The organism is Pseudomonas sp. PAMC 25886 (assembly GCF_000242655.1).
Classification (GTDB): Bacteria; Pseudomonadota; Gammaproteobacteria; order Pseudomonadales; family Pseudomonadaceae; genus Aquipseudomonas.
Map to the genome: position 1 here is coordinate 1 of NZ_AHHC01000025.1, position 57,671 is coordinate 57,671.

44 protein-coding genes, 1 tRNA gene and 1 pseudogene (1 of these 46 running past the window's edge) are annotated in these 57,671 nt (G+C 60.2%); 34 read left to right on the forward strand and 12 right to left on the reverse strand.

Annotated features, from left to right (window positions below; translation table 11 throughout):
• From MUM_RS01000000132430 to MUM_RS0107865, 9 genes and pseudogenes are all read left to right on the forward strand, one after another.
• Window positions 1–486 (forward strand): annotated as a pseudogene (locus tag MUM_RS01000000132430) (poly-beta-1,6 N-acetyl-D-glucosamine export porin PgaA); the annotation flags it as partial.
• Window positions 487–498: 12 nt separating this feature from the next.
• Entirely contained in the window at window positions 499–2,496 is a 1,998-nt protein-coding gene (gene pgaB / locus MUM_RS0107830) for a poly-beta-1,6-N-acetyl-D-glucosamine N-deacetylase PgaB (protein WP_010168777.1), read from the forward strand.
• A 3-nt stretch (window positions 2,497–2,499) separates the two neighbouring features.
• On the forward strand, window positions 2,500–3,846 hold the full coding sequence (gene pgaC, locus MUM_RS0107835; RefSeq protein ID WP_010168780.1) for a poly-beta-1,6-N-acetyl-D-glucosamine synthase: 1,347 nt from the start codon (window positions 2,500–2,502) through the stop codon (window positions 3,844–3,846).
• On the forward strand, window positions 3,843–4,331 hold the full coding sequence (pgaD, locus tag MUM_RS0107840; protein WP_010168782.1) for a poly-beta-1,6-N-acetyl-D-glucosamine biosynthesis protein PgaD: 489 nt from the start codon (window positions 3,843–3,845) through the stop codon (window positions 4,329–4,331). Before pgaC ends, pgaD begins: the two co-directional genes overlap by 4 nt.
• A gap of 304 nt (window positions 4,332–4,635) precedes the next feature.
• Window positions 4,636–6,357 (forward strand): ShlB/FhaC/HecB family hemolysin secretion/activation protein, encoded by a 1,722-nt coding sequence (locus MUM_RS0107845; protein ID WP_010168783.1) that lies wholly within the window; start codon window positions 4,636–4,638, stop codon window positions 6,355–6,357.
• A gap of 31 nt (window positions 6,358–6,388) precedes the next feature.
• A complete protein-coding gene (locus tag MUM_RS0107850; RefSeq protein WP_010168785.1) occupies window positions 6,389–14,734 on the forward strand; it encodes a two-partner secretion domain-containing protein in 8,346 nt (2,781 codons plus the stop codon).
• Window positions 14,731–15,270, forward strand: coding sequence for a DUF2247 family protein (locus MUM_RS0107855; RefSeq protein WP_029615799.1), 540 nt, complete (start codon window positions 14,731–14,733; stop codon window positions 15,268–15,270). Before MUM_RS0107850 ends, MUM_RS0107855 begins: the two co-directional genes overlap by 4 nt.
• A gap of 192 nt (window positions 15,271–15,462) precedes the next feature.
• Window positions 15,463–15,819, forward strand: a complete 357-nt coding sequence (locus MUM_RS0107860) for a hypothetical protein (RefSeq protein WP_010168787.1) — start codon at window positions 15,463–15,465, stop codon at window positions 15,817–15,819.
• 136 nt (window positions 15,820–15,955) lie between these two features.
• A complete protein-coding gene (locus MUM_RS0107865; protein WP_010168788.1) occupies window positions 15,956–16,828 on the forward strand; it encodes a hypothetical protein in 873 nt (290 codons plus the stop codon).
• Window positions 16,829–16,901: 73 nt separating this feature from the next.
• Here the strand turns inward: MUM_RS0107865 and MUM_RS1000000133105 are convergent, their stop codons facing one another.
• On the reverse strand, window positions 16,902–17,132 hold the full coding sequence (locus MUM_RS1000000133105; protein ID WP_081480061.1) for a hypothetical protein: 231 nt from the start codon (window positions 17,130–17,132) through the stop codon (window positions 16,902–16,904).
• On the opposite strand from MUM_RS1000000133105, the gene MUM_RS0107875 reads away from it, so the two are divergent.
• The 12 genes from MUM_RS0107875 (at window position 17,110) to MUM_RS0107930 (ending at window position 31,860) form a co-directional block, all read left to right on the forward strand.
• Window positions 17,110–17,298, forward strand: a complete 189-nt coding sequence (locus MUM_RS0107875; RefSeq protein WP_010168790.1) for a hypothetical protein — start codon at window positions 17,110–17,112, stop codon at window positions 17,296–17,298. The genes MUM_RS1000000133105 and MUM_RS0107875 overlap by 23 nt on opposite strands.
• Before the next feature lie 290 nt (window positions 17,299–17,588).
• Window positions 17,589–20,177: an autotransporter family protein gene (locus tag MUM_RS0107880; RefSeq protein WP_010168791.1), complete on the forward strand. Its 2,589-nt coding sequence runs from the start codon at window positions 17,589–17,591 to the stop codon at window positions 20,175–20,177.
• 92 nt (window positions 20,178–20,269) lie between these two features.
• The gene (locus tag MUM_RS0107885; protein WP_010168792.1) at window positions 20,270–20,860 is read left to right on the forward strand and encodes a hypothetical protein; all 591 of its coding nucleotides are present in this window, start codon (window positions 20,270–20,272) and stop codon (window positions 20,858–20,860) included.
• Between the two features lie 64 nt (window positions 20,861–20,924).
• Window positions 20,925–21,371, forward strand: a complete 447-nt coding sequence (locus MUM_RS0107890) for a hypothetical protein (RefSeq protein WP_010168793.1) — start codon at window positions 20,925–20,927, stop codon at window positions 21,369–21,371.
• A 154-nt stretch (window positions 21,372–21,525) separates the two neighbouring features.
• On the forward strand, window positions 21,526–22,107 hold the full coding sequence (locus tag MUM_RS0107895; protein ID WP_010168794.1) for a hypothetical protein: 582 nt from the start codon (window positions 21,526–21,528) through the stop codon (window positions 22,105–22,107).
• A gap of 74 nt (window positions 22,108–22,181) precedes the next feature.
• Entirely contained in the window at window positions 22,182–23,843 is a 1,662-nt protein-coding gene (locus MUM_RS0107900; protein ID WP_010168796.1) for a vWA domain-containing protein, read from the forward strand.
• Window positions 23,844–23,869: 26 nt separating this feature from the next.
• Window positions 23,870–24,430 carry an RNA polymerase sigma factor gene (locus MUM_RS0107905; RefSeq protein WP_010168798.1) on the forward strand — a complete coding sequence of 187 codons (561 nt, stop codon included), beginning with the start codon at window positions 23,870–23,872 and terminating at the stop codon, window positions 24,428–24,430.
• On the forward strand, window positions 24,427–25,029 hold the full coding sequence (locus MUM_RS0107910; RefSeq protein ID WP_010168800.1) for a hypothetical protein: 603 nt from the start codon (window positions 24,427–24,429) through the stop codon (window positions 25,027–25,029). Before MUM_RS0107905 ends, MUM_RS0107910 begins: the two co-directional genes overlap by 4 nt.
• 156 nt (window positions 25,030–25,185) lie before the next feature.
• Entirely contained in the window at window positions 25,186–26,637 is a 1,452-nt protein-coding gene (locus MUM_RS0107915) for a DUF3375 domain-containing protein (protein WP_029615803.1), read from the forward strand.
• Complete coding sequence (locus tag MUM_RS0107920) at window positions 26,634–27,299, forward strand: DUF4194 domain-containing protein (RefSeq protein WP_010168804.1); 666 nt, start codon at window positions 26,634–26,636, stop codon at window positions 27,297–27,299. Before MUM_RS0107915 ends, MUM_RS0107920 begins: the two co-directional genes overlap by 4 nt.
• A complete protein-coding gene (locus MUM_RS0107925; protein WP_010168806.1) occupies window positions 27,296–30,658 on the forward strand; it encodes an ATP-binding protein in 3,363 nt (1,120 codons plus the stop codon). The genes MUM_RS0107920 and MUM_RS0107925 overlap by 4 nt, the downstream gene beginning before the upstream one ends.
• The gene (locus tag MUM_RS0107930) at window positions 30,655–31,860 is read left to right on the forward strand and encodes a DUF3322 domain-containing protein (protein WP_010168808.1); all 1,206 of its coding nucleotides are present in this window, start codon (window positions 30,655–30,657) and stop codon (window positions 31,858–31,860) included. Before MUM_RS0107925 ends, MUM_RS0107930 begins: the two co-directional genes overlap by 4 nt.
• 33 nt (window positions 31,861–31,893) lie before the next feature.
• Here MUM_RS0107930 and MUM_RS0107935 read toward each other — a convergent pair whose 3' ends face one another.
• From MUM_RS0107935 to MUM_RS0107945, 3 genes are all read right to left on the reverse strand, one after another.
• The gene (locus tag MUM_RS0107935) at window positions 31,894–32,457 is read right to left on the reverse strand and encodes a DUF4276 family protein (protein ID WP_010168810.1); all 564 of its coding nucleotides are present in this window, start codon (window positions 32,455–32,457) and stop codon (window positions 31,894–31,896) included.
• On the reverse strand, window positions 32,451–33,566 hold the full coding sequence (locus MUM_RS0107940; protein WP_010168812.1) for an AAA family ATPase: 1,116 nt from the start codon (window positions 33,564–33,566) through the stop codon (window positions 32,451–32,453). The genes MUM_RS0107935 and MUM_RS0107940 overlap by 7 nt, the downstream gene beginning before the upstream one ends.
• Before the next feature lie 184 nt (window positions 33,567–33,750).
• A tRNA-Arg gene (locus MUM_RS0107945) sits at window positions 33,751–33,827 on the reverse strand.
• 395 nt (window positions 33,828–34,222) lie between these two features.
• Between MUM_RS0107945 and gabD the strand changes: the two genes are divergently transcribed.
• From gabD to MUM_RS0107960, 3 genes are all read left to right on the forward strand, one after another.
• Window positions 34,223–35,665 (forward strand): NADP-dependent succinate-semialdehyde dehydrogenase, encoded by a 1,443-nt coding sequence (gene gabD / locus MUM_RS0107950; protein WP_010168815.1) that lies wholly within the window; start codon window positions 34,223–34,225, stop codon window positions 35,663–35,665.
• A gap of 182 nt (window positions 35,666–35,847) precedes the next feature.
• On the forward strand, window positions 35,848–37,125 hold the full coding sequence (gabT, locus tag MUM_RS0107955) for a 4-aminobutyrate--2-oxoglutarate transaminase (protein ID WP_010168817.1): 1,278 nt from the start codon (window positions 35,848–35,850) through the stop codon (window positions 37,123–37,125).
• Between the two features lie 138 nt (window positions 37,126–37,263).
• Window positions 37,264–38,472 carry an HDOD domain-containing protein gene (locus MUM_RS0107960; RefSeq protein WP_010168820.1) on the forward strand — a complete coding sequence of 403 codons (1,209 nt, stop codon included), beginning with the start codon at window positions 37,264–37,266 and terminating at the stop codon, window positions 38,470–38,472.
• 136 nt (window positions 38,473–38,608) lie between these two features.
• Here the strand turns inward: MUM_RS0107960 and MUM_RS0107965 are convergent, their stop codons facing one another.
• Together MUM_RS0107965 and desA are read right to left on the reverse strand one after the other, a co-directional pair.
• Window positions 38,609–39,607, reverse strand: a complete 999-nt coding sequence (locus tag MUM_RS0107965) for a GGDEF domain-containing protein (RefSeq protein ID WP_010168822.1) — start codon at window positions 39,605–39,607, stop codon at window positions 38,609–38,611.
• Between the two features lie 338 nt (window positions 39,608–39,945).
• Window positions 39,946–41,130: a delta-9 fatty acid desaturase DesA gene (desA, locus tag MUM_RS0107970; RefSeq protein WP_010168824.1), complete on the reverse strand. Its 1,185-nt coding sequence runs from the start codon at window positions 41,128–41,130 to the stop codon at window positions 39,946–39,948.
• A gap of 166 nt (window positions 41,131–41,296) precedes the next feature.
• Between desA and dibA the strand changes: the two genes are divergently transcribed.
• The 6 genes from dibA (at window position 41,297) to MUM_RS0108000 (ending at window position 47,634) form a co-directional block, all read left to right on the forward strand.
• Window positions 41,297–43,207, forward strand: a complete 1,911-nt coding sequence (dibA, locus tag MUM_RS0107975; RefSeq protein ID WP_010168825.1) for a phosphodiesterase DibA — start codon at window positions 41,297–41,299, stop codon at window positions 43,205–43,207.
• Window positions 43,208–43,512: 305 nt separating this feature from the next.
• Window positions 43,513–43,695, forward strand: a complete 183-nt coding sequence (gene oscA, locus MUM_RS0107980) for a sulfur starvation response protein OscA (protein ID WP_003170956.1) — start codon at window positions 43,513–43,515, stop codon at window positions 43,693–43,695.
• Between the two features lie 76 nt (window positions 43,696–43,771).
• On the forward strand, window positions 43,772–44,782 hold the full coding sequence (locus MUM_RS0107985; RefSeq protein WP_010168832.1) for a sulfate ABC transporter substrate-binding protein: 1,011 nt from the start codon (window positions 43,772–43,774) through the stop codon (window positions 44,780–44,782).
• 163 nt (window positions 44,783–44,945) lie between these two features.
• A complete protein-coding gene (gene cysT / locus MUM_RS0107990; protein ID WP_010168834.1) occupies window positions 44,946–45,764 on the forward strand; it encodes a sulfate ABC transporter permease subunit CysT in 819 nt (272 codons plus the stop codon).
• A gap of 13 nt (window positions 45,765–45,777) precedes the next feature.
• Entirely contained in the window at window positions 45,778–46,650 is an 873-nt protein-coding gene (gene cysW, locus MUM_RS0107995; protein ID WP_010168836.1) for a sulfate ABC transporter permease subunit CysW, read from the forward strand.
• A gap of 3 nt (window positions 46,651–46,653) precedes the next feature.
• Entirely contained in the window at window positions 46,654–47,634 is a 981-nt protein-coding gene (locus MUM_RS0108000; protein ID WP_010168838.1) for a sulfate/molybdate ABC transporter ATP-binding protein, read from the forward strand.
• A 154-nt stretch (window positions 47,635–47,788) separates the two neighbouring features.
• Here the strand turns inward: MUM_RS0108000 and MUM_RS0108005 are convergent, their stop codons facing one another.
• The gene (locus MUM_RS0108005) at window positions 47,789–48,313 is read right to left on the reverse strand and encodes an Mpo1 family 2-hydroxy fatty acid dioxygenase (RefSeq protein ID WP_010168840.1); all 525 of its coding nucleotides are present in this window, start codon (window positions 48,311–48,313) and stop codon (window positions 47,789–47,791) included.
• An 83-nt stretch (window positions 48,314–48,396) separates the two neighbouring features.
• On the opposite strand from MUM_RS0108005, the gene MUM_RS0108010 reads away from it, so the two are divergent.
• Together MUM_RS0108010 and MUM_RS0108015 are read left to right on the forward strand one after the other, a co-directional pair.
• A complete protein-coding gene (locus MUM_RS0108010; RefSeq protein WP_010168842.1) occupies window positions 48,397–49,083 on the forward strand; it encodes a Crp/Fnr family transcriptional regulator in 687 nt (228 codons plus the stop codon).
• Between the two features lie 38 nt (window positions 49,084–49,121).
• A complete protein-coding gene (locus MUM_RS0108015; RefSeq protein ID WP_003218132.1) occupies window positions 49,122–49,487 on the forward strand; it encodes a response regulator in 366 nt (121 codons plus the stop codon).
• 147 nt (window positions 49,488–49,634) lie between these two features.
• Here MUM_RS0108015 and MUM_RS0108020 read toward each other — a convergent pair whose 3' ends face one another.
• Entirely contained in the window at window positions 49,635–50,639 is a 1,005-nt protein-coding gene (locus MUM_RS0108020; RefSeq protein ID WP_010168845.1) for an AraC family transcriptional regulator, read from the reverse strand.
• A gap of 101 nt (window positions 50,640–50,740) precedes the next feature.
• Between MUM_RS0108020 and MUM_RS0108025 the strand changes: the two genes are divergently transcribed.
• Entirely contained in the window at window positions 50,741–51,820 is a 1,080-nt protein-coding gene (locus MUM_RS0108025; RefSeq protein WP_029615804.1) for a fatty acid desaturase, read from the forward strand.
• On the opposite strand, the gene MUM_RS0108030 is transcribed toward MUM_RS0108025, so the two are convergent.
• From MUM_RS0108030 to MUM_RS0108040, 3 genes are read right to left on the reverse strand one after another with little or no spacing between them, the layout of a single operon-like run.
• On the reverse strand, window positions 51,792–53,402 hold the full coding sequence (locus MUM_RS0108030; protein WP_010168847.1) for an arylsulfatase: 1,611 nt from the start codon (window positions 53,400–53,402) through the stop codon (window positions 51,792–51,794). The genes MUM_RS0108025 and MUM_RS0108030 overlap by 29 nt on opposite strands.
• 14 nt (window positions 53,403–53,416) lie before the next feature.
• Window positions 53,417–54,232, reverse strand: a complete 816-nt coding sequence (locus MUM_RS0108035) for an ABC transporter ATP-binding protein (protein ID WP_010168848.1) — start codon at window positions 54,230–54,232, stop codon at window positions 53,417–53,419.
• Entirely contained in the window at window positions 54,229–55,827 is a 1,599-nt protein-coding gene (locus MUM_RS0108040; RefSeq protein WP_010168849.1) for an ABC transporter permease, read from the reverse strand. Before MUM_RS0108040 ends, MUM_RS0108035 begins: the two co-directional genes overlap by 4 nt.
• A 286-nt stretch (window positions 55,828–56,113) precedes the next feature.
• Here MUM_RS0108040 and MUM_RS0108045 point away from each other — a divergent pair, with 286 nt between their 5' ends.
• Complete coding sequence (locus tag MUM_RS0108045; RefSeq protein WP_010168850.1) at window positions 56,114–57,115, forward strand: ABC transporter substrate-binding protein; 1,002 nt, start codon at window positions 56,114–56,116, stop codon at window positions 57,113–57,115.
• Window positions 57,116–57,131: 16 nt separating this feature from the next.
• Here MUM_RS0108045 and MUM_RS0108050 read toward each other — a convergent pair whose 3' ends face one another.
• A protein-coding gene (locus MUM_RS0108050; protein ID WP_010168852.1) for a LysR family transcriptional regulator crosses the window boundary here: on the reverse strand, window positions 57,132–57,671 show its 3' portion. It continues 381 nt past the right edge of the window; the window shows 540 of its 921 coding nt (coding positions 382–921); its start codon lies beyond the right edge, outside the window; its stop codon occupies window positions 57,132–57,134.

Sequence of the window (57,671 nt, forward strand, 5' to 3'; positions counted from 1 at the left end):
GGCAGCGGTTTTATCCGCTGGCGCGCCAATGAAAGCCGCGAATGGAAACTGGCCCTGAGCCCGTCCCATTTCAGCGACGGCAACAACCGCCTCGAAGCGCTGCTCACCGGTCGGCAGGGCGTGTACAGCTCGCCGGGGGTGCAAGTTGACCTCGGCCTGGAAGTCGGCGCCAGCCGCAACACCAAGGAAGACACGCCGTACTTCAACCCGCGCTCGGACTTCAGCGTGCTGCCCACGGCCACCGTCAACCACGTGCTCTACCACCGCTACGAGACCCAATGGAGCCAGCAGTTCCAGGTGGGCGCGGGCACTTACAGCCAGCGCGATTACGGCACTGGCGGCGTTGCATTGGTGGGCTACGGCCAGCGTTTTCGCTGGAACGACGTGCTCGAAACCGGCGCCAACCTCAGCTGGATCAGCCGACCTTATGACGGTGAGCGCGAAAGCGACCTGCGCCTGATCGTCGACCTCACCTACCGCTTCTAGAAGAGTCCGATCATGCCTGTCTTGTCCCGTTGCCTGTTGGCCCTGGGGTTAATGCTGAGCAGCGCCTGCGCCCAGCAACCCGCGCCTTTCACTCCACCCGCCGAGCGGCTAAAGCCTGCCAGCGAAGCGCCGTGGCCGAAGAACCATTTTCTCGGTATTGCCTACCACGACATCGAGGACCGCGACCCCGATCAGGCAGTGGTGGCGGTGCGCACCGAACGCTTGATCGAGCAGTTGGCGTGGTTGCGGGAGAACGGCTACCAGCCGGTCACCGTTGACCAAATTCTCGCCGCCCGCAACGGCGGCCCGGAGCTGCCGGCGAAGGCGATCATGCTCAGCTTCGATGACGGCTACGCGAGCTTCTACACCCGTGTGATGCCGATCCTGCGCAGCTACAACTGGCACGCGCTGCTGGCGCCGGTGGGTTCGTGGGTGGATACGCCGCTGAACCAACCGGTGGATTTCGCCGGCACGCCACGGCCGCGTTCGGACTTCCTGACCTGGCAGCAGGTGCGCGAAATCGCCCAGTCCGGCCTGGTGGAAATCGCCGCCCACACCGACGCCAATCACAAGGGCGTGCTCGCTAACCCCCAGGGCAACCTGCAACCGGCCGCTACCACGCGACGCTTTGATCCAAAGACCAACCGCTACGAAACCGAAGCCCAGTTCCAGGCGCGGATGCGCACCGACGTCACGGCGATCTCCAACAAGATCCGCGCCGTCACCGGCAAGGCCCCGCGTGTCTGGGTGTGGCCGTATGGCGCTGCCGACGGTACCTCATTGGCCGTGGTGGGCGAGCAGGGCTACCAGATGGCGCTGACCCTGGAAGACGGCCTCGACAGCCTCGGCAACCTGATGAGCAGCCCGCGTTTCCTCGTGGCCTCCGACCCGGACGGCGAGCACTACGCCAACGCCATCGTCGCGACCCAGGCCGAAGCGCCGCTGCGGGTGCTGCACGTGGACCTGGACAACGTCTACGACCCGGACCCGGAACAACAGGTGCGCAACCTCGACAAGCTGATCCAGCGCGTGGTCGACATGGGCGCCAGCACCGTGTTCCTGCAAGCCTTCGCCGACCCCAAGGGCGACGGCCTGGTGCGTTCGCTGTACTTCCCCAACCGCCATTTGCCGGTGCGCGCCGACCTGTTCAACCGCGTCACCTGGCAACTGCGCACCCGGGCTCATGTGAATGTGTTTGCCTGGATGCCGGTGCTCAGTTTCGCCCTCGATTCGAAGCTGCCCCGCGTCACCCGCTGGGACCCGGAAACCGGCAAGGTCGCCATCGACCCGGACCAGTACCAGCGCCTGTCGCCGTTTGATCCGAAAGTGCGGCAGGTCATCGGTGAGATCTACGAAGACCTGGCCCGCACCAGTGCCATCGACGGCGTGCTGTTCCACGACGACGCGGTGCTGTCGGACTTTGAAGATGCCAGCCCGCTGGCGCTCAAGGCCTACGCCGCCAACGGCCTGCCCGACACCATCGAAGCCCTGCGCGCCGACCCTGCGGTGATGCAGCGCTGGACCCGGTTCAAGAGCCGCTACCTCATCGACTTCACCCATGAGCTGACGGCCAAGGTCCGCACGCTGCGCGGCCCGCAAGTGCAGACCGCACGCAATATCTTCGCCGAGCCGATGCTCAACCCCGGCAGCGAGGCCTGGTTCGCGCAGAACCTCGACGACTTCCTCACCAGCTACGACTGGACCGCGCCGATGGCCATGCCGTTGATGGAAGGCCAGGACCTGAAGGGCTCCAACGCCTGGCTGGAAAAACTCGTGGCCACCGTCAAGGCCCACCCCGGCGCACTGCACCGCACCGTCTTCGAGTTGCAAGCCAAGGACTGGCGCACCCCGGCCGCCCCGGACCTTTCCGGCGCCCAAATGGCCGAGTGGATGGGCGTACTCAAGCGTCAGGGCGTGACCAGTTTTGGCTACTACCCCGACAACTTCCTGGAGAATTCGCCGGATCTGAAAACCGTGCGTCCGGCCCTTTCCAACCAGTGGAATCCTTGACTCATGTTCGACAGAATCCTCGCGCTTATTGTCTTGTCGTTGGTATTGGGTGTGCCCCTGGGCCTGATCTTTCTGGTCACCGGGCAGTTCCTGATGGACTTCGTGTTCTTCTATCCACTGTTCATGTCCGGCTTGTGGATCGCCGGCGGTTTGTACTTCTGGCTGCACTGGGAACGCCACTGGCCGTGGGCTGACGATACCCCGGCGCCGGTATTGGCCGGCGAACCGCTGATCTCGATCCTGATCCCTTGCTACAACGAAGGCGACAACGCCGCCGAGACCATCGGCGCCGCGTTGGCCCAGCAGTACCGCAACATCGAAGTGATCGCGATCAACGACGGCTCCAGCGACAACACCGCCGCCGTGCTCGATGCATTGGCCCTGAAAGAACCGCGCCTGCGGGTGCTGCACCTGGCGCAGAACCAGGGCAAGGCCGTGGCCCTGCGCATGGGCGCGGTGGCGGCGCGCAGTGAATACCTGGTGTGCATCGACGGCGACGCGTTGCTCGCGCCGAACACGGCGGCGTACCTGGTGGCGCCGATGCTCGACAACCCGCGCCTGGGGGCCGTCACCGGCAACCCGCGGATTCGTACGCGTTCGACCTTGATCGGCCGGGTGCAGGTGGGCGAGTTCTCTTCGATCATTGGTTTGATCAAGCGCACCCAACGGGTATTCGGGCGGATCTTCACCGTCTCCGGCGTGGTGGTGGCGTTTCGGCGGGCGGCCCTGGACCGGGTCGACTACTGGAGCACCGACATGATCACCGAAGACATCGACGTCAGCTGGAAGCTGCAATTGGACCACTGGAGCATCTTCTACGAGCCCCGCGCGCTGTGCTGGATCCTGATGCCGGAAACCCTCGGCGGCCTGTGGAAGCAGCGCCTGCGCTGGGCCCAGGGCGGCGCCGAAGTGCTGTTCAAGAACATCCGGGGCATCTGGCAATGGCGTCATCGCTACCTGTGGCCACTGCTGTTCGAATACTGCCTGTCCACCGGCTGGGCCTTCACCTTTTTGCTCTCGGTGATTTTCTGGGCCGTGGGCAAAGTCGTGACACTGCCCGCCGCCATCGCCGTCGACTCGCTGATGCCGCCGGCCTTTACCGGCCTGCTGCTGGCGGTGGTGTGCCTGGTGCAGTTCGCGGTGAGCATCATGATCGACCGGCGCTATGAAAAGGGCCTGTGGAAAACCCTGTTCTGGACCGTCTGGTACCCGCTGGTGTTCTGGCTGGTGAGCCTGTTCACCACGCTGGTCAGCTTCCCCAAAGTGCTGTTCCGCCAACACCAGAAACGCGCGCGCTGGGTCAGCCCGGATCGCGGTATCAAAGCCCCCACCAAGGAACTGCAACCATGAACCTGATCCGTACCCAACAGCGCCCGGTGATGTGGGCAATCGACGTATTTCTGACCCTGCTGGCCTGGGCCGGCCTGATCATCCTGCTGGTGCGCGGGCTGCTACCGATGCTCGACAGCCACGGCGGCCCCCGGGTCGAAGCACCGATTTTTGCGGCGATGGAAACCTTGCAGATCTACCTGTGGATCGCCGTGTTCAACGCGGTGGTGCTGATCAGTTGGGCACGTTACCAGCAGCGACGCGGCAAACGGTTTGCCCAGCGGCGCTCGGCGGCCAAAGCCTTGAGCGACCAACGCCTGAGCCATAGCTTCAGCCTGGGCGAAGGCGACCTGGAGCAACTGCGTCGCCCGGGTGTGCTGGTGATTCATAACGACCACGAAGGCGGGGTGCAGGAGGTGACCGCGCACGTGTCGCGGCATGTCGAGCGGCCAGGATTGAAGCTGGTGACGGGGCAGGAGCGGGTCAAAGAGGCTTCAGGCCGATAAATGGGATCCAATTCACAAAATTAACCCGAACTTTTCTCGTCTTTTGGCTACTAATCAGTCTTGATACAACTTGATGGCTAACTAGTGGCAACTGTAAGTGGCCCGTTAAAGTTGTATCAAAACTGTTACCGCTTGTCGGAATAAAAATTCCAATTGCAAGCGATTAAACGTTGCATGATTTATTTATTGTTAATAATCAGCGACTTATAGGCCTGTTAATCATAGTTTCCAACTAAGCCAGAATCTTGGCCCACCGGAAGTTCGATGTTAGTTTGCCGGCCCCCGCTTTTTCGACGGATCGAACATGTCTTTATTACTGCCACGGACTCGGCTGCTGCTGGGCGTTTGCCTGCTGACTTGCTTCGCACTCAATAGTGCGGTGGCGGCGCCTACGCCTGGCGATCAGGACCTGATCCGCGACCGGCAAAACCGCCTGCTGGAAGAACAGCGCCGGCGCCTTGAAGAACTCAAGGACCTGCCCGGTAAAGAAGCCAAACCCCAGGCGCCTGCCACCCCGGCCGATACCCGTTGCTTCCCGATCAAAGACATCGAGCTCAAGGGCGCCGACAGCCTGCCCGCGACGGACCGCGAGCGCCTGCTCAAGCCTTATATCGGCCAGTGCCTGGGCGTCTCCCAGCTCAATCAAGTGCTCAAGGCGATCACTGACTACTACATCGACAAAGGCATGGTCACCAGCCGTGCCTACCTGCCGCAGCAGGACCTTTCCACGGGCCACCTCCAGGTGTTGGTGGTGGAAGGCAAACTCGAAGGCCTGAAGGGGGCTGACGGCAGCAACCTGTCCCAACGCGAGCTGGCCATGGCGTTTCCCGGCAAGGTCGGCGAGCAGCTCAACCTGCGGGAAATCGAGCAATTGGTGGACCAGTTGAACCGCTTGCCGTCCAAGCAGGCGCAAATGGAACTGACCCCCGGCAGCCAGGTGGGCGGCAGTGAAGTACAGGTCAAGAACGTCCCGCAAAAGCCCTGGCGCGCGAGCCTGTCGCGCAATAACGACGGGCAGAAAAGCACCGGCGAACAGCAATGGGGCGCTGGCCTGGAGTGGGACAGCCCGCTCGGCCTGGCCGATCAACTGGTGTTGCGCGGTGGCCACGACGCCGTCAGCGATCACCAGAAGACCTCGAAAAACACCATGCTCTACTACAACGTGCCGTGGGGCTGGTGGAACTTCAGCTACACCTACAGCGAGAGTGATTACCGCACCTATGGCGTGACCAACGCCTTTAAATTCAAGCAGAACGGCGACAACGAGAACCACCAATTGCGCGCCGAGCGCGTGATCCATCGTGACGACGTGAGCAAGACCTCGGTGAACGTCGGCCTGTCGCACCTGCGCACCAACAACTACATCCTCGACATCCGCACCGAGCCCAGCAGTAACCGCCTCAGCGAACTGCAACTGGGCATCAATCACGGCCGACGCATCGGCAATGCTTTCGTCAACCTCGACCTGGGCATGCAGAACGGTATCGGCGCCTTCGACGCCCAAGCCGAAAACGAGCGCGATCAGTACGGCAATCGCCTGCCCAACGCGCGCTATCGCAAATACACCGCCACCGTCAGCTACTTGCAGCCGTTCACGCTGTGGGGCGAGTCGTTCAGTTTCTCCAGCCTGGCCACCGGCCAACGCAGTGAAGACATCCTGTTCAGCCCGCAGCGCATGAGCCTTGGCGGTTCGGCCTCGGTGCGTGGTTTCAAAGACCAGCAGCTCACCGGCGACAGCGGCGGCTACTGGCGCAACGACGTGCGCTGGGCGCGCCCGGTGACCTGGGACTGGATGCGCCCGGCCTTCGCTGAATATGGCGCCAGCGTCGGCTATGACCAGGGCGTGATCCGCAACGACCGTTACAACGGTGAAGTGCATGGCCGGGTTTCGAGCAACTCCCTGGAGCTGTTCGCCCGTGGCAAATACGTCAGCACCAGCGTGACCTTTGCCCATTCCCTGGAACGCCCGGCAGTGATGAGCGAGCGCGAAGCGCCGATCTACTTCCGCATGGATTTCTTCCTGTAATTCAACGCCCCGTTACATCGAGAATATGACAATGGATGTTCGCCACTTTGCCTTCCTGGCCCGCCAACCTTCTGCTGCGCTGAAACCGCGAGACTCGTTCTTCGGCCTGCCCAAGCGTGGCCTGGTGCTGATCCTGGCCAACGCGCTGTTCTGGCAGCCGCTGCTGGCCCAGGCCGAAGGCATTGTGGTCAGCGCGCCGGGCACCACCGTCGGCCAGGCCGGCAATGGCGTACCGGTGGTGAACATCGCCACCCCCAATGGCAGTGGCTTGTCCCATAACCAATTCAAGGACTACAACGTCGGCCCCAACGGCGTGATCCTCAACAACGCCAACGGCCCCATCACAAACACCCAATTGGGTGGCTACATCGTCGGCAACCCCAACCTCAAGGGCGGCGCGGCCAGCGTTATCCTCAACGAAGTCAACGGCGGCAGCCCCAGCCAACTGCGTGGCTACACCGAAGTGGCGGGCCAGTCGGCCAAGGTCATCGTTGCCAACCCGTATGGCGTTACGTGCAGCGGTTGCGGCTTTATCAACACCCCGAACGTGACCCTCACCACCGGCAAACCGGTGCTCGACGCGAGTGGCCAGTTGCAGCGCTATCAGGTTGACGGCGGCACCGTGACCATCGACGGCCAGGGCCTGAATGCCAGCAACGTCGACCGCTTCGAAATCATCACCCGCTCGGCCAAGATCAATGCGCAGATCAACGCACGGGAATTGACCGTGATCGCCGGGCGTAACGACGTCGATGCCAAAAGTTTGAAAGCCACCGCGCGCGCCGATGACGGCAGCGCCAAGCCCGAGCTGGCCATCGACTCCTCGGCGCTGGGCGGCATGTACGCCGGGGCGATCAAACTGGTGGGCACCGAAGCCGGTGTGGGCGTAAAGCTCGACGGCACACTGGCTGCCAGCGGCGGCGATATCCAGCTCGATGCCAATGGGCACCTCAGCATGGCGCAGACAGCGGCCACCGGTAACCTCAAGGTCACCGCGCAAAGCGTCAACCTGACCGACAAGGTTTACGCCACCGGCAATGTGCAGGTGAGCAGCGCCGAGGAACTGGTCAACCAGAAGAGCCTGGCCGCCGGCCAACGCATCGAACTCAACGCGGTCAAGGTCACCAACCCGGGCATCATCGAGGCGGGGGTGCAGGTAGACAACAGCCGCAATGCCACGGGCGATGTAGTGGTGAACGCGCAAACCGTGAACACCAGCGGCAACCTGCTGGCCAGTCGCGCGTTGGCGATCACCGCCGCGCAGGCGCTGACCAACCAGGGCAGCATCATCCAGGCCAAGACCGTCAGCGTCAGCACCGCCAAGCTGACCAACCAGGGCGCCACCGCGCGCCTGTTCGGCGAGCAGAGCCTGGCGATCAGCGCGCCGGCGATCGTCAACCTGGGCGGGTTGATTCGCTTCGGTGCCGAGCAGGCGGCGACGCTGCAAACCGATTCGCTGGATAACCGTCAGGGCCGTATCCAGGTGGCGGGCGGCAGCTTGACCCTCAACAGCGGCGCGCTGAATAACAACGGCGGGCAGATTGTCGCCGACGCCGTGACGGTGAACGCCGCCAGCCTCGACAACAGTGCCAAGGGCTTGATCAGTGCCGAGAAAGGCGCGCTCAACCTCACCGTCACCAACGCTTTCAACAACAGCCAGGGTCATGCCCAGGCCGGCACTGACGTGAACCTCACCGCCGGCGACCTCGCCAACCAGGACGGCAAGCTGGTGGGTGGGCAACTCACCGCTACCCTCGGCAGCCTCAGCAACAACGACGCAGGTGTACTCAGCGCGGATGCCGGCAAGTTGACCTTGACCGTCGCCCAACAGCTGAACAACGCCAAAGGTCACTTACAGGCCGCCCAGGGCGACATCGAACTGCACGCCGCGAGCCTGGATAACCAGGGCGGCGCCATCATCGGCAAGCAGTTGCTGCTGGATGCGCGAAGCGGGCAGATCGACAACCGCGCCGGGCGTATCGTCGGTGACCAACTGGACGTGCGCGCCGGCAGCCTCGACAACCGCAGTGCCGGGTTGCTGGCCGGTGGTGTGCCGGGTGTGAGCGTGGTGCTGAACGACCAATTGCTCAACACCCAGGGCCGCATTCAAAGTGAGGGTGACCTGCTGCTGACCGGCAACCGCCTGGGCAACAGCGCCGGGATCCTGCTGGGCAAGGCCCTGACTGTCACCGCGCAAGACCTCGACAACAGCAGCAAGGGCGCGCTGGTCAGCAATGACGGCGACATCACCCTCAACATCAGCAACCTGCTGACCAACACCAACGGTGTGATCGACGCCGCCGAACGCAGTGTGCTGGTCAAGGCCTTGACCACCCTCAACAACCAGGGCGGCACCTTGCGGGGCAAGCGCCTGGATATCGCGGCGCAAACCCTCGACAACGACCAGGGCCAACTCCTGGCCGGCAATCAGGGCGTGAGCTACCGCGGCCAGGACCTGAGCAATCGCCAGGGCATGATCCTCAGCGGTGGTGCGGCGGTCGACCTGAGGCTGGGCACCTTGAACAACCAGGGCGGCACCGTGCAAGGCGACAGCTTGACGGTGACAGCCGACAGCGTCGACAACAGCCACGACGGTACCAAGGCCGGCGCGTTGACCGCCTTGAAGAGCGACCTGCAACTGACGGTCGAGGCCTTGACCAACCGGGGCGGCAAACTGTTCGGCAAGGAGCACGTCACCGTCTCCGGCGCCACCCTGGACAACAGCGCCAACGGCCAGATCAGCGGCAATCAGCTCAGCCTGACCTCGCGTGCCCAGCTGACCAACCAGGGCGGCCTGATTGAGTCCAACCAGGGCCTGACCTTCAATGGCGGCAACCTCGACAACAGCGCGGGCGGCCAACTGCGGGCGATCGAAGGCGCCAGCAGCACGCTGACGGTCACCGACCAACTGAATAACCAGAACGGCATTCTTGAATTCGGCAGCCAGGCCTTCAGCCTCAATGCCGGGCATCTGAATAACCAGGCCGGGCAACTGCAGCACGCCGGCGCCGGCGTGTTCAGCCTCAATACCACCAGCCTCACCGGCAGCCAGGGCAGCATCAATGGCCTGGGCACCGCCGACTGGTCGTTTGGCCAAGTCGATGGCCTCGGCCGCGTGCAACTCAATGAAGCCTTGCACTACACCAGCACCCAGGGCCTGAGCCTCAAGGCCGGCGATCGCCTGGCCAGCGCCAAGGGTCTGACCCTGGATGTGGCCAGCCTGGATAACGCGGGCGAGTTGCTCAGCGACGGTGACCTGACTGTCAACCTGACCGGCGACATGACCAACAGTGGCCGCCTTTCGGCCCAGCAAAAACTGAGCGTGGTCGCCAACAACCTCAGCCAGAACGGCGGGCGTTTGGCCGGCGGCACCACCACCCGCATCACCCTGGGCGGTACGCTGGATAACCTCGGCTACCTCACCGCACGCCAGCAACTCGACATTGCCGCCGCACAGATCAACAACCGCGGCACCCTCGGTTCACAAGGCAACGTCAACCTCAGCGCCAGCAATGGCATCAGCAATAGCGCCGACACGCTGCTGTTCAGCGGCGGTGATCTGACCCTGCGCGGGAACAGCTTCAGCAACCTGTACGGCGACGTCTACAGCAAGGGCAACCTGAGTTTCGCGGCGCTCGATGGCGGCATGGCGGCGGGCTTCAGCAACCTTTCCGGTACGGTTGAAAGCGAAGGCAATATCGGCATCAGTGCGCGGAATGTGGAAAACGCCAAGGCTGAATTCGAGTTGGGCCAGACCATCACCACCGGCAGCCTCTATTGGCAGTGCGGCCAGCACTGCGGCGGACACGACTCGTTCAAGCGCGGTCAAATCACCATCAACCAGACCTACCTTGAATCCGCGATCAAGGACTCGGCCTCTGCGCGCCTGGTGGCGGGCAAAGACCTGCTGATCCAGGGCGACAACGTCCAGAACCGCTATAGCCTGCTGGCGGCCAATGGCAACCTGAGCATCACCGCCAACGACCTGCTCAACCAGGGCGCCGCGACCCGCACCGGGCAGAACACCATCCTCATCGGCACCCCGCAGCGCATCGACACCGATGAGTGGGACCGGATGGAATACCTCGACGTACCCGCCTTCAACGCAGCGGTGGCGGCGGGTAATTTTGATAAGGCGCGCTTTGAGGTGCTCAAGGCCCGGTCCAGCGACTGGCGTTTCTCCGAACAAAGCAACGTCACCACCTGGACCGACAACGGCGGCCCGGGCTACACCGCGACGATACAGGCCGGTGGCGCGGTCAACCTCAACGTTGCGCGCACCCTGCAAAATGGCACGTTGCACACCAACACCCTGGAGCAACTGACCGGCACCCTCGGTGACGACCAGACCGGCATCCCCGTCGGCGGCATCAACATCAACCTGAGCAAGCACGTCAACGACGCCACCGCCCAGGCGCCGAGCAGCGTATTGCCGGTGACCAGCATCGCGCCCGACGGCCGCTACGTACCCGTGGACTACACCGGCGAGTCCTTCACCCCGGTCGACCCCACCACCGCGCCCGGCTTCCAGTTGCCCAAGGGCGACTACGGCCTGTTCATCAAAAACGCCGACCCCACCAGTCACTACCTGATCGAGACCAACCCGAACCTCACCACTGTGGCGGGCTTCTTCAGCTCCGACTACATGCTCGGCAAGCTCGGCTACAGCCCCGACAACGCCTGGCGTCGCCTGGGTGACGGGCAATACGAGTCACGGCTGATCCGCGATGCGGTGCTGGCGCAAACCGGGCAACGCTTCCTCGCCGGTGGCCTGACCAGCGACTACGACCAGTTCCGCTACCTGATGGACAACGCCCTGGCCAGCAAGGACGCCTTGCGCCTGAGCGTCGGCGTGTCCCTCACTGACCAGCAAGTCGGCGCCCTGACCCACGACATCGTGTGGATGGAAAACCGCGTGGTCGACGGCCAGACCGTGCTCGTGCCGGTGCTCTACCTGGCCCAGGCCGACTCCCGCAACGTGCGCGGCAACAGCCTGATCCAGGGCCGCGACCTCAACCTGATGACCGGCGGCGACCTGATCAACGTCGGCACCCTGCGCGCCAGCAACAACCTCTCGGTGGCCAGCAGCGGCAGCCTCTACACCGGCGGCCTGATCGAGGCCGGCAACAACCTCAGCCTGCTGGCCCAGGACAGCATCCGCAATTCCATGGCTGGCGAGATACGCGGCACCCAGGTCAGCCTCACCACCCTGAAGGGCGACATCACCAACGACAACACCGCCATCCAGGTGCGCCAGGGCGCCGGCATGCGCACCCTCACCGACAGCAGCGCCGGCACCATCACCGCCCGCGAAAACCTGGCCATCGACGCTGGCCGCGACCTCACCAACCACGGTGCACTCACCGCCGGCGGCGATGCCGACCTGAAAGCCGGGCGCGACCTCAACCTGATCGCCGTCAGCGACACCAGCGAGATCCACGCCTTCAGCGACGGCGGGCACAAATCCACCATCACCACCGACGTGAAAAACCAAGCGGCCACGGTCACGGCCGGCGGCAACCTGAGCATGGTGGCGGGGCAAGACGTCAACATCATCGGCAGCAACGCCTCCGCGGGTAAGGACCTGAACATTCAGGCCGGGCGCGATTTCAACGTGGCGTCTGTCAGCGATGTGCACAACGTCGAAGGCAAGGAAAAAGACGGCAAGAAACGCATCAAGACCGCGGATGAGCAGACCACGCAGTTAGCCAGTGTGTTGACGGCGGGCAGGGACTTTACGAGCCAGGCCGGGCGCGACACTACGCTGGTGGCGAGCAAGATCAGTGCGGGGAATGAGGCTTATCTGTACAGCGGGGATAAGTTGAATTTGCTGGCGGCTGAGAACAGTACGCATACTTTGTATGACATGAAGGAGAACGGTGGCTGGGGCGCGAAGAAAGAGCAGCGAGACGAAGTAACCCGCACCACGAACGTTGGGACCGAGATCAAGACTGGCGGCAACCTCACGTTGATCAGCGAAGGTGACCAGCGTTACCAGGTCGCGAAGCTTGATAGTGGTAATGACATCATTCTTAACAGTGGCGGGGCCATCGCCTTTGAAGGCGTCAAAGACCTTCATGACGAGAGCCATACCAAGAGCAAGGGTGACCTCGCTTGGTTCAGCGCCAAAGGTAAAGGCAACACTGACGAAACGCTGCGCCAGAGTGAAATGATCGCTCAAGGGCAGGTCGTTATCAAAGCTGTCGACGGATTGAAGATTGATGTCAGGCAGATCGATCAGCAAACCGTTAGTCAGACCATCGATACCATGGTCAAAGCCGATCCGAATCTGGCTTGGCTCAAGGATGCTGAGAAGCGCGGTGACGTGGACTGGCGCCAAGTCAAAGAGATCCACGATAGCTTCAAATACAGTAACTCCGGTTTAGGTGCGGGTTCGCAGATTGTAATAGCAATTCTGATGGCCGCATTTGTCGGGCCGTTGGCAATGACTGCGGCTGCAGGTGCTGGAGCGGGCGTCGCTGTCGCGGCAGGTGCGGGAGCCGTAGCGGCAGGCGCTGCGACCAATGCGACGGTTAGTGTCGTTAATAATCGTGGCAACTTAGGGGCAGTGTTCAAGGATGTCACCTCTTCGGATGCTTTGAAGGGGTATACGATTTCCGGTGTGACCGCTGGATTGACCGCAGCTTATTTTGATGGCTGGACCGGAACTCATACTGATCAGGCGACTAAGCAAATAACGGGGCCACAGCTCAACACATGGACTGGTGTAGGGCAGTTTGCCGCGAACCAGACATTGCAAGGCGGTACTTCAACGCTGTTGAGTAAAGCATTGGGGCAGGGCGGCAGTGGGAGTGAGGCGCTGAAAACTGCGCTGTTCAATACCCTGGCAGCGGCCAGCTTCAATGCCGTCGGCGACTACACGAAAAAGTGGAACATCGAAAACGGTTCAATTCCCAAGATCGCGATTCATGCGATGGTCGGTGGCCTCTTGGCCGAAGCAACGGGTGGAGATTTCCGTACAGGCGCATTGGCAGCCGGCGCCAATGAGGCACTGGTCGTACAGCTTAACGACATCGTGAAGGGCGACAAGACATTGTTGTCCATGAGTTCTCAACTGGTCGGTGTTTTAGCTGCGGCCACACAAAAAGATGCAGATGCTAGCAAGTTGGAGAAGGGTGGCTGGGTGGCGAAAAATGCCACGCAGTACAACCACCAGCTTCACAAGTCTCAAGCCGATGCGTTGGATGAACAGCGACGGTTCCATCCGGAAAAGGCTGATCGTTTGAATGCGGCGGCCTGCGCTTTGGTTAGTTGCGCAGAGTCGATCCCGACCAACGATGAAACCTATAAGGACTTCAAGGCACTTCAGGATCGTGGCGCCACTTTTAGTGAGGAGATCGCGTTACTTGAGGCGACCGGCCAGTTTGGTGGGCGTAGTTGGCAGGATTGGAGCGACGATACGCTCAATGCTCACGGCAAGGCGGTGCAGGTCGTAGGAGCAAGCAAAGACACTGCCTTTGGCCTAGTCGGAGGGGCTACTGCATATACCGGGATGGTGATGTCGTCACCCGCATGTGTTGGCGTTGTTACCTGTGCCTTACCCATCGGCTTAGGAGCGCTTGGCACTACCTCGATGGTGGGGGCATGGGATTCTGCTAGCCGGATTACGGCGGATTTTAAATCCAGTGAGCCCGACCGAGTGCTAGCTTCTTTCTTTCCGGAAACCTTTCCAGGAGAGTCGAGCGCAACGTCTGACCTGGCATGGAGCACGGCGAAATCCGCAGCTCAGGCGGCTCTGTTTGGCGGCGCGAGTAAATACTTTAATGGTAAGTTAGCTGGAGAGCTTACCACTGGTGCAAAAGCGACAGCGGAAGCTCCCAAGCCGACTAGCATTACCAAGGTTACGGACGAGATGAAGGCCGATCCTTACCATTCGGATTGGCAACGGTACGCAGGTAATGAGCCCAGAGCAGTCGGGGCGGATGTTGTCAGCGGTGATGTAAAAGGAGGAGCAGCGCTATCTAATGATGTCCTAGTCGAAGCGCGTATCGGGAATGGTACGAAGGGTCAAGGTAGCGGAAATAAAGTAGACCAACTTCCTAACAAACAAGTTGTTGGGGCTGATGGAAAACCAATGCCTGTGTACTCAGAGCTAGAGACGCGCAACGGTCCTTATGCCACCCAAGAGTTCCCATCGACTCCGGTTGCGCATGGTTTTCCCGATATTGTTGATAACTATGCAAACAGCGCGACTAAATTTCCTCTCAATAACGGCTCGTCGATTTACCAAGCATTGGGTAGCTATAATGGTGTGGCGGGTAGATTTGAATGGATTGTAGATCCGAAGTTGGGCGGTGTAACACACAGAATGTTTGTACCAAATGGAACTGTTAACGGCATACCGGTGAAACCATGATTCAAGCAGTCTTTGAACGAATTACCAAACACGGCTTGACTGACTGGGCCGTTTTGCTTCAGGGCGTCTGTGGTATTCCTAGCCTTTTGGGGCGATTGCCAGCGTCTTGTGTAGAGGATTTTGCAAACGCTGAGCTTGAAAAGGTGGCAGGGAATCATCCCTTGCTCGACGTGATTGTTAGCTTGGCTACCGATAGTGATCTGCCTGTATCTGAGCTATTCCCGCAGCTGCAAAAAATGAGCGAGTTTCAAAATGCGGATATGCAACGAGCCAGGAGAATATGGCGAGCGGTTGCATTGGAAGAATTGCTAACGAACCTAGACTCGGATCCGCTCTATGGGTTGATAAATTTGTCTGAGTTTTGGTCAAGTTGGGAGTGGCCGGCTGATGCTCCACTGTCGATGATTCCTGGTGCGGTGAATTTGCCGCAGCATCAATACCATTCTGCGTCGAACTATGAACATGTTGTTCATGAGCATGAGCAATGGTTGAAAGATGAGCTGGCTGCTTTGAACTGTAGAGAAACTTCAACTTGATCTGACAATCTCCGCGCCGGCCTAGCGCCGGTGTTTTTGAATCCCAAACTAAAGGGGATAATAGTTCTGGCCACTATCAGCCACCGGCCACCTTAAAAGGTAACTTGAGGCTTCCAGAAAAAACATTTAATCCAAGAAAGTAGGTTTGATATGGACGCTCGGTTAACGTCACTTTGTAAAGGAATAGTGAAGATGACTTCTGATCAGGCTGCTGCTTGGATAATGAGTGAGTATCCTATCAATTCTGAACATTGGAGTGAGGCTTTGGTGCTTATACCTCACCGATCTTGGAAGAAGTCCGAACAAAGACTCTTAGCGGAGTACTATTTCAAGAATGTCCCTTTTTCAAGTGGAAGAGGCTATGAAGCGTTCGCGTCAATTATGTCTATTAAACTGATGATTGCGTGCCTTAAGGACGCTGTACCGAAGGATCCGGCCAGGTGTGATTTGATGCAGTATTATTTAATTCCGGTGCTGGAGCGTTTTGCGAAAAATGATACGGATCAAATGGCTATAAATGATTTTGTTTGTGCTGTTTCAGCAAGATAAAAAGAAGCGCTTTAGGAAAAGCGGGGGCGGGCCACGATTAATGTGAGGGCGGGTATTGGTGGTCTAGCCCCTGTTTTGCAAAGAGAAGAATTGTGGTCTGACCCCTGTTTCCGCTGTTTCCATGAGGAAAACGAGAGTGAAGAAAGTAAGCAGCATTCTTGGAAAGCACCGACACTGGCTGTCCCGTTCGCCTGTCGTGGTTGCTCAAGAGCTTGAGTTTCTGGACGAGGACTTGGCCAGTGATTCTTTGCTGGGGTTTGACAACGTTTCGGACTCACTGGGAATGCTTGCGGTTCATTATGGCATTCAGGGGGAAGTTGCCATTTTCGACGGCGATGAAACCGGCTGGGAGAACGTCGCCCGTTCGATGATGTATCGCTACTGGGCACTGATGTTAAGAGCCAGGTCCTTCTCCAACACGCGTTTTCTTCAAGGCATCAAGACGGTGCCTGATCTGAGCAATCATCTGAGCCATGCCGCGTGTCTGCTCGCGGCCTTCATGGCGGCAGACCGGCGTGACCTGGCGTCATCGACGGCCGATGTGTTGGCCGGGATGCTGTCTGTGCCGGGCGCCGTTGATGCGCGTTTTATGAAAGCACGCCACTTTGAGCCTTTCATGTTGTGGCTTTACTCCGTTTATTCGCAGCAAGGCGCCGTTGCACAAATCGAGTCGATGAACCTGGGCATTTATCAGTCGGTGATAGACAACTGGAATGACGAGCAACAGTTGGCAGTGGTGCTGGAGGAGCTTGGTCGGTATCACCTGGCCAATGCGCAGGACAATGGCGGCGCCTGGAAACCCGAATTCAAAAGCCCGCCGTTTGATTTGTTGTTGGTGGAGGTTGGCGCGATTTACCGGGCGCGCCAACAGCTTGGCCTGCCATCACCTACCGTGACGAACCCGCTGCTTTACGTGGGAACGGCGGCATTGAGACACTTGGTTTTCTCACCTGACGAACTGGTCGTAAGGGTTGAATCCGCTTACAGGCGTTTTTTTGGTGGAACATGAAAGCAGTCAAAGCCCCGTTTTTATCTCCGCCCTGGCCATCAAGGGGGCGGCGCTACCGCCGCCCGACTTTTACTCAGGAGGGATCGGCAGTGAGCCGGCGACTGATGACATCCGGCAGATCACACCCATCGCGCAGCGGAATCGCCAGCAATTGGGCGAAGTCTTGAAGCACCACGGCATCGCTGCTGAGCGGGTCGCGGAATGCCAGGTTTTCCAGCAGTCGGGTGACGGCGCGAATCCTGTACACAGCGGCGTCGTGGAGGACGTCGAGGGGGGCATGGGTGGGTAAGACCTCATCGCTCAAGGTGGTGGGTGACGATGAGCCGGCCGATGCGCAGATTCAACTGACGGTAGGCGAGTGGGGCTTCAGCAGCGTGGTCTATCCGACGCTCACCGTGGTGGCGCGGATGGACCGTGGCGACGAGATGCTCTGGCTTGCGGTGGCTGATCTCAACGCCGGTGGTTATTGATAGAGCCCGCCGAGCGCCTTGAACATTTTGTATATCCCAGTGTCTTTACCTCGCCCACCCGCAACCGGTCGGGCTGCATGGACTGCAGCGTTTTCAAATGACATTAAGGATTAATGTGAACCTTGCCCCCCAAACCTCTTTTCTGTCACCGCCCGCTGCGGTGCACAGGCGCGCGCCTGCGTTTCAGGAAGGCGCCGCGGGGGAATGCATTCGGATCAATTGATCCTTCTCAGTACACCTACTGCCGCCGGGCCTATTGGCGGCTTTTAATGTAGTTCATGGAGTTTGAAATGAAGCGTAAGCAGTTCCAGAAAAGCCTGTTGGCACTCATGGTCGGCGCAATCAGTTCGCAAGCGCTGGCGGTGGAGTTCGACCTGGGGCAGGGCAAGAACATTTGGGTCGGCGAGACCTTCAATGAGTCATTGACCATCAACGGGACGTTCTCCCAAGTAGTGGTGCCGACCACCACCAACCCTGCCGGACTGGGTGTGGCCAACACCACTATCCAGGGTTCGTTGATCAACCGTGCCGACATCACTCTGGATTCCCAGGGCGCCGCCATCCGAGCGATTGCCCTGGACCCGCTGTTCTGGTCGGGCCCGCAAAATCTGAGCCCGGGAACTGTCAGCGGAGACGTGGTCCAGGCGGGCAACATTCTTATGAAGAATGGGGGTTACGAGGGGCTTGAGATCGGCGCGACGACTATCGGCGGAAGTGTCATCAACTCCGGCACCATCCGTTCCACACTGCCCCTGACGCCGCCTGCTTCACCCTCCTACGTAGATGGCGGTGAAGGCATTTACCTGCATGGCACCACCATCGCCGGCGACGTCTCCAACACCGGCGTAATCGACATGAACGGTGATTACGCCATCGGCCTGATCCTCGACCGCCAGAACAATCTGGGTACCACCGTCGGCGGCAAAATCCTCAACGCCGGCACGCTCAAGGCAACAGGCGAGGGCGCCTGGGGCATCGAGGTGGAAACCGACACCAACCCTCTGCGCATCGAAAACAGCGGCCTGCTTTCTGCCAACGGCAATGACGCCAAGACGGTGATGTTTCTAAACGGTACGGTCGACTACATCCTCAACACCGGCACCCTTGAGGCCTCGGGCACCAACGCCAATGCCTTCGAGTTTGCCGGGGCAACTTTTGCCCAGAACAGCGCAACCGGCGCGCGGGGCATCGTTAACCGCGGCACGATCAGCGCCGATGGCACAGCCATTCACGTGGACGCTGCCGATCAGACTTCGGCGTTTGAGATCAACCAGCAAGCCGGTGAGATCCGCAGTAACGCCGGCATCGCCATCGACGCGGCAAACCTGGCCGCCCTGAACTGGACCGGCGGGAAGATCATCGGCGACGTACTCAACGTCAACGCCGTGAATATCGCTGGCCAGGCAGATTTCACCGGCAGCCGCATCATCGCGCCGGTATCGGTCAACTCAGGCTCGCTGAATCTCTCCGCACCCGGCACTGCGATCACCGGCAACCTCAATGTCGCCAGCGGCGCGGGTATCGACATGCGCCTGTCCGACAGCGTGTTGCCGACCACGCCGTACCTGAACGTTAACGGTGCCGCCAGTTTTGCCCAGGCCTCGAAGTTGACCGTGAGCGCCAAACCTGGCGACTTCGCCACGACCAACAACGGCACGCAGTACACCTTGCTGCAAGCCACCAGCGTGCAAGACAACGGCCTGTCTGTTGCCAGTTCGTCATCGCTGCTGGATGTGCTCAGCTACTCGGCCGACGCGCAAACCGTCAAGGCGGTGGTGGCGGTCAAGGACAACCAGCAAGTGCAGCAAGCGCTGGCTGGCGTGGGCGCCAGCGCAACGGCAGCTACATCAGTGAACACTTTCAAGAACGGCGTACTGAGCCGTCTCAGCCAGGACGACCCGGTATTCCAGTCCCTGGCCAACGCCGGCACCGCACAGCAACTGGCGCAGATCGGTGAGCAGCTAAAGCCGGACGTCAACCGTGGCGCGTTGGATGTGGCACTGTCGGGTCAGACCGTGATCAACGGCGCGATCCTCAACCGCCTCACCGGCCAGCGCGAAAATCGCGAAGCCGCTGGCGTGTGGGTGCAAGGCCTGAGCAGCAACATGGACCAGGACGGCCGTGGCGGTGACAACGGTTACTCGGCCAATAGCAGCGGCATGGCAGTGGGGGCGGACGGTCGGTTGAACGACACCACGATCCTCGGCGTGGCCTACAGCTACCTCAATTCCAATATCCATTCCGACCGGGGCAACAAGACGGAAGTGCAGGGCAACGCGCTGTCGCTGTACGGCAACTGGTCGCTGCAAAACTGGTTTGTCGACGGCAGCCTCAGCTACGGCCATAACGACAACGACAGCAAGCGCCATGTAGCAGGCACCACGGCCAAGGGCAGCTACGGCAGCGATGTGTTGTCGGCAAGTGTGCTCGGTGGCTACACCTTCAAACTCTCGGATGCCGTGTTGATCGAGCCGCGGGTGGCGGCCCGTTATTCCAGCGTGCGCATGGACGGTTTCAACGAGAAGGGCTCTTCTGCGGCGCTGAGCACCGGTTCACAGCGTTATGAAGTGGGCGAGTTGGGTGCAGGCCTGCGCCTGGCGGGCAACCTGCCGTTGTCCACCGGCAGCCTGCAACCGGAGGCCACCTTGATGGCCTACCACGACCTGATGGGCGACCGTGTGGCGCAGACGTCCAGCTTCGTGCAGGGCGGCTCGGCGTTCACCGTCACCGGTGCTTCCGTGGCCCGCGACAGCTACGAAGCCAGTGTGGGCCTGAACTACCAAGTGTCGGCGTTGACCGTGGGTGCCAGTTACACCCGCCAGGCGCGCAGCGGGTTTGATGCCGACGGCGTCATGCTCAAGGCGCGGTACGCGTTTTAAGCATTACAGCCGATAAAAAAATGGCGTCGGGCTACGGATTTCCAGGTAGCCCGACGCCGGATTCTCGTTGTTTTGAAATAGGGAAATAACCCATGAAAAAGACCTCACTCTTGATCCTCGCCCTGGCCTTGGCCGGCTGCCACTCCACTGCCAGGAACTCCTCGCCAAGCCTGCTCACGGACGGCGTTCAGTTGCAGCAAAAAAAGGTCGAGGTGGACGCTGATCACGCCAAGGTCATCATGAAGGCGACCGGTTTTACCTACCCGGTGCAGTTCTCCGTACGCCGTAGTTCCGATGCAGACCAGCGTCCGGAAATTCTCGGGACCGTGGTGGATTCCGGCCGTGGCAAGGTATTTGGCTGGATCGCCAAGATGAGCGAAGTGGGCAACAGCGCCGTCGCCAAACGCTTCCCACAGTTGGAAGTGCAGGCAGACCCGGGGCAGCCCTTTGAAGTGATCGGTGAGTCACGGGTCTACAACGCTAACTACGTCGGCCTCGTCAAAACCTATGTGTATGAATGCGGCCCCATGAGTTCGACCTTCAAGCCTGAGAAGCAAAAGGTTTACCTGGTGGAGTTCGTGATTATCGGGAAGGGCTGTGAGCAGCATGTGTACGACGTGACTGCGCCCAATGAGCGTATCCCGGTGGCGACTGTGGCAGCGGCGACAGGCGCTGCAGGCTGATGCCGATGTAAAGGTGGTTATCGGCGATCAAGTATTTAAGCCCGCAGCGGATACAGCGGTTGAAATGAAGATCACGCGCCGGCGGCTGCCCGGCGCTCAGGGAGTGTTCATGTTCCATTGCCTTAAAGGATGTTCGCGCTGGATTGCCCTGGCGTGGGTATTGGTTGTGTCAGCGGGTTGTGTTTCGTATGTGGATAAAAGCGCTGAGGGTGTACCCGCTTCAGGTATTGCCACGCTTCAGATGTCTCACCCCTCCATTGTCATCGTTGAAGTCGATGGTAAAGACAACCTGTTTTGGCTGGTCAATTACAAGGACTACCAGTTTGCTCCAGGCCGGCACCGCATCAAGGTGGTTGCGCGGATGGGGTCAGGCCTGTCTTTTCCAATCATCAGGGATGTCGACTTGCTGGCGGGGCACGCCTATCTGTTGACCGCAGAGGTCAATTCCAAGGTTTGGAGTCTCGAAGTGCGGGACAAGGCCAGTGGCGAGCGGGTTGATGGTCCAAATTGATGAGTAGCCGTTTAACCAGGACTCGCGCAGGAATACCGGGGTGATGACGTCGTTTCTTTGGGGCTATTGCTTCAAATTGAAGCAGGGCTCGAAAAGCCACGTGCGACTCCGTAAAATGAAGTCAAATTGACATCATTCAGGGAAGAACTCAGACATGCGCGTTTTTGCTTTACTCCTGGCCCTCACCGTTCTGGCGGGCTGCGCCTCCAAGCCGGCTTACTACATTTCCCCCGCCCCGGTTCAGATCCCCAAGACCGCCACCTATTGGCTCGACACCTTCGACGTTGACGTAGTGGGCAAGAACGAGCGCTTCCTGCCGGATGAAAAAGTCCGCGAGCAACTGGGCGTCGACCTGGTCAACCGCCTGCTCAAGGCCAAGCGCTACGCCACCAGTAAGGAAAGCGCTGACTATTTGTTGGATGTGAAGGTCGTCTATGCCCGTCATTTCCAGGATTCGAAGGGCGGGATCGCTACCGTGCTCGTTGACGACAACACGGTCCTGACCAGTGTGGATTTCAACTACCTGGTCAAGGTCAAGAAGGCCGGTGGTGAGGTATTGCACTTTGCCAAGGACCGTGACGGCCTGGTTCCAGCGGGCTTGTTTGGCCAATGGCAGCAATACAAGACGATCGGCGGGATCGTCAGCAATACCGGCAACTCCAGCGTCGAGCCGTTTTATACGGGCGTGCTGAGCCGCTTTATCGTCGATGACTTGCGCGATATTCCTTCGCGCTAAAGTGCGTTAACCCGAATCGCCAGTCCCTTGCGTCTGACCTTGTGAACGGATCATTCATTCACGAGGTTCAGCCCATGTCCCGTCCTCTTCTGCTGTTGCGCCCTGCCGCCCAAGGCTTCACCGTGACCCTGCTGGTGGCGCTTGCCGGGTGTGGGCTTTCTTCATCCCGTGATGTGGCCAAGCCGGTGGAGTCGGCGCCTGTTGCGGAACTGCAAAGCGAACCCGTCCGCGCTGAGGGTGCCATGATCAAGCGGATGGTCGCGCCGGCACCGATGGCCGCGCGGTTGGTCATGAACGACTCGATCGCCATGCAATATCAGGCCGAGCCGCGGGAGCAATATCAGAACCTCCCGGACAATCCGATCCGCAGCGTGGCCGAGACGCCGGTCTCCACCTTCAGCGTCGATGTTGATACCGGCAGCTATGCCAACGTAAGGCGTTTCCTCAACCAAGGCAGCCTGCCGCCCGAAGGGGCTGTGCGACTGGAGGAGATGGTCAATTACTTCCCCTACGACTACGCGCTGCCTATCGACGGCTCGCCCTTTGGCGTGACCACCGAAGTGGCACCGTCCCCGTGGAACCCCCACACCCGATTGCTGCGCATCGGCATCAAGGCCTCGGACCGCGCCGTGGCGGACCTGGCACCGGCCAACCTGGTGTTCCTGGTGGACGTGTCCGGCTCGATGAACCGGCGCGAAGGCCTGCCGCTGGTCAAGAGCACCCTGAAATTACTGGTGGACCAACTGCGTGACCAGGACCGCGTGTCGCTGGTGGTCTACGCCGGTGAATCGCGGGTGGTGCTCAAGCCTACGTCGGGTCGGGACAAAACCACGATCCGCAACGCCATCGACCAGTTGACCGCCGGCGGCTCCACCGCAGGCGCCTCGGGTATCGAAATGGCCTACCAAATGGCCCGCGAAGGATTTATCGACAAAGGCATCAACCGCATCCTGCTGGCCACCGACGGCGACTTCAATGTGGGTGTCAGTGACTTCGACAGCCTGAAGCAAATGGCCGTGGACCAGCGCAAAAGCGGCGTGTCCCTGACCACCCTCGGCTTTGGTGTGGATAACTACAACGAACAGCTGATGGAACAACTGGCCGACGCCGGTGACGGTAACTACGCCTACATCGACAACCTGCGTGAAGCCCGCAAGGTGCTGGTGGACCAACTCAGCTCGACCCTCGCGGTGGTGGCCCGGGATGTGAAACTGCAAGTGGAATTCAACCCGGCACAGGTCAGCGAATACCGACTGCTGGGCTATGAAAACCGCGCCTTGAAGCGAGAGGATTTCAACAACGACAAGGTCGATGCCGGAGAGATCGGTGCAGGGCACACGGTGACCGCGTTGTATGAAATTGTCCCGAAGGGCGCGCAGGGCTGGCTGGAGCCACTGCGCTACGCATCGCCACCCAACGCTGACGGTAAAACCTCCGAATTGGCCATGCTGCGAGTACGCTACAAGCCGGCTGAAGGCGGCAATAGCCGACTGATCGAACACCCGATCAACAACGAGCAGAACGCCAAACCCAGCGACGACCTGCGCTTCTCTGCCGCCGTGGCCGCCTTCGCCCAGCAACTCAAGGGTGATGGCCGCTACACTGGCAGCATGAGCTTCAAGGACACGGCCGCACTGGCCCGCTCCGCCCGGGGCGACGACCCTTTCGGTTTGCGCGGCGAGTTTGTGCAACTGGTTGAATTGGCCCAGAGCCTCCAGGCACCGGCCAAACACTGATCCACCTCAAAGGAGTGCGCCACCTGATGGATTCACCCAGCGACGAAGCCCTGCTGTCCCGCTACCGCAGCGGCGATGGTGCGGCGTTCGAGGCCCTGTATGCGCGGCATCGACAGGGCCTTTACCGTTTCCTCGTGTCCTTGAGCAACAAGGCCGAACTGGCCGAGGAAGTGTTCCAGGACACCTGGCTCAGCCTGATCCGCAGCACCAGCGAGCCACAGGGCCGGGCGAGTTTTCGTACCTGGCTGTTCCAGATTGCCCGCAACCGCCTGATCGACCACTGGCGCAAGCACGGCGTCCACAACCCGTTGCACGACAGCTACGATGAGCAGCTGCACGGCCAGCCCGACGACAGCGCCGGGCCCGAGCAACTGCTGAGCCTGAGCCGCGACCAGGCGCGCCTGGACACCGCACTGCAAGACCTGCCCGAAGACCAGCGCGAAGTGTTCCTGCTGCGCCTGCACGGCGACCTGGAAGTGCCACAAATTGCCGCGCTCACCGGCGCCCCACTGGAAACGGTAAAAAGCCGCTTGCGTTACGCCCAGCAGAAACTGCGCCGACTGCTGGCCGAGGAGGTACCCGCATGACTGACTCCCGACAGACCCCGGATTCAAACGACGACGTGCTGATCGAGCATTTCCGTCAACACACCCGCGGCGAGCCGCCGGCCTCTTTGGATGCTTTCATCCTGGCCACCGCCCACCGCGAAGCCCCGGTGCGCCAGCCCAACCTGTGGCAGCGCTGGTTACAGGCCTGCCAACGGCCGCGCTGGCAGATGGCATTTGCCACCGTGGCCGGTGTGGCACTGATGATTGGTGTGGTGATGCGTTCGCCGGTGCCGCCGCCGGAGTTATCCACAGGTACTTACGCGGCCGCCCCGCAGGAACTGGCCCGCCCGGCCCCGGCAGCCGCGCCGATGGCTCGATTCTCCGTGGCTCCGCAGGCCGACAGTGCGCCGCAGGTGCAGGCCGAAGTCGCCGGTGTGCTGGCGGATGAGTCGGTGGCGAAGATGAGCAAACGCGCGGCTGTTGTGCTGCCGCCATTGGAGCAAGGGCTGCAGGAAATCCTGCGGTTGCGGCAGGCGGGAGAGGCCAGGGCGGCGGATGAGAAGCTGCTGGAGTTGCATAAGCGCTTTCCCAAGGAGGATTTGCCGGCGCGGTTGGAGGCGTTGCGACAACAACACTGAAATGTCCTGTTCAAAAGCCCTGAATCTAATTTGGGGCTTTTGACGGACGCTTTTTGCAACAACCTAGCCGTTCGGCTAGTGCGTCAATTTAGGAGTGGAAAATACCTCGGCTTGGCGCCATTGTTTTGAGTTCGTTAACTCTACAATCGGTACGTGATGGATTACGCCACCCTTGAAAGCCTGCGAATGCATCATCCGGCATGGCGGTTGCTGTGCTCGGACCACGGTTCGCTGGTTGCAAGTTTTTTGCACCGCGTGTTTGTCGCCCCCAACGTGCGAATCATTGCCGCCGCTGACCTGGCGGAGGCGCTGGAAGATGAGTTGTTCGCCTTGCGCAGGCAACTGGACGACAACGCCTTTCCCAAGTCTGCGCTGTATTACCTCAATGATTGGGCCAGCCCGGAAAAGGGCTGGCTGCGCAAGTTTTACCGTCAAGACGACGAGCCACAGTTTGATCTGACGCCGTCTACCGAGAAGGCCATCGCTTGGTTGGCTTCCCTCGTTGAGCGGGGGTTTGTCGGTACCGAGTCCAGGTTGCTGACACTGTTCGAGCTGCTTAAGCAGATGAGCGAGGGCAGTGAAGCGGATCCGGCAAAGCGTGTGGCCGAGTTGCGTAAGCGCCGGGATGAACTGGATGCGGAGATCTCACAGATCCTGGGTGGTGATGTGCCTCTCCTGCACGATACAGCCCTGAAAGATCGCTTCCAGCAATTTACTCAGTTGTCACGGGAGCTGCTCGCCGATTTTCGAGAGGTCGAAGATAACTTTCGCCTGCTGGATCGACATGTACGTGAGCGAATCGCTTTATGGGATGGCGCCAAGGGTGAGCTGCTGGAACAGATCATGGGCGAGCGCGATGCTATTTCAGACTCCGATCAGGGCCGTAGTTTCAGGGCGTTCTGGGGATTCTTGATGTCGTCCAGCCGTCAGGAGGAGCTGACACGGATGCTTGATCATGTGCTTGCCCTGGCGCCGGTGATGGAATTGAAGCCGGATATTCGCACTCGTCGCGTGCATTACGACTGGCTTGAGGCGGGCGAACATACTCAGCGCATGGTCGCGCAACTTTCCCAGCAGTTGCGACGCTTTCTGGATGATCAGGTATGGCTGGAAAACCGCCGAATCATGGACATCCTGCGGGCGGTAGAAGCCAAGACCCTGCGCGTTCGTGAGCATCCCCCCGCGGGCAACTTTATGCTTATGGCCGATGTGGCGGCCCGTATCGAATTGCCCATGGAGCGGCCTTTGCACACACTGACCCTGAAGCCCGACTTTGCCGGCATGAGCGTGCAAGTCGGCGACGATGATCTCGACATGAGTGCCTTGTACAGCGAGCGGATGGTCGACCTTGCGAGGCTCGCTGCTCATATCGATCAGGCACTGCAGACCCGCTCGCAAATCACATTGTGCGAGTTGATCCGATTACAACCGTTGCGCCAAGGGTTGGCCGAGTTGGTGGCCTATCTTCACTTGGCCAGCGAAACATTTACCAGCGTCGTCGATGACAGCCAGAACGAGCCGATTGTGTGGACGGCTACGTCCATTGACGGCCATCCCGTACGAAAGCAGGCACGGCTGGCGCGCGTTATTTTTGTGAGGCACGGATGAGCGAAGAACAACATGCGCCGGACGTGGTTATAGACGTTGCCGCAGCAGATCTGTCGACGCTGCTGGTTTTGCTGCTTAAGGGGGTGATTTATCGTGAAGGTGATGAGCGTCTGTGGGGGACGTTACTCAACTGGCAGACCCAGGTTCGCGGTTACGTGACGGTGCTGGGTCTGGAGTTAATGTTGGATGAGGCCGAAGGCTACGCTTTCCTGCGCAGCCGTGCGGAGGCCGACGAGGATGAACCGCAGGTTCGGGTGCCACGGCTTGTTGCGCGTAGACCGCTGTCATTTCCGGTCAGTCTGCTCTTGGCCTTGCTGCGAAAAAAACTGGCAGAGTTCGACGCCTCTGGCGGTGAAACGAGGCTGGTGCTGACTCGTGATGAAATCGTCGAACTGATTCGCGTTTTTTTGCCCGACAGCAGCAACGAAGCCCGGCTTGTTGACCAGATTGATGCACACATCACCAAGATCATCGAGCTGGGTTTTTTACGCCGCCTCAAGAGTACCGCCGGCCCCTTGAGCTATGAGGTGCGGCGCATCCTCAAGGCGTTTGTAGACGCTCAATGGTTGTCTGACTTCGATAAGCGGCTTGGGGAGTACCAGATGCGTCTTTCGGGAGAAAGCGAGTCAGCGCCTGATGGCGTGCAGGAGATTGAACAATGAGTGAGTCGTTGCTTACGGAGTTGGATTTTATCGGTGATGACAGGCTCTCCGGGTTCCGCCTCAGGCGCCTTGAGGTACTCAACTGGGGGACCTTTGATCAGCGGGTCTGGACGCTGTCGCCCGATGGGAAAAATAGCCTGCTGACGGGGGATATTGGATCTGGCAAGTCTACGTTGGTGGATGCGATCACCACGTTATTGGTGCCCACTCAGCGGATTGCCTACAACAAGGCCGCCGGAGCCGAAAACAAGGAGCGAAGCCTGCGCTCTTACGTGTTGGGGCATTTCAAGTCCGAACGCAGCGAGGTCACCGGAACTGCAAGGCCGGTCGCCCTGCGCGATCACAACAGCTATTCGGTGATTCTGGGGGTATTTCACAACGCAGGCTACGATCAGACGGTGACCCTGGCCCAGGTATTCTGGATAAAGGATGGGCAGGGGCAGCCAGAGCGTTTTTACGTGGGGGCCGAACGTGAGCTTTGTATTGCCACTGACTTTGCTGACTTCGGTACCGACATTGCGCAACTGCGAAAACGGCTGCGTAACGACGGTGTCGATATTCAGGACAGTTTTCCCAAGTACGGTGCATGGTTTCGGCGGCGTCTGGGGATTGATAATGAACAAGCGCTGGAACTGTTTCATCAAACGGTTTCGATGAAGTCTGTCGGAAACCTGACCGAATTTGTTCGTAGCCATATGCTTGAGCCGTTCGATGCTGCGGCCCGTATCACTGCATTGATCGCCCATTTTGACGATTTGAGCCGTGCTCATGAGGCGGTGCTCAAGGCCAAACAGCAGCGCCTGCTGCTGGAGCCATTGGTGGCTGACTGCGACAAATACAAAGGTCTGATTGTTGAGCAGGACGGGTTGCGCGATTGCCGTGAAGCCCTTAAGCCATGGTTTTCGGAGCTCAAACTTGGGTTGCTCGACCGGCGTTTGCAGCTATTGGCCAATGATCAACAGCGCTTGTCTTCTCATAAGGAGCGTCAAGTCGAGCAACGTGACCGCCAACGGTTGGATGTGGACTCCCTCAAGCGGGCGGTGGCCGAGCAGGGCGGTGATCGCCTGGAGCAACTGGCGATCGAGATTCGCAAACAGGACCATGAGCGGGAGCGCCGTCAGCAGCGCGCGCAACGTCACGGGCAATTGCTTGCGGCGGCGGGTGAGTCGCCTGTTGACGATGAGGCAGGGTTTATCCAGCTGGGGCAACTACTGCAGGCTCGTCGCGAACAGTCGAGTACCGAGGAAGCTGATCTGCAAAACCAGATCACCGAGTGGGGCGTTTCATTGCGTGAAGGGCGGCGCGAGCATGATGCGCTTTCCAGCGAAATCAACAGCCTCAGGGCCCGACGCAGCAATATTCCGGAAGTCCAGATTAAGTTACGGGCAGCCATGTGTCTGGCGACTGGATTAGATGACGAACTGATGCCCTTTGTCGGAGAGCTGCTTCAGGTACGCGAAGAGTATCGTCCGTGGGAAGGAGCTATCGAGCGGGTGCTGCACAATTTTGGTCTGGCACTGCTGGTACCGGACGAACACTACGCACAGGTAGCGGCATGGGTTGATCAAACTCACTTGGCGGGGCGTCTCGTGTATTTCAGGGTACGCGCAGCCCGCCAAACCGAGACGCCAGACCTGCACCCCCAGTCGCTGGTGACAAAACTCAGCGTCAAACCCGATTCGCCGTTTTATCCCTGGTTGGCACGTGAGCTTGCTCATCGCTTTAACTACGCCTGCTGCGAGACGGCGGAACAGTTTCGCCGAGAGGTGCGCGCCTTGTCCCTGTCGGGGCAGATCAAGGGCGCGGGGGAGCGGCATGAAAAGGATGATCGGCATCGTTTGGACGACCGCAGTCGTTATGTTTTAGGGTGGAGCAACGCAGAGAAAATCTCGGCGCTTGAGGCGGTAAGACATCGCCTGGAAATGCACGTGGCTGACATAGGCTCAAGTGTCGCCAGTGCCGAAAAACAGCGTGCTCACTTGCGCCGGCAATTGGAGTCACTCGCGGCACTTCATGAGTTTACCGATTACCGAGAAATCGACTGGGCCGAATGCGCCACCCTTGTGGCGCGGTTGCAGGATGAAAAAGCACTGTTGGAGGCCGCGAGTGACACATTGCTGCAACTGACAGTACAACTTCAATCAGTGCAGCAAGCACTTCAGGCAACGGAAGATGAAGTGTCGCGCTTGGACAAGGAGCTGGGTATCGTTGAGGCCAAACACGACGTTGCCAGCACCTTGCGTACCGAAGCTCGTTGTCTGTTGGTCGTTATCGACGAGTCTGTCCGGGTTCAACTGGAAGCCCTGCGTCTTCATGTCTTGGGTGAGCGGATGTTGTCCGTTGAGTCTTGCGACAATGCCGAGCGAGAGGTCCGCGAAGCCCTGCAAGGCAAAATGGACGCCGAGGCCAAGATAATGGAGCGTCTGCGGGACAAAATCATTCGTTCCATGGTGGCGTTCAAGGATGCCTACAAACTGGAGACCAGCGAATTCGACGCCGATCTCAATGCCGCTGATGAGTACGGCAACCTGCTGGACCAACTTAATCGTGACGATCTGCCGCGTTTTGAACAACGTTTCAAGGAGTTGCTCAACGTCAACACGATCAATGAGATCGCTAACTTCAACGGGCAATTGGCTAGGGAACGCGAAACCATCCGGGAGCGGATTGGCCGTATCAATGAATCCCTGGGGCAGATTGACTACAACCCAGGTCGCTACATCGTGCTGGAGTCTCAACTGAGCCCGGATGTGGACATTCGAGATTTCCAGATGCAATTGCGTGCCTGTACCGAGGGCGCTTTGACGGGGTCCGAGGATGCGCAGTATTCGGAAAACAAGTTTCTGCAGGTCAAAACCATCATTGATCGCTTTCGTGGGCGGGAAGGACTATCTGAGCAAGACCGGCGGTGGACCAGCAAAGTCACCGATGTGCGCAATTGGTTCTTGTTTGCCGCCAGTGAGCGCTGGCGTGAGGATGATCGTGAGCATGAGCATTACTCGGATTCGGGCGGTAAGTCCGGCGGGCAAAAAGAAAAGCTGGCCTATACCATTTTGGCAGCGAGCCTGGCCTATCAGTTCGGGCTGGAGTGGGGCGCTGTACGTTCGCGTTCGTTTCGGTTCGTGTTAATCGATGAAGCGTTTGGACGCGGTTCCGATGAATCTGCCGAGTATGGTTTGCGGCTGTTTGAGCAGCTCAACCTGCAGTTGCTGATCGTCACTCCGTTGCAGAAAATCCACATCATCGAACCTTTTGTTTCCAGTGTGGGCTTTGTACAGAACGACGGTGGCAGGGCGTCCCGGCTGCGCAATCTATCCATCGAAGAGTATCGATTGAACCGGCCTGATTTATCGTCATGAAATGGACTTCGGCAGCGGACCTCACACAGCAGGTATTACGGCTCTGGCAGCGGGGCGATCTGCTGCGCCCGCTGGTGACGGAGGAAGCGTGGGAGCCACGACGCCTGATATTGAAGGGGCCGGATACTGCGCAAATGAGTGCTTACTTCGATAGTGTGAGGGCTTGGGTCGCGCAACTAATTACTATCGACGGCATTCGCATCCAGTGGCGGGAAGTCAATCACAGGGTTGTGGGGGCGCAACGCTTGCCCGCTTCTATCTGGGTGGATTCGCTGGAAGATGCCATTGCGTTGATTGGCAAAGAGGGTGAAGCGATGCGCTTCAAGGCCCTGCTTGAACTGACCCGACAGCGTCAGCCTTTGCTGGTCGACTGGATGGGGAGCCAGCCGTTGCAGGCCATAGAACTGGAATGGCAATGGGCCGCGCTTCTGGATGTGGTGACTTGGATGACGCAACATCCTCGGCCCGGCATCTACCTTCGGCAGGTAGACATACCTGGTATTCACAGCAAGTTCATCGAAAGACACAAGGCCGTGCTGAGTGAGCTGTTCGACCAAGTTCTGCCCGAGCTGGCTATTGGGCTGCAACATAAAGGCGCCACACGGTTTTCCGCCCGCTATGGTTTTCTCGATAAACCCGTCGGGATTCGTTTGCGGGTGTTAGATCCAAGTCTGACCCTGCTGCCGGGTCCCATGTTGCCGGATATCACACTGGATGCAGCCAGCTTCGCTCAATTGAATATTGCCGTCAGGCAAGTCTTCGTAACCGAGAACGAAACCAACTTTCTAGCCTTCCCGCTTGTGCCGGACTCCATTGTGGTATTTGGCAAGGGTTACGGCTGGGAAGCGCTAGGGCAAGCGAATTGGCTATCTAATTGTGCAATTTATTACTGGGGCGATATCGATACCCATGGGTTTGCGATTCTTGACCAGTTACGCCGTCGGTTTGGGCATGTAGAGTCACTGTTGATGGATCGCGGCACCCTTGATGCCCACGCACAGTATTGGGGGCGTGAAGATCGTCAAGTCGTGTATGACTTGCCTTATCTCACGTCAGAGGAGCGTTCGGTGTTTGATGAGCTGCGGGACAATCGGCTGGGGGATGGCGTGAGGTTGGAGCAGGAATATGTGGGATATCGGTGCTTGATGGCGGCATTGAAGCAACTCTCCGGAATTTCCGGAGAGTTCGAGCCAAACAACTGAATACATCTTTGCTTGCTGTCGCTTGCACCTAGATCACGGCGCCCGGAAGTATTCGACCAGCTCCCGAGCGCTTGGACACTCTGGGTGTTCAGCCGCATGAGCCACACTGAATCCAAAATGTTTGATCATTTTTTTAGCAAAGGCGGGTTTGTTACCTGGCCCTGAGGTGCCCAGCTCTCGGGCGATTTCTTTGAGACGATCATAGGGCTTGTCGATTGTCCTTTCTGGCTGGGGTTCGTTGTACCCTTGCTTCAGCCATTGACTCATGGCTTGAGTATCTGCAAGAAACCACGCTTCAAGAGCCTTTACGGCTACAAAGACAGTTTCCAATTTTTGGTTCTGTATGCGATTACGGACGATATCAACTGAGTCATCGTCCTCTAAGTCGGTAAGCACGTAGATTTTTTCCACGCCCTTTGCTTCAAGAACCTGAGTGAAGGCCTCGATATTTTGGGGTAAGAGGTTGCCTCCGCCTTTTGCGTCGATTACTGGTGTGACGAGCTCGTATCCAGCATCAGCCAATAATTCTTTGAATTTCGAAGATTCAACTACGATCCGTTCACAATCGCCCTCTACAATAAAACCTACCTTCACCATGGTAGACCCCCGTCAAATAAATTGGTCAGCCAGGCGGTATCAAGGGGGATTTGTTTTTTATCGACTCTTGATTCGGCTGCACACTTGACGTTCGTCCGGCCTTCCAACTTATTGACTAGCCAGAGCTCCTCAGGGTTAAGGTTGCGCACCACAGATTCACTGTGGGTCGTAATGAAGACCGGATGATCTACAGTGGCGTTGTCGCGCATGAGCGCGACCAGCTCACCAATTGCTTTTGGGTGGATGCCCCGTTCAGGCTCCTCGATAATAGTTAAGCCGGCTTGAGAGGTCCGGCTTAACACGGCTGTCATTATGCATAAAGCGTAAATAGTGCCGTCCGAGATTAGGCGTGCAGGGAAATGAGTTCTTGTCCCTTCTTCCTTGAATGTGATGACGGTGGTGCTATCCAGTCGTTGTTTTTCAGTTGAGACATTTTCCATGCCGGGAACAATTAGTTCTATCCATTCCAGTACTTGGGTCCGGAAGTGCTTGTCCTTCTCTAGGATAGACAACATGGTTGCAACGTTTCTGCCATGGCTATCCAGCATGGTTGCATCTGCGGTCGAGTTGTCCGGCTCTTTGGCGGCGATGGGGTCAATACGGTAAACGCGAATATTGGTGAGGAACTTATACAAAGCAGAGTTACTTAACAGCATAAGCGCGGTCATGTCTTGGGGGTATTCCAAGAAGGACTGAAGCGGCGAGTAATCTGTCAGCGTTACTTTTGTTTCGCCATTCTGCTTGCGGTCAATGTATTGAGTACCGTTGATTTTCAGGTTTTCGACTACCTGAGGGATTTTGTCAATCTCAACAATCTTGAGTGAATACTCAAAATTCTCATGATCAATCTGGATTTTTATCTCGAAAGAGATAGTCGTCCTTTTTTGTTTGCGATGTTTGAAACAATGGATTTGTTGAAAACCACCAAAATCACGAATGGCAGTCGAGGCACCTCGTTTTACAATGGCGCCCAAGAAAGCGAGAGCATCGGTAATGTTACTTTTTCCTGCACCGTTTGAGCCGGCCAATGCAGTGAACGGTGATAAGCGCTCTAGCGTCAGGTTCGTGACACTTTTAAATCCATTGATCGTAATCGATTCGATATTCATGGCAATTCCTTCGACCCTCACCGGCGGTCGTCAAGCGGCGCACTCTTCATCGCCTGCAAATTGATCGTCAGAAAATACTAGCCCGCGCATGGTATAGGCGATCAGCCGTCGAGTCACAATCGCAATATCTCCATCCACAAAAAAAGCCCCAGGTCTTTCGACCTGGGGCTTTTTCATCTGTATCTGGTGCACCCGGCGGGATTCGAACCCACGACCCCTGCCTTCGGAGGGCAGTACTCTATCCAGCTGAGCTACGGATGCTTGTGCGGGCGACATCATACCCATGTCGACCATGGGCGTCCATGCCGCTTTTTGGCCGCCTTCCCGTAGGATTACGCGCCGCTGACGCCCTGTGCCGGGCGTTTCGACTGCTTGAGGTGGAACTCGCCTGAAATACGCTGATCAGAAAAATGGAGCAAATGCGCCGTTTTCGTTCTTTTTTTCGAACAGACTATTGCCCTGTACCCCCATTGATCCTAGGATTCGTTTGAGATTTCAAACGCTCTTGTCTGGGTGCTGAACCGCACATTTGTCCTTTCGTGCGCTATTTACGTGCTTCAGCCCAGTGAATGATTTCCCTGACGGCAGCCCTCAAGGCGCCTTTCAACAACTCTAATTCGCTCCGCGCGTGCGCGGTGCTGTTAAGGAAAGCCGACATGCAGCTCAAAGACACCCAGTTGTTCCGCCAGCAAGCCTTTATTGATGGCGCTTGGGTCGATGCGGACAACGGTCAAACGATCAAGGTCAACAACCCCGCTACCGGCGAAATCCTCGGTACCGTGCCAAAAATGGGCGCCGCCGAAACCCGTCGCGCCATTGAAGCCGCTGACAAGGCCCTGCCGGCCTGGCGTGCACTCACCGCCAAGGACCGCGCCAACAAGCTGCGTCGCTGGTTCGAACTGATCATCGAGAACCAGGACGACCTGGCCCGCCTGATGACCCTGGAACAGGGCAAGCCACTGGCCGAAGCCAAGGGCGAAATCGTTTACGCCGCTTCGTTCATCGAGTGGTTCGCCGAAGAAGCCAAGCGTGTCTACGGTGACGTCATCCCCGGCCACCAGCCGGACAAGCGCCTGATCGTGATCAAGCAGCCGATCGGCGTTACCGCCGCCATCACGCCGTGGAACTTCCCGGCCGCGATGATCACCCGTAAAGCCGGCCCGGCCCTGGCCGCCGGTTGCACCATGGTGCTCAAGCCTGCGTCGCAAACCCCGTTCTCCGCGTTCGCCCTGGCTGAGCTGGCCCAGCGTGCCGGCATTCCGAAAGGCGTGTTCAGCGTGGTTTCCGGCAGCGCCGGCGATATCGGCAGCGAGCTGACCAGCAACCCGATCGTGCGTAAATTGTCCTTCACCGGCTCCACCGAAATCGGTCGCCAGCTGATGGCCGAATGCGCCAAGGACATCAAGAAAGTCTCCCTGGAACTGGGCGGCAACGCGCCGTTTATCGTGTTCGACGACGCAGACCTGGATAAGGCCGTCGAAGGCGCGATCATTTCCAAGTACCGCAACAACGGCCAGACCTGCGTCTGCGCCAACCGCCTGTACATTCAGGATTCGGTGTACGACGCGTTCGCCGAGAAACTGAAAGTGGCCGTGGCCAAGCTGAAGATCGGCAACGGTCTGGAAGAAGGCACCACCACTGGCCCGCTGATCGACGAGAAGGCCGTGGCCAAGGTTCAGGAGCACATTGCTGATGCCCTGAGCAAAGGCGCCACCCTGCTGGCCGGCGGTAAGGTCATCGATGGCAACTTCTTCGAGCCGACCATCCTGGTCAACGTGCCGAAAGATGCTGCCGTGGCCAAGGAAGAAACCTTCGGCCCATTGGCGCCGCTGTTCCGCTTCAAAGACGAAGCCGAAGTGATCGCGATGTCCAACGACACCGAGTTCGGCCTGGCGTCCTACTTCTATGCCCGCGACCTGGGCCGTGTGTTCCGTGTGGCGGAAGCCCTGGAATACGGCATGGTCGGCGTCAACACCGGGTTGATCTCCAACGAAGTGGCGCCGTTCGGCGGCATCAAGGCTTCGGGCCTGGGCCGTGAAGGTTCCAAGTACGGGATCGAGGATTACCTGGAAATCAAATACCTCTGCCTGGGCATCTAAGCCCGGCGCGAGATTGCAGTAAACGCAGAGGGCACGAGAGCGCTGTCCCTTTGCGTGTTTCACCCCGTTATTCGTAGTGGCCGGGAAAGCTGTGGCAGTCGATCATCGCATGCTGCCGTAGTTGCCTCCCCGCCACGTATTCCTTGGACCACGCCACCCGATGAGTGGCGAATGAGGACTTTATGAGCAAGACCAACGCATCCCTGATGAAACGCCGCGAAGCCGCTGTACCCCGCGGTGTTGGCCAGATTCACCCGATCTTCGCCGAGTCGGCGAAGAACGCCACCGTGACCGACGTTGAAGGTCGCGAGTTCATCGACTTCGCCGGCGGTATCGCCGTGTTGAACACCGGCCACGTGCACCCGAAAATCATCGCGGCCGTGACCGAGCAACTGAACAAGCTGACTCATACCTGCTTCCAGGTACTGGCCTACGAGCCGTACGTTGAGCTGTGCGAAAAAGTTAACGCCAAGGTCCCGGGTGATTTCGCCAAGAAAACCCTGCTGGTCACCACCGGTTCCGAAGCGGTAGAAAACGCCGTGAAAATTGCGCGTGCCGCCACTGGCCGTGCCGGCGTGATCGCGTTCACCGGCGCCTACCACGGTCGCACCATGATGACCCTGGGCCTCACCGGCAAAGTCGTGCCGTACTCGGCCGGCATGGGCCTGATGCCAGGCGGCGTGTTCCGCGCACTGTTCCCGAACGAACTGCACGGTGTGAGCGACGACGACTCCATCGCCAGCATCGAACGCATCTTCAAGAACGATGCCGAGCCGCGTGATATCGCTGCCATCATCATCGAGCCGGTGCAGGGCGAAGGCGGTTTCTATGTCGCGCCTAAATCCTTCATGAAGCGCCTGCGTGAACTGTGCGACAAGCACGGCATCCTGCTGATCGCCGACGAAGTGCAAACCGGCGCCGGCCGCACCGGTACCTTCTTCGCCATGGAACAGATGGGCGTTGCTGCCGACCTGACCACCTTCGCCAAATCCATCGCAGGCGGCTTCCCGCTGGCCGGTGTGTGCGGCAAGGCTGAATACATGGACGCCATTGCTCCAGGCGGCCTGGGCGGCACCTACGCCGGTAGCCCGATCGCTTGCGCCGCGGCCCTGGCCGTGATGGAAGTGTTCGAAGAAGAGCACCTGCTGGACCGCTGCAAGGCTGTCGGCGAGCGTCTGGTCACCGGCCTGAAAGCTATCCAGGCCAAGTACCCGGTGATCGGCGAAGTGCGTGCCCTGGGCGCGATGATTGCGGTCGAGCTGTTTGAAGGTGGCGACAGCCACAAGCCGAACGCCGCTGCCGTTGCTTCCGTGGTGGCCAAGGCTCGCGACAAGGGCTTGATCCTGCTGTCCTGCGGCACCTACGGCAACGTGTTGCGCGTGCTGGTTCCGCTGACCTCGCCGGACGAGCAACTGGACAAAGGCCTGGCGATCATCGAAGAGTGCTTCTCCGAGCTGTGATCAAAAGTTGACCTGATCGACAAAAAAACCCGCTCAGGCGGGTTTTTTTGTGCCCGATGAACGGTATTCAGCGGTTGTTCATTGTACGCAGGCGGCTCCTTTGTCTAAGGTGCTGGTATTGCCGATGGAGCGTGCTGGATGACTGCTGTTGATTTACCGGCTGTACCCCGTGTGTTGATTGCCGAGGCCGAACCCTGGTCCCGGGATTTGCTCAAGCAGGTGTTGCTGAATGTGCGCTGTGACGCACGGCTGGATGTGTGTGCCGATGGCCAGCGGGCCGCCGAGCTGCTGCGAGAGAAACCCTATGACCTGATCATCGCCGACTGGGAACTGCCTGGCGTCGATGGCCTGAGCCTGTTGCGCAGCGTGCGCCAGCAACGGCGTTCGCCGCTGCTGCCGTTTATCCTGCTGAGCACCCGCAACGACAGCGCCAGCGTGCGCGAAGCCTTGCCCCTGGCGCCGACGGCGTACCTGACCAAACCCCTGAACATGGAAGGCCTGACCCAGCGCCTGCAAGACCTGCTGCTGAATGAAGGCGAGACGGTGTACTGCGAAGTCCCGGCCCTGGCGCCGGGCATGACTTTGCCGGTGTTTCTGGAACGGCGCCGCGAAGCCTCCGATGGCGCGCCGCTGCGGGTCGACGTGCAGGCCGCGGTGCAGCACAGCCTGGAGCCGGAAGGCCTGGACCTCAAGCGCCTGGAAGAGCAGGTGCGCATGGACCCGCAAATCACTGCCGTGCTGATCGCTGCCGCCAACAGCGCCGGCCATCACGGTTCGCCGGTGCAAACCCTGTCCATGGCCCTGCACAAGCTGGCGGCCGGGCAGAGCATGAACCTGATCCTGGGGCTCGCCCTCAAGCACAACGTGGTGCTGAGCGACCCAAGCCTTGTGGATTACGCCGAGCGTCACTGGCAACTGTCTCAACGCACCGCCGACTACGCCCGCAGCCTGGCGCGCATGCTCGACCTGGATCACGAGCGCTGCTACAGCGCCGGCATCCTCCATCGCCTCGGCGACCTGGCCTTGCTGCGGTGCCTGCAAGACTGGCTGCAGGGCGGCGGCGAACTGGATGACGAAGCGATTGGCGAGTCCCTTTACACCTTCGGTGCGGCCTATGGCTCGGCGTTGCGCACCCGTTGGCGCTTGCCGCTGGAGTTGCGCCAGTTGATCGCGGCGATTTATTCGCTGGAAGGCGGGGTGTATTCCCGGGAAGCGCTGGTGATGAACCTGGCGGCGCAACTGGCACGGCTGACCGAGCATGAAGGCGTCGAGGCGCTGGCCAAAGGCAAGACCGCACGCTTGCTCAAGGTGGGTTTGCCGGAATTGGCGCGTATGCGCAAAACCTGACAGGCGATGCGGGCCAGTGTGGGAGCTGGCTTTTGTAGGAGCCGGGCTTGCCCGCGATGCAGGCACCTCGGTGTGTCAGTTGCACCGAGGTGATGCTATCGCAGGCAAGCCAGCTCCCACAGGGAGTCGTGGTGCGTCAGCCCGTGAGCACGCGGTTTTTGCCCTGGCGCTTGGCCTCATACATTGCGGCGTCGGCACGGGCGAACAGGCTGTCTACGTTGGCGTCCTCGGCGGTCAGGCTGGCCAGGCCCTGGCTGACCGTGACCGCGAAGCTCTCACCGTCATGGCTGAAACTCAGTTGCGCAATCTCGTGCCCCAGGCGTTCGGCCACCTGCATTGCCATCTCCGGCGCACAGCCAGGCAGCACGGCGGCGAATTCTTCGCCGCCAATGCGCCCGAACAGGTCGCCACGGCGCAGCACTCCTCGACCGCTCTCGGCGATACGCTGCAACACCTGATCGCCCTCCAGGTGGCCGTAGGTGTCGTTGACCACCTTGAAGTCATCGATGTCCAGCAGCAGGAACGCCAGGGGCGTGCCCTGCAGGCAGGCGCGTTCGAACTCGTGGTGGGCGCACTCGAAGAAGTGCCGGCGGTTGCTGCTGCGGGTCAGCACGTCGGTGGTGGCCAGGCGGTGCAGCTCCAGTTCCAGGTGCTTCTTTTCAGTGATGTCTTCGGCCATGCCCACGACTATCACCGGCTGGCCAGGCTCGGCCTGCTGGTTGATGTAGCACTTGTCGCTGAGCCAGCGGATCTGCCCGTCGGCGGTGATGATGCGGTACTCGCGGTCTTCCACGGCGCCGCTGTGCAGCACCTGGGCCAGGCTGTGTTCGGCGTAGTCGAGGTCTTCGGGGTGAATGCTGTTGCGCCATTCCCGATAGTCGGCGAGCAACATGCCTGCCGTACGTCCGAAAACCCGCTCATAGGCCGGGCTGACATACAGCACGCGGCGGGTGTCCCACTCGATGGCCCAGAGCACGGCGTTCACGCTGACCAGCAGCGAACTCAGCAGTTGCTCGCGTTCACTCAAGCGCTCCACTTCGCCCTGGGCATGCATCAGCGCCAGCAACGTAGCGGCGGCGGCCGGTCGTGGCTGGTCGAGGACGGGTGGGTCGGTGAAGGTCTGTTCGGGGACCATCGGCACAACTCTCTCTGGGCATGCCGCGGGGTTGGGCAGCGGTCACAACAAGGGCCGCCGGGATGGCGAAGTGTTGTTTGAGAGGGGGAATTTGCAGCGAAGTTCCGTTATCAGCGTCGATTTGAGGCGACCAAGAAATGGCGCCAGAAACCTGTAGGAGCGAGCCTGTTGGGGTGAGGGGCTTGATGTGGCGAGGGAGCTGCTGTGGCGAGGGAGCTTGCTCCCGCTGGGCTGCGTAGCGGCCCAAAAATCTTGGGAGCGCTGCGCACTCCAGCGGGAGCAAGCTCCCTCGCCACAGCAGCTCCCTGGCCACAAAAAATCGGCTCGCTACAGCCGTGTCAGACCGCGGCAGGCCGCAGCGAATAGGTTTTCAACTGGTGGGCAAAGTCTCGCAGGGATTGAATCCCGCTGGCCTCGGCCTCGTGTACCCATTCCTTGATCGCCGCCAGCATGTCATGCCCGTTGGTGCTGGTTTTCAGCCAGATCTGTTGCAGCGCCAGGCGCTTTTCGTAGATCACTTTCAGGGCCTGGCTGTGTTCCAGCATGCTTTGGATGCGCACGTGGTGACGGTCATCCAGCAGGCTGGTTTCCCGCGACAACAGGCGCTTGGCGCGATGGAACTGGTGGCGCACCGAGTGATCGACCTTCTCCAGTTCCTGCTTGACCAGCGGGCCAATCACCAACTTGCGGTACTGGGCCATGATCTGGAAACGGTTGTTGAGGATCGCCATGGCGGTGTCCATGTCCAGGTGGCCCTTGCCTTCGACCCGGTGGGCGATCGGCGCGACCCGTTGCACCTTGGCCAGGCGCAGGAAGCTGAACACTTTGATCCAGGCCCAGCCCAGGTCGAACTCCCACTTCTTCACCGACAGCTTGGCGGAGTTGGGGTAGGTGTGGTGGTTGTTATGCAGCTCTTCGCCGCCCACGATGATGCCCCAGGGAATCAGGTTGGTCGCCGCGTCGCGGCATTCGAAATTGCGGTAGCCGATGGCATGGCCCAGGCCGTTGATCACGCCGGCGGCCCAGAACGGAATCCACATCATCTGGATGGCCCAGATGGTGATGCCGATGGTGCCGAACAGCAGCAGGTCGATCACGCCCATGATTGCCACGCCCAGCAGCGGGTACGGGGTGTAGAGCTTGCGTTCGATCCAGTCTTCCGGGCAGTTCTTTCCGTAGATGCGCAGGGTCTCGGGGTTTTCGGCCTCGGCGCGGTACAGCTCGGCGCCTTTGCGCAGAACAGTGGACAGGCCCTTGATCACCGGGCTGTGGGGATCGTCGACGGTTTCGCACTTGGCGTGGTGTTTACGGTGGATAGCGGTCCACTCGCGGGTGTTCTGCGCCGTGGTGAGCCACAGCCAGAAGCGGAAGAAGTGTTTCAGGCCAGCATTGAGCTCCAGGGAGCGGTGGGCTGAATAGCGGTGCAGATAGACCGTGACCCCGACAATGGTCACGTGGGTCATCAACAGAGTGACTGCCACCAGTTGCCAGGCCGACAAGTCAAGAAAACCGTTGTACCACATAGGCTGTATGGCCCTCAGATAAAGAAAAAAACAGCATCCGCATTATCACTCCCTTTGCGGATAAAACCAGTCACCGTTTCAGATAAGACTTACAAGGTGTTTCCTATTCTATAATCCTGACCCTTTGTAGGGCGATTCTGGTTTTTTAGTAAGGATTACTGACCATATGCTGTTTTCATACCGAGGTGCCCTGCGTGCGGGGCTGTTGTACCTGCTGGTTTCCATTGTGTGGATACAGCTCAGCCAGCACCTGTTGATCAAACTTTCCGACGAACCGGCGCAAGTGATCCATTGGCTGGCGCTGCGGGGCTATATCTGGATTGGCCTGAGCGCCCTGGTGATTTATCTGCTTTGCGCCCGTTTTGCCCGGGCAAACCTGATCCAGCAGCCCCTCAAGGAAAACCGCGAGCGGCTGCGCCAGGCCGCCGCTGTGTTCGATTGCACCCGCGAAGGCGTGCTGGTTACCGATGCGCAGGGGCTGATCGTGCACGTCAACCGTGCCTTCATTGAAATCACCGGCTACCAGGGCGAAGACGTGTTGGGCCGCCAGCCGAGCCTGTTCAAGTCCGGGCGCCACTCCGCGAGCTTCTATCAACAGATGTTCCAGACCCTGGAGCGCGAAGGCGAATGGAGCGGCGAAATCTGGAACCGCCGTAAAAGCGGCGAAATTTATCCACAGTGGCAGACCATCCGCGTCATCCGCGATGAGCAGGGCAACATCAGCCACTACGTCGCGGTGTTCTCCGACATCAGTGCCATCAAGCACTCCGAGCACGAACTGGCGCACCTGGCCCACCACGACCCGCTGACCGACCTGCCCAACCGCCTGCTGTTCACCGACCGCGCCGAACAGGCCCTGGCCTCGGCGCAGATCCATAAACGCGGCTGCGCCTTGCTGTTGCTGGACCTGGATCACTTCAAGATCATCAACGACAGCCTTGGCCACAACGTCGGCGACCAGTTGCTCAAGGCCGTCGGCGAACGCCTGCAAGGCCTGTTCGGCCCCGGCGTGACCCTGGCGCGCCTGGGGGGCGACGAGTTCGCGGTGCTGGCGGAAAGTTGTCCACAGGTGGTTCAGGCGGCCGCCCTGGCGCAACGTATTCTCGATGGGATGAAAGAACCGTTCATCTTCGACGGCCATCAGCTATTTATCAGCGCCAGCATTGGCATCAGCCTGTTCCCCAGCGATGCCCTGAGCGCCGAGCAACTGCTGCGCAACGCCGATTCGGCGCTGTTCAAGGCCAAGAGCGCCGGCCGCGAAGGCTACGCCTTGTACACCGAAGAACTCACCGCCCACGCCCAGCACCGTGTCGAAATGGCCGGTGAACTGCGCCGCGCCCTGGACCAGCAAGAGCTGCGGGTTTACTACCAACCGGTGCACGACCTACAGAACAGCCGCCTGATCGGCGTCGAAGCCCTGGTGCGCTGGCAGCACCCGGAGCGCGGGCTGGTGCCGCCGGGGGAATTCATCCCGATTGCCGAGCGTACCGGGCTGATTGCCGATATCGACGCCTGGGTCATGGACCAGGCCTGCCGCCAGATGTGCCAGTGGCTGGCCGGCGGCGCACCGCTTACGTTCCTCGCGGTGAACGTGTCCAGCCGCCTGTTTGCCCGGCGCGAGCTGTATGAGCAAGTGGCCAAGGTGCTGCACGATACGGGGCTGGATCCGGCATTCCTGGAATTGGAAGTCACCGAAAGCGCGGTAATGGAAGACCCGGAAGTCGCCCTTGAACAAATGCACCGCCTGCGGGAGTTGGGCTTGCGCCTGGCCATTGACGACTTTGGCACCGGTTACTCATCGCTGCTGCGGCTCAAGCGGTTGCCGGTACAGAAGCTCAAGATTGATCAGGGCTTTGTCGCCGGGTTGCCGTGGGATGAAGACGACGCGGCGATCGTGCGGGTGGTGATCGCGTTGGCGCAGAGCATGGGCATGCAGGTGCACGCCGAGGGTATCGAGCAGGTCGAGCAGGCGCGGTTTCTGTTGGAGCAGCGGTGTGACCTGGGCCAGGGGTACTGGTTTGGTCGGCCGATGCCGGCCAATGAGCTGGATTGGGCGAGGGCGCCGATCATTCGCTGAACATCATGTGGGTTTTGTGGCGAGGGAGCTTGCTCCCGCTGGGGTGCGCAGCGCCCCCCAAAAATGGGACTGCTACGCAGTCCAGCGGGAGCAAGCTCCCTCGCCACAAATACAGCACTCGTTCTTGCTTCGGTATTTTCAGCCCCCAAACCCCGCGCAACCCCACGTCCCATCAGAAAATTCTTTCTGGTTATATAAACATTCTTAAATAGTATTTTTAAGAATATCCGCGCTTATCTACTATCGCCCTCACGCCGCAAGCAGTGCCGCCACTGCGAGGCACTTCTCATTTCAGGAGCACGACCATGAGCGCATCTCTACGTAGCGTTGACGGCCAGGACGAAGCAGCCATTTTGCGCGAGATCCAGAGCGCCCTGCGCGACCTGCGGTTTGGTGCGGTGGAAATCACTGTACACAACGCCCAGGTAGTACAAATCGAACGCAAAGAGAAATTCCGTTTGCAGAACCCGGGCAACAAACCGAGCTGAGCAAGATCGGCGATTCGATTGCAAGACCCGCAACTATAAGAAAAAAGCCAACACCCAAGAATTTCAGGAGCCTTCTATGTCGTCGATTCGCCGTTATGCCCTGGCAGCACTGGCCAGTGCCGTGTTTGCCGGTTCCGCTGTTGCCAAGGATTACGAACTGCTCAACGTGTCTTACGACCCGACCCGCGAGCTCTACCAGGACTACAACGCTGAATTCACCAGCTTCTGGAAGAAAGAGCACCCGGGCGACAACGTCAAGATCCAGCAGTCCCACGGTGGTTCGGGCAAGCAAGGCCGCGCGGTGATCGACGGCCTGCGTGCCGACGTCGTGACCCTGGCCCTGGCCGGCGACATCGACGAAATCGCAAAACTGGGCAAGACCCTGCCGGAAAACTGGCAAACCCGCCTGCCGGACGCCAGCACCCCGTACACCTCGACCATCGTGTTCCTGGTGCGCAAGGGCAACCCTAAAGGCATCAAGGATTGGGGCGACCTGATCAAGAAAGACGTTTCCGTGATTACCCCGAACCCGAAAACCTCCGGCGGCGCCCGCTGGAACTTCCTCGCCGCGTGGGCCTACGGCCTGAAAGCCGGTGGCAGCGAAGCCAAGGCCCAGGAATACGTGAAAGAGCTGTTCAAGCACGTGCCGATCCTCGACACCGGCGCTCGCGGTTCGACCATCACCTTCGTCAACAACGGTCAGGGTGACGTGTTGCTGGCCTGGGAAAACGAAGCCTTCCTGGCCCTGAAAGAAGACGGCGGCGCCGACAAGTTCGACATCGTTGTGCCTTCGCTGTCGATCCTCGCCGAGCCTCCCGTGGCCGTGGTCGACAAGAACGCCGAGAAAAAGGGCAACACCGAAATCGCCACCGCCTACCTCAAGCACCTGTACAGCCCGGCTGGCCAGGAGATTGCGGCGAAGAACTTCTACCGCCCACGCGATGAGAAAGTCGCCGCCAAATACGCCCAGCAGTTCCCGAAACTGGACCTGGTGACTATCGACAAAGACTTCGGCGGCTGGAAAACTGCCCAACCGAAATTCTTCAATGACGGTGGCGTGTTCGACCAGATTTACTCGGCGCAGTAAGCAAAATCAAACTGTAGGAGCCAGCTTTCTGTGGGAGCCGGGCTTGCCCGCGATAGCATCACCTCGGTGTAACTGATACACCGAGGTGCCGGCATCGCAGGCAAGCCAGCTCCCACAGAAGCTCGCTCCTACAGTGGTATCTACCCGCTAACCAAGGACTCCTATGTCGCGTCGTATCTCCCCCGTCATACCCGGCTTCGGGCTGACGCTGGGCTACACCGTGGTGTACCTCAGCCTGATCGTACTCATCCCGCTGGCGGCGATGTTTGTACATGCCGCTCAACTCACCTGGGATCAGTTCTGGAACATCATCACCGCACCACGCGTGCTGGCGGCGTTGAAACTGAGCTTCGGCACCGCGTTTTGCGCAGCGATCATCAACGGCGTTATCGGCACCCTGCTGGCCTGGGTACTGGTGCGTTATACCTTCCCGGGTCGCAAGATCATCGATGCGATGATCGACCTGCCGTTTGCCTTGCCCACCGCCGTCGCCGGTATTGCGCTCACTGCGCTGTACACGCCGACAGGTCTGGTCGGTCAGTTCGCCGCCGACCTGGGTTTCAAGATCGCCTACACCCCCTTGGGTATTACCCTGGCGCTGACCTTCGTCACGCTGCCCTTCGTGGTGCGTACCGTGCAGCCAGTGCTGGCCGATATCCCCCGCGAAATCGAAGAAGCCGCCGCCTGCCTGGGTGCCAAGCCACTGCAAGTGTTCCGCTACATCCTGGTGCCGGCGCTGTTGCCTGCCTGGTTGACCGGCTTCGCATTGGCGTTCGCCCGAGGCGTGGGTGAGTACGGTTCGGTGATCTTCATCGCCGGCAACATGCCGATGAAAACCGAGATTCTGCCGCTGCTGATCATGGTCAAGCTCGACCAATACGACTACACCGGCGCCACGGCCATCGGCGTGATGATGCTGGTGGTTTCCTTTGTCCTGCTGCTGCTGATCAACTTGCTGCAGCGGCGCATCGAACACCCATAAGGAGGCGCGGAACATGTCCCAATCGTCTATTTCCGCCGCGTCCTCGGCCAACGCTGCCCGCCGTGGCAGTGCGGTGTCCCGACGCATCCTGATCAGCCTCGGCTGGTTGATCTTCGCGCTGTTTCTGCTGCTGCCGCTGTTTATCGTGGTGTCCCAGGGCCTGAAAAATGGCCTGGGGGCGTTCTTCACCGCGATTCTCGAGCCGGACGCGCTGTCGGCGCTGAAACTCACGGTGATCGCCGTGGTGATCTCGGTGCCGCTCAACGTGGTGTTCGGCGTCAGCGCCGCCTGGTGCGTGAGCAAGTACTCGTTCCGTGGCAAAAGTATCCTGGTGACGCTGATCGACCTGCCGTTCTCGGTATCGCCGGTGATCGCCGGTCTGGTGTACGTGTTGATGTTCGGCGCCCAGGGCTTCTTCGGCCCCTGGCTGCAAGACCATGACATCCAGATCGTGTTCGCCTTGCCGGGCATCGTGCTGGCGACGATCTTCGTCACCGTGCCGTTCGTGGCCCGTGAGCTGATCCCGTTGATGCAGGAACAAGGCACCCAGGAAGAAGAGGCCGCGCGCCTGCTGGGCGCCAACGGCTGGCAGATGTTCTGGCATGTCACCGTGCCGAACATCAAGTGGGGCCTGATCTACGGCGTGGTGCTGTGTACGGCGCGGGCGATGGGTGAGTTCGGCGCGGTGTCGGTGGTGTCCGGCCACATTCGCGGCGTGACCAACACCTTGCCGCTGCACGTCGAGATCCTCTACAACGAATACAACCACGTCGCCGCGTTTGCCGTCGCGAGCCTGTTGCTGATCCTGGCGCTCTTCATCCTGCTGCTCAAGCAGTGGAGCGAGAACCGTATCAACCGCCTGCGCAAAAGCGCTGGTGAGGAATAAGTCATGTCGATCGAAGTCCGTAATGTCAGCAAGAACTTCAACGCCTTCAAGGCCCTGAACAGCATCAATCTGGACATCCAGAGTGGCGAGCTGGTGGCGTTGCTGGGCCCGTCCGGCTGCGGCAAGACCACCTTGCTGCGCATCATCGCCGGCCTGGAAACCCCGGATAACGGCAGCATCGTGTTCCACGGTGAAGACGTTTCCGGCCACGACGTGCGTGATCGCAATGTCGGCTTTGTGTTCCAGCACTACGCGCTGTTCCGCCACATGACCGTGTTCGACAACGTCGCGTTCGGCCTGCGCATGAAACCGAAAAACCAGCGCCCGACCGAAAGCCAGATCGCGGTCAAAGTCCACGAGCTGCTGAACATGGTGCAACTCGACTGGTTGTCCGATCGCTACCCGGAACAACTCTCCGGCGGCCAGCGCCAGCGTATCGCCCTGGCTCGCGCCCTGGCGGTAGAACCTAAAGTGCTGCTGCTGGATGAACCGTTCGGCGCCCTGGATGCCAAGGTTCGTAAAGAGCTGCGCCGCTGGCTGGCGCGCCTGCACGAAGACATCAACCTGACCTCGGTGTTCGTGACCCACGACCAGGAAGAAGCCATGGAAGTGGCGGACCGCATCGTGGTGATGAACAAGGGCGTGATCGAGCAGATCGGCTCACCGGGCGAAGTCTACGAAAACCCGGCCAGCGATTTCGTTTATCACTTCCTCGGTGACTCCAACCGTCTGCACTTGGGTGAAGACAAGCACGTGCTGTTCCGCCCGCATGAAGTGTCGTTGTCGCGCCATGAGCTGGAAGACCACCACGCGGCTGAAGTGCGTGATATTCGCCCGCTTGGCGCGACCACCCGGGTAACCCTGAAGGTCGAAGGCCAGAGCGAACTGATCGAAGCTGAAGTGGTGAAAGACCATGACAGCCTGACCGGTTTGGCGCGGGGCGAGACGCTGTTCTTCAAGCCCAAGGTCTGGCAAAAGGCTTAAGACCCGCTGCAAAACCCAATGTGAGGCTATGTAGTGAGCGGGCTTGCCCCGCGCTGGGCTGCGGAGCAGCCCCATCAATCTGCGGTGAACTCGGCGGGGGACAAGCCCCCTCACCACAGCAAGCCCGCTCCCACATTTGGATCTCCAGTGTTGCTCAGGCCGTGGCGTTCTTGTGCCGCACGGCCACCGGCCCCGAGCGCTCTTCAATCTGCTGCTTCAGGTCATGCCGCAGCCCCACCAGAAACGCCAACTCCGCCACCACAAACAACGGCCCTACGATCAGCCCGGACACGTCATCGACAAACGCCGGTTTTTTGCCCTCGTAGTAATGCCCGACAAACTGGATCACCCAGCCCACCACGAACATGCCGATGCCGCTGCTCAGCCACACCAGCGTGCTTTGCGCTGCCAGTACATGCCCGGCCCACACCGACAGGCCCATCAGCACCGTCATCAGCACACCGAGTGCAAATTCCAGGCGCAGGTAGAACCACGCCGAGAGCAGCGCCACCACTACGGCCGGCGAGAGCCAGAGCCCGGCCACCGTCCATTCGGGGCGTGACAGCAACACGGCCACCGCCACCACAATCAGCGGGATGCCGATAAAGTGGCTGGCGATATTGCGCGGGTCACGGTGGTAGGCAGCGTATTGACTGAGATGGTCGACGAGGCTTTTCATTGTTGTTCCTCCTGTAGGATGTTTGATCATGCCCTGTAGGCCTGCGACACACTGTCAGCTGGCCGACAATCTTCGGAGTTCTCATGGATGCAGAGAAATGGCACCCGCGGCTGGCCACCGGTCACTGGTACAGCCATCTGCCTGCTGATTTACAGAATAGCTTGCTGGCCAGCGCCCGGCTGCGGCAGCTGACGGCGGGGCAGTACCTGTTCAAGCGCGGCGACCCACCGTGCGGGTTGTACGCGGTGCTGGAAGGCTCCCTGCGCATCAGCGCGGTGAACGAGCAGGGCAAGGAAGCGGTGTTGAGCCTGGCGGAATTGCCGTACTGGTTCGGCGAGATTTCCCTGTTCGACGGGCTGCCCCGCACCCATGACGCCTGCGCCGTCGGGCCTTGCACGCTGTTGCAGGTGCCGCAGCCGGCGTTGCTGCAAATCCTTGAAGAGGCACCGCGTTATTGGCGCGACATGGCCCTGTTGATGAGCCAGAAGTTGCGCCTGACCTTTATCAACATCGAGCAACTGAGCCTGATGCCGGCCTCGGTGCGGGTGGCGCACCGCCTGCTGATGATCGCCGAAGGCTACGGCGACATCGAACAGGCGCGACAGGTGTTGCAACTGCCCCAGGAAGACCTGGCCGCAATGCTGAGCCTGTCACGCCAGACCACCAATGCGTTGCTCAAGGACCTGCAAGGCCAGGGCATTGTGCGCCTGGGCTATGGCGAGATCGAAATCCTCGACCCGCAGCGTTTGCGCGAGGCGGCGCACGCCTGAGGGTGTTAGCCTGCGTTCACGATTATTCGAGGTGTGTTATGCGCGTCCTGCTAGTGGAACACGAGTCAGAGGCGGCCGAGGCGATGGGCCGCAGTCTTGAGGAGGCCAGCTACACGGTGGAGGTGGCGGCCAATGGCATGGCGGCCCTGCGCTTTGTGGAAAGCACTGAATACGATCTGGTGATCCTGGATGTGATGCTGCCGGGGCTGAATGCCTGGAAGCTGCAACAGGCGATTCGGTTGAAAGGCGAGACGCCGATGTTGTTTCTGACCACGCCCGACGGGATTGAAGATCGGCTGCGTGGGCTGGAATTGCACGAGGATGATTATTTGCTCAAGCCGTTTGAAGCCCGGGCGTTGGTGGCGCGGGTGAAGAAGGTGTTGCGGCGGGACCGGGGGCGCTGACTGCCTTTGGCTTTTGTGGTGGCTGAACCATCGCTATCGCGGGCAAGCCCGGCTCCCACATTTGAACACTGTTGCCCAAGACAACTCGGTCAACTGTGGGAGCCGGGCTTGCCCGCGATGAGGCCCTCACAACCACCGCAATACTCACTACCTTAACCCATCCCTAAACTGCCCCGGCGTCATCCCGGTCCAGCGCTTGAACGCCCGGTTAAAGCTGCTGGTATCGGCAAACCCCAACAAATGACTGATTTCCGCCAGTGAACACTCGGGATCCCGCAAGTGCAGGAGCGCGAGGTTCTCCCGGCACTCATTCAGCAGCGCATCGAACCGGCAACCCTCGTCCGCCAGGTGCCGCTGCAGGCTGCGCAAACTCAAATGCAACGCCTGGGCGATCCGCTCGGCGCTCGGCTCACCGTCGGGCAGTTGCGCTTCGATGGCCGAACGTACTTTGCGCTCCCAGGTCAGCGGTCGCAGTTGCGCCAGGGTGCGCTTGAGCACGGTTTCATTGTGTTCGGCCAACTCCGGATTGGCATCGTCCAGGTGGCTGTCGAAGTCCTGGGCGGCGAATTCCAGCCGGTCTTCCTCGGCGGCAAAAAACACCGGCGCGCGAAACACCGTGTGCCACGGTTTGGGGTCGGCCGGCTCGGGCCGCCGCAGGTACACCGCCAGCGGCGCATACTCGCGGCCCAGCCGATTGCGGCAGGTGCGCACGTAGATCGCGGCGAACGCATCAATTGCCTCAAACGCCGGCGCGGGCGTGCCGGCGGGCTGCTGCAGGCGAAAGCGATAACGTTCGCCCTCCCGGCTAAGCTCCAGGCTCAGGGCGTCGCTGACCACCTGGTGATAGCGCACGATCCGCTCGAACACTTCCCGCAGGCTGCCACTGGCCACCAGCGCATAACCCAGGGCATGAAAGGTGGTGGGGCTGACAAACCGCGACACCCGCAAGCCAATCGCCGGGTCGCCGCTGGCTTGCACCGCCAGTTCCCACAGGCGCGTGGTGGCTGATAGCGGATAGCGTGCATTGGGATCGTCCATCAACTGCGGGTCGAGCCCGGCCTGGGCGCACAGCGCGGCGCTGTCGAGGTCCAGGGCGTCGAGCTGCTTGCGCAGGGCGCGGGTCCAGCTGGCGAGGGAGGTCGGTTCGGTCATGTTGATTGGCGCTTGCGGTCAACAGGTTGGCGTGTGGGGCTAGCGTCCCGCCAGATCGCATAGGGCAGGATGTACGCATCAATAAGACAGAGGATGGAAGCATGGACGGTACTTCTGCAAGCCCCCGGCAGATGAACGCGCAACAGCGTTCAGCGCATATCCGTGAAGTGGTGCTGGCCGAGGGGCAGTTATTGCGCCAGCGCCATCCGTGGCTGCTGCATCAGGACGCGTTGGGCGCGGGCATCCTGGCCTTTGCCCTGGTGGGCATGCTGGGTTCCGCGGCGCTGTACATCACCGGGCATATGGCGTGGTGGGTGTGCCTGTTGCTCAACGCGTTCCTGGCGTCACTGACCCACGAGCTGGAACACGACCTGATCCACAGCATGTACTTTCGCAAGCAACGCCTGCCCCTCAACCTGATGATGGGCCTGGTCTGGCTGGCGCGGCCGAGCACCATCAACCCTTGGGTGCGGCGCCATCTCCACCTCAATCACCACAAGGTATCCGGCAGCGAAACCGACATCGAAGAGCGGGCAATCACCAACGGTGAACCCTGGGGCCTGGCGCGGTTGTTGATGGTCGGCGACAACATCATGTCGGCGCTGATCCGGGTGTTTCGGGCTCCGTCATGGAAGCATAAGCTGGGCATTCTCAAGCGCACGGCGTTGGTCTACGCACCGCTGGCGCTGCTGCATTGGGGCGCGTGGTACGTGTTCCTCGGCTTCCATGCGGCCAATGGCATCGCCAGCCTGCTGGGCGCGCCGATCGACTGGTCGGCCAACACGCTGGCGGTGATGCACGTGATCGATATCGCCGCCGTGGTGATCATCGGCCCCAACGTGCTGCGCACCTTCTGCCTGCACTTTGTCAGCTCCAACATGCACTACTACGGCGACATCGAGCCGGGCAATGTGATCCAGCAAACCCAGGTGCTCAACCCTTGGTGGCTATGGCCGTTGCAGGCGTTCTGCTTCAACTTCGGCAGCACCCACGGGATTCATCATTTCGTGGTCAAGGAGCCGTTCTACATCCGCCAGATGACGGTGAAAACGGCGCACAAAGTGATGGCTGAAATGGGTGTGCGCTTCAACGATTTCGGCACGTTTGCGCGGGCCAATCGGTTCGAGCGCGCCACCCATCCGTCGGTGGCGATCAATCCGGCTGAAACGGCGACGCGCTGAGGATCACCCCGGTTTCTTCGACGTATTGCTGCCAGTGGCCGATCAGGGTCGCCAGTTTTTGCGGGTGGCTCTGAGCAAGGTCATGGATTTCGCCGGGGTCCTGGCCCAGGTCGTACAGCTGCCAGGTAGCGGGCCCCACGGGCCCCGGGATGTACACGGCTTTCCACTGGCCCTGGCGAATCGCCCGGCGGCCAAACAGCTCCCAGCCGGTGACGGTGTGTTCGTCATGCACCTGTTCGGTTTCGCCGGACAGGAACCCCAACCACGACTTGCCACGCAACGGCGCCACCGGCTTGCCGCGCCACTGCTTGCCCGGATGGCGCACGCCGGCGAGGTCGAGAATGGTCGGCGTGATGTCCATCACCGTGCCGAAGCCATGGCTGATCCGGCCCTTGAGGGACAGCTGCGGGTAATGCACCAGCGCCGGCACGCGGATCCCGCCTTCGGTGGTAAACGCCTTGAACAGACGTGACGGCGCGGTCGCCACCTGGGCCCAGGCCGGGCCGTACCACACATAGGAATTGGCGCGGCCGATGTTCTCCAGGCGGTTGTCGTAGTGCTGGTTGAGGTAGGTCAGAAGCTCCGGGCCGAACTTGGGGAATGCTTCCAGCAGGGCACCTTCGGCGCCGTTATCCGACATGAACAGGATAAAGGTGTTGTCCAGTTGCCCCTGTCGGCGCAGGTACTCGACCACCCGCCCGATGTTCCAGTCCATGCGCTCGACCATCGCCGCATACACCTCCATGGCTCGCGCCGAGACCTGGCGTTGCTCCTCGCTCAAGGCCGCCCATTGGGTATTCAGTTCGATCAACGGATGGGGCTCCACATCCGCATCGATCAGCCCCAGCGCCTTGAGTTTTTCCAGGCGTTCCAGGCGCAGCACTTCGGGGCCGGCATCGTAGCGGCCGCGGTATTTTTCGACGATCTCTGCCGGCGCCTGTAACGGCCAGTGCGGGGCGGAAAACGGCAGGTAGGCGAAGAAGGGCCGGCTCTGGTCCCGCTCCTTGAGGTACTGCAGCAGCTTGTCGCCGAAGGCGTCCGAGGAGTAGAAATCCTCCGGCAACTGTTCGACGAAAGTGTCGTCTTCGATGTACAGCGCCGGGGTGGATTTGAGCAGGCCCGGCGTGGTGTCGTCGTAGGTCGGCTCGAAGCCATAGTGGTTGGCCGCCCCCGGCAACAGCGAGAACGAACGCTCGAAACCCCGGGCGTGGGGCGCCAGTTCGGCGGTCAGGCCCAGGTGCCATTTGCCGCTCATCAGGGTCTGGTAACCGGCGTCGCGCAGCAGTTCCGGCAGGGCGACCACTTTGTCGTTGAGGTAACCCTCGTAGCCCGGCTTGCCGATCAGCTCCGGGGTGAGCGCCTCGGCCATGGTGCCGATCCCGGCGATGTGATGGTCGGTGCCGGTGAGCAGCATCGAGCGGGTTGGCGAGCAGGTGGGCGCGGTGTGGAAGTCGGTCAGGCGCAGGCCGTTGAGTGCCAGGGCGTCGAGGTGCGGCGTGGCAATTTCGCCACCGAAGGCGCCCAGGTCGGAGAAGCCCATGTCATCGGCCAGAATCACAAAAAAGTTGGGACGTTGCGGCATCAATACGCTCCTCGTCAGCAGGCAATAAAGGCCAGGGGCAGGTCGCGGATCTGTTCGCGCACCGGTGGCTGGTAGTGGTCATCGCTGATCAGTTCGTGCAGCAGTTCTTCACGCAACTGATGAAAGTCGAAACTGCTGCGCTGGCGTGGATGGGGCAGGGCGATATCCACCACCTGCTTGATCCGCCCCGGTCGGGGCTCCATCACCACCACGCGGTCGGCGAGAAAAATCGCTTCTTCCACGTCGTGGGTCACCAGGATCGTGGTGATTCTGGCCCGCGCGCGGATAGCCAACAGCTCGTCCTGCATTTGCTGGCGGGTCAGGGCGTCGAGGGCGCCGAAGGGCTCGTCCAGCAGCAGGATGCGCGGGCTGGCCACCAGGCCACGGGCGATTGCCACCCGTTGTGCCATGCCGCCAGACAGCTGGTGCGGGTAGGCGCGGGTGAAGTCGGTCAGGCCTACCAGTTCGATAAAATCGCCGACGCGCTGCTGCTTTTCGGCGGCGCTCAGGGGCTCGTTGACCAGCCCCAGGCCGATGTTTTCTTCCACCGTCAGCCAAGGGAACAAACGGTGCTCCTGGAACACGATGCCGCGTTCGCCCCCGATGCCACTGACCGCCTTGCCATCCACGCTGATCTGGCCGCGAAACTGCGTATCCAGGCCCACCAGCAAGCGCAGCAGGGTGGATTTGCCACAGCCGCTGGAGCCGACAATCGCGACGAATTCACCTTCGGCGATGTCCAGGTTGAATTCGCGGATGGCCTCCAGTTCGAAGCCGTCAACGTCAAAGGATTTGCCCACATGGGTGAAGCTGACGATAGGTGCGTTCATGCGTGTCTCCAGCGGGTGGCGCGGGTTTCGATGCGTTGGCCGATCAGGTTGAGGGCGGCGCCGGTGAGGCCCACCAGGAGCATGCCGCTCATGATCAAATCCATGCGCAGCAACTGCTGGGCGCCGATCATCAGGCTGCCGATGCCGCCGTTGGACGGCATGAAATATTCAGCGCCGATGGTGCCCAGCCAGGCGTAGATCAGGCTCAGGCGCAAGCCGGCGAAAATCCCGGCTGCCGCACCCGGCAGCACCAGCCGTCGCAGGCGCTGGCCGAGGCTCAAGCGCAGGACCTGGGCGGCTTCGTTCAGTTGGGGTGACAGGTTCAGCACGCTGCGTTGGGTGGCGATAAACAGCGGGAAAAACGCCGCAAGGGCGATGAATACCCACTTGGCCAATTCACCGAGGCCGAACCAGGCGGTGAGCAGCGGAACCCAGGCGAAAATCGCGATCTGGCGCAGGGCGGCGAGGGTTGGGCCGAGCACGCGTTCACTGGTGCGCGACAGGCCCAGCAGCAAGCCCACGAGGAAGCCCAGGCCGCCGCCCAGCACCAAGCCGCCCAAGGTGCGCCCGAGGCTCAGAGCCAGCGCGTTGACCAGGCTCAAATCGAGCACGCCAGCGGCTGTGGTTTGCAGCACGGCCCATGGGCTGACCAGGATGTTCGGATCCACCCAGGCCTGCTGCGTTGCCAGTTGCCACAGTGCCAACAAACCCAGCGGCAGCAGCCACGGCTGCAAGCGTTGCCAGCCCTGGTAGCGCGGGCCACGGCGAATCTGTGCGGTGGCCGGGTGCGGCCAGTGCACCCACTTGCGGTCCAGCCAGCCGACGCCACGGTCCATGACCACCCCCAGCACGCCGATCACCACGATGCACACGAAGACGATATCCAGCATGAACAGCTGCCGCGCCCACACCATCAGGTAGCCGATGCCTTCGCTGGAGGCCAGCAGCTCCACCGCCAGCAACGAGGTCCAGCCGGCGGCCAGGGCCAGGCGCACACCGGCCATGAACGCCGGCAGTGCGGCGGGCAGAATCAGGCGCCGGATCAACAGGTGAGACGGCAGGCGCAGCACCCGTGCGGCTTCGCGCAGGCCGGGCTGGGCATCGCGCACGCCCACCAGCGTATGCAGGGTGACCGGCACCACAATGGCCTTGACCAGCACCACCAGTTTCAAGGTTTCGCCAATCCCGAAAAACACCATGAACAACGGGATCCACGCCAGCGTCGGGACCTGTGACAGCGCGCTGAACGTCGGGAACACCAGGCGCTCGGCCCGGGGACTGAAACCCAAAAGGGCGCCCAGCACGGCGCCGGCACTGACGCCCGCCAACAAGCCCCAGAACAGTCGTCGCAGGCTGATCGCCAAGTGGCTCCACAACTCGCCGCCAGCCAGTTCCACGGCGCTGCTCCACACCAGCGACGGGGCGGGCAGAATCTGTTCGCTCATCCAGTGATTGCGGCTGGCCAGCCACCACAGGGCAAACAATGCCAGCGGCAGCAGCCAGGGCAACAGGCGCTCGCCCAGGTGCGGCCAACGTGGCTGCCGCCCTTGGGCAGGGGCCGCCAGTGGCAGGCTCAACAGCGAGATTCGGGCCATGGATGACCTCCGTTGTCCGGTGGGCTTTATGTTTTTTTGATCTTATAAACAAACAATCAAGACGATTGAGGGATAAGAAAAACCATTTAAAGCCGCCACCCGACACGCATCCAATGCATTTGAAGAATATTTTCCATGCTGTTGTTGCATAACCCTCTGGAGCCTGCGTTTGGCCGGCTATAGACCCGAAAGCTATTAAATTGTGAATTTATAGTATTTATAGTTTTGACTCGCTTGTGCCTACTTTCTGCTCCCCAGGCAACCGCCGCCCACAGGAGCAACACCCATGAAGCTGCCCTTCAAACGCTTGATCACATTGGTCGCCGGTACGGCGTTGGCCGGGCTGGTGCAGGCTGCCGACCTCAAGGAAATCAGGATTGCCGTGCCCGACCTCAGCGCCGGTACCCAGCACAGCGGCGGCGGGGTGGTGGACGTGCTGCGCGAACAGCAGATCTTCGAAAAAGCCTTCGCCGAGCAGGGCATCAAGATCCAGTGGAATTTCTTCAAGGGCGCAGGCCCGGTGATCAACGAAGCCTTTGCCAATGGCCAGGTGGACCTTGCCTACCTGGGCGACCTGGCAGCGATCATCGGCAAGTCCAACGGCCTCGACACGCGCCTGCTGAGTGCCAGTGCCCGAGGCGTGAAACATTATCTGGGAGTGGTGCCCGGTTCGAGCATCAAGACCTTGCAAGACCTCAAGGGCAAGCGCGTTGCGGTGTTCCGTGGCACCGCCAGCCAGCTGTCGTTCGACAGCGCATTGGCCAGCCAGGGCTTGAGTGAGAAGGATCTGAAAGTCATCAACCTGGACTTCAACGCCGCCGTCGCCGCACTGGCTGCCAAGCAGATTGACGCGACCTGGGGCAGCTCGGGCCTGAGTGCGCTGCAAGCCAAGGGCCTGGCCGAGATACCGCTGAGCACCAAGGATTTGGGCGACGCCGGCAGTATCCAGGGTGTGCTGGTGGGCAGTGGCACGTTTGTCGATGAGCACCCTGAAGCCGTGGCCACGCTGCTCAAGGCACAACAGCAGGCGGTGCAATGGTTGACCGATGACAACAACAAACAGGCCTACATCCAGCTGGTATCGGGGCTGGCGAGTTATCCACCGGTGATCCTGACCAACGACTTGAAAGACCAGAAACTCAGCGAGATTTTCCCGTCGACCCTCGACCCGGTGTTCCTCGCCAAACTGCAGGACAAGGTGGACCTGGCGTCCCAGCAGCGGTTGATCCGCAAGCCGTTCCAGGTGAGTGATTGGGTAGCGCCGAAGCTGGCAGCAGCCGGAATCTGAAGCGAGGGGGCGGTTCTCAAACCGCCACACTCACCTCCTGCTGATCCACCGCCACCAGCGTCTCGATCATCGCCTTCGCCGCCGGCGACAAGCGAAAACCGGTGCGGCTGACGATCCCGCAACGCGCATTCAGGCTCTCCAGGTTCTGCGGCAGGTTGCGCCAGTGCAGCAGCACCAGCTCACCTTTGGCAACGTCCTCGGCGAACGCTTCCTCGGTGCCCACGCCAATGGCATTGGACTGCAACACGATCTTCACCAAGGCCGGGAAGTGCTCGGTGTGAATGCTCGGTGAAAAATCCATGCGCCCGCTGAGGTTCGCCAGCAGTTTGCGAATGCCCTGGGAAATCAGCGGCGCGGCCAACGGGTAATCGAACATGTCGTTGGTGGACAGGCTGTCCTTGGCCAACAGCGGGTGCCCCGGCCGGCAGAAAAACACCCCGCGCTTGGGCGTCAGTGGCCGGGTCTGAAAGTTCGGGTCGGACTCGAACTGGCGGATGTCGGCGATAAAGAATTCGATCTCTTCGCGGCTCAGGCTGCGGCTGAGTTTTTCCCAGTT

What these genes read in the sequence shown, in the direction of transcription:
- pgaB (WP_010168777.1), top strand. Translation starts at nt 499, where the DNA reads ATGCCTGTCTTGTCCCGTTGCCTGTTGGCCCTGGGGTTAATGCTGAGC.
- pgaC (WP_010168780.1), top strand. Translation starts at nt 2,500, where the DNA reads ATGTTCGACAGAATCCTCGCGCTTATTGTCTTGTCGTTGGTATTGGGT.
- pgaD (WP_010168782.1), top strand. Translation starts at nt 3,843, where the DNA reads ATGAACCTGATCCGTACCCAACAGCGCCCGGTGATGTGGGCAATCGAC.
- MUM_RS0107845 (WP_010168783.1), top strand. Translation starts at nt 4,636, where the DNA reads ATGTCTTTATTACTGCCACGGACTCGGCTGCTGCTGGGCGTTTGCCTG.
- MUM_RS0107850 (WP_010168785.1), top strand. Translation starts at nt 6,389, where the DNA reads ATGGATGTTCGCCACTTTGCCTTCCTGGCCCGCCAACCTTCTGCTGCG.
- MUM_RS0107855 (WP_029615799.1), top strand. Translation starts at nt 14,731, where the DNA reads ATGATTCAAGCAGTCTTTGAACGAATTACCAAACACGGCTTGACTGAC.
- MUM_RS0107860 (WP_010168787.1), top strand. Translation starts at nt 15,463, where the DNA reads ATGACTTCTGATCAGGCTGCTGCTTGGATAATGAGTGAGTATCCTATC.
- MUM_RS0107880 (WP_010168791.1), top strand. Translation starts at nt 17,589, where the DNA reads ATGAAGCGTAAGCAGTTCCAGAAAAGCCTGTTGGCACTCATGGTCGGC.
- MUM_RS0107885 (WP_010168792.1), top strand. Translation starts at nt 20,270, where the DNA reads ATGAAAAAGACCTCACTCTTGATCCTCGCCCTGGCCTTGGCCGGCTGC.
- MUM_RS0107890 (WP_010168793.1), top strand. Translation starts at nt 20,925, where the DNA reads ATGAAGATCACGCGCCGGCGGCTGCCCGGCGCTCAGGGAGTGTTCATG.
- MUM_RS0107895 (WP_010168794.1), top strand. Translation starts at nt 21,526, where the DNA reads ATGCGCGTTTTTGCTTTACTCCTGGCCCTCACCGTTCTGGCGGGCTGC.
- MUM_RS0107900 (WP_010168796.1), top strand. Translation starts at nt 22,182, where the DNA reads ATGTCCCGTCCTCTTCTGCTGTTGCGCCCTGCCGCCCAAGGCTTCACC.
- MUM_RS0107905 (WP_010168798.1), top strand. Translation starts at nt 23,870, where the DNA reads ATGGATTCACCCAGCGACGAAGCCCTGCTGTCCCGCTACCGCAGCGGC.
- MUM_RS0107910 (WP_010168800.1), top strand. Translation starts at nt 24,427, where the DNA reads ATGACTGACTCCCGACAGACCCCGGATTCAAACGACGACGTGCTGATC.
- MUM_RS0107915 (WP_029615803.1), top strand. Translation starts at nt 25,186, where the DNA reads ATGGATTACGCCACCCTTGAAAGCCTGCGAATGCATCATCCGGCATGG.
- MUM_RS0107920 (WP_010168804.1), top strand. Translation starts at nt 26,634, where the DNA reads ATGAGCGAAGAACAACATGCGCCGGACGTGGTTATAGACGTTGCCGCA.
- MUM_RS0107925 (WP_010168806.1), top strand. Translation starts at nt 27,296, where the DNA reads ATGAGTGAGTCGTTGCTTACGGAGTTGGATTTTATCGGTGATGACAGG.
- MUM_RS0107930 (WP_010168808.1), top strand. Translation starts at nt 30,655, where the DNA reads ATGAAATGGACTTCGGCAGCGGACCTCACACAGCAGGTATTACGGCTC.
- MUM_RS0107935 (WP_010168810.1), bottom strand. Translation starts at nt 32,457, where the DNA reads ATGGTGAAGGTAGGTTTTATTGTAGAGGGCGATTGTGAACGGATCGTA.
- MUM_RS0107940 (WP_010168812.1), bottom strand. Translation starts at nt 33,566, where the DNA reads ATGAATATCGAATCGATTACGATCAATGGATTTAAAAGTGTCACGAAC.
- gabD (WP_010168815.1), top strand. Translation starts at nt 34,223, where the DNA reads ATGCAGCTCAAAGACACCCAGTTGTTCCGCCAGCAAGCCTTTATTGAT.
- gabT (WP_010168817.1), top strand. Translation starts at nt 35,848, where the DNA reads ATGAGCAAGACCAACGCATCCCTGATGAAACGCCGCGAAGCCGCTGTA.
- MUM_RS0107960 (WP_010168820.1), top strand. Translation starts at nt 37,264, where the DNA reads ATGACTGCTGTTGATTTACCGGCTGTACCCCGTGTGTTGATTGCCGAG.
- MUM_RS0107965 (WP_010168822.1), bottom strand. Translation starts at nt 39,607, where the DNA reads ATGGTCCCCGAACAGACCTTCACCGACCCACCCGTCCTCGACCAGCCA.
- desA (WP_010168824.1), bottom strand. Translation starts at nt 41,130, where the DNA reads ATGTGGTACAACGGTTTTCTTGACTTGTCGGCCTGGCAACTGGTGGCA.
- dibA (WP_010168825.1), top strand. Translation starts at nt 41,297, where the DNA reads ATGCTGTTTTCATACCGAGGTGCCCTGCGTGCGGGGCTGTTGTACCTG.
- oscA (WP_003170956.1), top strand. Translation starts at nt 43,513, where the DNA reads ATGAGCGCATCTCTACGTAGCGTTGACGGCCAGGACGAAGCAGCCATT.
- MUM_RS0107985 (WP_010168832.1), top strand. Translation starts at nt 43,772, where the DNA reads ATGTCGTCGATTCGCCGTTATGCCCTGGCAGCACTGGCCAGTGCCGTG.
- cysT (WP_010168834.1), top strand. Translation starts at nt 44,946, where the DNA reads ATGTCGCGTCGTATCTCCCCCGTCATACCCGGCTTCGGGCTGACGCTG.
- cysW (WP_010168836.1), top strand. Translation starts at nt 45,778, where the DNA reads ATGTCCCAATCGTCTATTTCCGCCGCGTCCTCGGCCAACGCTGCCCGC.
- MUM_RS0108000 (WP_010168838.1), top strand. Translation starts at nt 46,654, where the DNA reads ATGTCGATCGAAGTCCGTAATGTCAGCAAGAACTTCAACGCCTTCAAG.
- MUM_RS0108005 (WP_010168840.1), bottom strand. Translation starts at nt 48,313, where the DNA reads ATGAAAAGCCTCGTCGACCATCTCAGTCAATACGCTGCCTACCACCGT.
- MUM_RS0108010 (WP_010168842.1), top strand. Translation starts at nt 48,397, where the DNA reads ATGGATGCAGAGAAATGGCACCCGCGGCTGGCCACCGGTCACTGGTAC.
- MUM_RS0108015 (WP_003218132.1), top strand. Translation starts at nt 49,122, where the DNA reads ATGCGCGTCCTGCTAGTGGAACACGAGTCAGAGGCGGCCGAGGCGATG.
- MUM_RS0108020 (WP_010168845.1), bottom strand. Translation starts at nt 50,639, where the DNA reads ATGACCGAACCGACCTCCCTCGCCAGCTGGACCCGCGCCCTGCGCAAG.
- MUM_RS0108025 (WP_029615804.1), top strand. Translation starts at nt 50,741, where the DNA reads ATGGACGGTACTTCTGCAAGCCCCCGGCAGATGAACGCGCAACAGCGT.
- MUM_RS0108030 (WP_010168847.1), bottom strand. Translation starts at nt 53,402, where the DNA reads ATGCCGCAACGTCCCAACTTTTTTGTGATTCTGGCCGATGACATGGGC.
- MUM_RS0108035 (WP_010168848.1), bottom strand. Translation starts at nt 54,232, where the DNA reads ATGAACGCACCTATCGTCAGCTTCACCCATGTGGGCAAATCCTTTGAC.
- MUM_RS0108040 (WP_010168849.1), bottom strand. Translation starts at nt 55,827, where the DNA reads ATGGCCCGAATCTCGCTGTTGAGCCTGCCACTGGCGGCCCCTGCCCAA.
- MUM_RS0108045 (WP_010168850.1), top strand. Translation starts at nt 56,114, where the DNA reads ATGAAGCTGCCCTTCAAACGCTTGATCACATTGGTCGCCGGTACGGCG.